At 34.7% G+C, this 57,671-nt stretch carries 47 protein-coding genes (2 of these 47 cut by a window edge); 21 read left to right on the top strand and 26 right to left on the bottom strand.

What is annotated here, in order from left to right; genetic code table 11:
- The 4 genes from NZ698_RS04015 to NZ698_RS04000 all read left to right on the top strand — a co-directional run.
- A protein-coding gene (locus NZ698_RS04015; RefSeq protein ID WP_263001801.1) for a hypothetical protein crosses the window boundary here: on the top strand, positions 1 to 2,453 show its 3' portion. Its footprint begins 31 nt before the window's first position; the window shows 2,453 of its 2,484 coding nt (coding positions 32–2,484); its start codon lies off the left edge, out of view; it ends in the stop codon at positions 2,451 to 2,453.
- Positions 2,454 to 2,703: 250 nt separating this feature from the next.
- Entirely contained in the window at positions 2,704 to 3,972 is a 1,269-nt protein-coding gene (locus NZ698_RS04010) for an NAD(P)/FAD-dependent oxidoreductase (protein ID WP_263001800.1), read from the top strand.
- Positions 3,973 to 4,097: 125 nt separating this feature from the next.
- Positions 4,098 to 4,385: a DUF3817 domain-containing protein gene (locus NZ698_RS04005; RefSeq protein ID WP_263001799.1), complete on the top strand. Its 288-nt coding sequence runs from the start codon at positions 4,098 to 4,100 to the stop codon at positions 4,383 to 4,385.
- Positions 4,386 to 4,504: 119 nt separating this feature from the next.
- Positions 4,505 to 4,912, top strand: a complete 408-nt coding sequence (locus NZ698_RS04000; RefSeq protein WP_263001798.1) for a hypothetical protein — start codon at positions 4,505 to 4,507, stop codon at positions 4,910 to 4,912.
- Between the two features lie 79 nt (positions 4,913 to 4,991).
- On the opposite strand, the gene NZ698_RS03995 is transcribed toward NZ698_RS04000, so the two are convergent.
- From NZ698_RS03995 to NZ698_RS03925, 15 genes are all read right to left on the bottom strand, one after another.
- Positions 4,992 to 5,210, bottom strand: a complete 219-nt coding sequence (locus NZ698_RS03995; protein ID WP_263001797.1) for a hypothetical protein — start codon at positions 5,208 to 5,210, stop codon at positions 4,992 to 4,994.
- Between the two features lie 132 nt (positions 5,211 to 5,342).
- Entirely contained in the window at positions 5,343 to 7,073 is a 1,731-nt protein-coding gene (locus tag NZ698_RS03990; protein WP_263001796.1) for a HAMP domain-containing sensor histidine kinase, read from the bottom strand.
- A complete protein-coding gene (locus tag NZ698_RS03985) occupies positions 7,073 to 8,197 on the bottom strand; it encodes a sensor protein KdpD (RefSeq protein ID WP_263001795.1) in 1,125 nt (374 codons plus the stop codon). Before NZ698_RS03985 ends, NZ698_RS03990 begins: the two co-directional genes overlap by 1 nt.
- A 63-nt stretch (positions 8,198 to 8,260) precedes the next feature.
- Positions 8,261 to 9,340, bottom strand: coding sequence for a porin (locus NZ698_RS03980; protein WP_263001794.1), 1,080 nt, complete (start codon positions 9,338 to 9,340; stop codon positions 8,261 to 8,263).
- Between the two features lie 39 nt (positions 9,341 to 9,379).
- A complete protein-coding gene (locus tag NZ698_RS03975) occupies positions 9,380 to 9,946 on the bottom strand; it encodes a K(+)-transporting ATPase subunit C (RefSeq protein ID WP_263001793.1) in 567 nt (188 codons plus the stop codon).
- Between the two features lie 11 nt (positions 9,947 to 9,957).
- Positions 9,958 to 11,964: a potassium-transporting ATPase subunit KdpB gene (kdpB, locus tag NZ698_RS03970; RefSeq protein ID WP_263001792.1), complete on the bottom strand. Its 2,007-nt coding sequence runs from the start codon at positions 11,962 to 11,964 to the stop codon at positions 9,958 to 9,960.
- 123 nt (positions 11,965 to 12,087) lie between these two features.
- Positions 12,088 to 13,776 carry a potassium-transporting ATPase subunit KdpA gene (gene kdpA / locus NZ698_RS03965; protein WP_263001791.1) on the bottom strand — a complete coding sequence of 563 codons (1,689 nt, stop codon included), beginning with the start codon at positions 13,774 to 13,776 and terminating at the stop codon, positions 12,088 to 12,090.
- Positions 13,777 to 14,111: 335 nt separating this feature from the next.
- Positions 14,112 to 14,252 (bottom strand): hypothetical protein, encoded by a 141-nt coding sequence (locus NZ698_RS03960; protein WP_263001790.1) that lies wholly within the window; start codon positions 14,250 to 14,252, stop codon positions 14,112 to 14,114.
- 97 nt (positions 14,253 to 14,349) lie between these two features.
- Positions 14,350 to 14,709, bottom strand: a complete 360-nt coding sequence (locus NZ698_RS03955; RefSeq protein WP_263001789.1) for a DUF7674 family protein — start codon at positions 14,707 to 14,709, stop codon at positions 14,350 to 14,352.
- Between the two features lie 162 nt (positions 14,710 to 14,871).
- Positions 14,872 to 16,224: a sigma-54-dependent transcriptional regulator gene (locus NZ698_RS03950; protein ID WP_263001788.1), complete on the bottom strand. Its 1,353-nt coding sequence runs from the start codon at positions 16,222 to 16,224 to the stop codon at positions 14,872 to 14,874.
- Positions 16,225 to 16,345: 121 nt separating this feature from the next.
- Positions 16,346 to 17,146, bottom strand: coding sequence for a Cof-type HAD-IIB family hydrolase (locus NZ698_RS03945; protein WP_263001787.1), 801 nt, complete (start codon positions 17,144 to 17,146; stop codon positions 16,346 to 16,348).
- Between the two features lie 204 nt (positions 17,147 to 17,350).
- On the bottom strand, positions 17,351 to 18,073 hold the full coding sequence (locus NZ698_RS03940; protein ID WP_263001786.1) for an NUDIX hydrolase: 723 nt from the start codon (positions 18,071 to 18,073) through the stop codon (positions 17,351 to 17,353).
- Positions 18,074 to 18,681: 608 nt separating this feature from the next.
- On the bottom strand, positions 18,682 to 19,920 hold the full coding sequence (locus NZ698_RS03935; RefSeq protein ID WP_263001785.1) for an efflux RND transporter periplasmic adaptor subunit: 1,239 nt from the start codon (positions 19,918 to 19,920) through the stop codon (positions 18,682 to 18,684).
- Position 19,921: 1 nt separating this feature from the next.
- Positions 19,922 to 24,286, bottom strand: coding sequence for a CusA/CzcA family heavy metal efflux RND transporter (locus NZ698_RS03930; protein WP_263002596.1), 4,365 nt, complete (start codon positions 24,284 to 24,286; stop codon positions 19,922 to 19,924).
- A 145-nt stretch (positions 24,287 to 24,431) separates the two neighbouring features.
- A complete protein-coding gene (locus NZ698_RS03925; RefSeq protein WP_368407646.1) occupies positions 24,432 to 24,752 on the bottom strand; it encodes a DUF6660 family protein in 321 nt (106 codons plus the stop codon).
- 536 nt (positions 24,753 to 25,288) lie between these two features.
- Here NZ698_RS03925 and NZ698_RS03920 point away from each other — a divergent pair.
- Positions 25,289 to 25,567 (top strand): hypothetical protein, encoded by a 279-nt coding sequence (locus NZ698_RS03920; protein WP_263001783.1) that lies wholly within the window; start codon positions 25,289 to 25,291, stop codon positions 25,565 to 25,567.
- Positions 25,568 to 25,608: 41 nt separating this feature from the next.
- The gene (locus tag NZ698_RS03915) at positions 25,609 to 26,169 is read left to right on the top strand and encodes a DUF6624 domain-containing protein (protein WP_263001782.1); all 561 of its coding nucleotides are present in this window, start codon (positions 25,609 to 25,611) and stop codon (positions 26,167 to 26,169) included.
- A gap of 74 nt (positions 26,170 to 26,243) precedes the next feature.
- Here the strand turns inward: NZ698_RS03915 and NZ698_RS03910 are convergent, their stop codons facing one another.
- Complete coding sequence (locus tag NZ698_RS03910; protein ID WP_263001781.1) at positions 26,244 to 26,717, bottom strand: thermonuclease family protein; 474 nt, start codon at positions 26,715 to 26,717, stop codon at positions 26,244 to 26,246.
- Between the two features lie 275 nt (positions 26,718 to 26,992).
- Here NZ698_RS03910 and NZ698_RS03905 point away from each other — a divergent pair, with 275 nt between their 5' ends.
- From NZ698_RS03905 to NZ698_RS03890, 4 genes are all read left to right on the top strand, one after another.
- Positions 26,993 to 27,691, top strand: a complete 699-nt coding sequence (locus tag NZ698_RS03905) for a DUF1826 domain-containing protein (protein ID WP_263001780.1) — start codon at positions 26,993 to 26,995, stop codon at positions 27,689 to 27,691.
- Between the two features lie 96 nt (positions 27,692 to 27,787).
- The gene (locus tag NZ698_RS03900; RefSeq protein WP_263001779.1) at positions 27,788 to 28,456 is read left to right on the top strand and encodes a DUF2461 domain-containing protein; all 669 of its coding nucleotides are present in this window, start codon (positions 27,788 to 27,790) and stop codon (positions 28,454 to 28,456) included.
- A gap of 33 nt (positions 28,457 to 28,489) precedes the next feature.
- Positions 28,490 to 29,344: a helix-turn-helix domain-containing protein gene (locus tag NZ698_RS03895; RefSeq protein WP_263001778.1), complete on the top strand. Its 855-nt coding sequence runs from the start codon at positions 28,490 to 28,492 to the stop codon at positions 29,342 to 29,344.
- Between the two features lie 87 nt (positions 29,345 to 29,431).
- Positions 29,432 to 30,190, top strand: coding sequence for an alpha/beta fold hydrolase (locus tag NZ698_RS03890; RefSeq protein ID WP_263001777.1), 759 nt, complete (start codon positions 29,432 to 29,434; stop codon positions 30,188 to 30,190).
- 101 nt (positions 30,191 to 30,291) lie between these two features.
- Here the strand turns inward: NZ698_RS03890 and NZ698_RS03885 are convergent, their stop codons facing one another.
- Positions 30,292 to 30,780, bottom strand: a complete 489-nt coding sequence (locus tag NZ698_RS03885; RefSeq protein ID WP_263001776.1) for a hypothetical protein — start codon at positions 30,778 to 30,780, stop codon at positions 30,292 to 30,294.
- Positions 30,781 to 31,499: 719 nt separating this feature from the next.
- Between NZ698_RS03885 and NZ698_RS03880 the strand changes: the two genes are divergently transcribed.
- From NZ698_RS03880 to NZ698_RS03865, 4 genes are all read left to right on the top strand, one after another.
- A complete protein-coding gene (locus NZ698_RS03880; RefSeq protein WP_263001775.1) occupies positions 31,500 to 35,042 on the top strand; it encodes an SIR2 family protein in 3,543 nt (1,180 codons plus the stop codon).
- A gap of 59 nt (positions 35,043 to 35,101) precedes the next feature.
- Positions 35,102 to 35,758 carry a 3-keto-disaccharide hydrolase gene (locus tag NZ698_RS03875; RefSeq protein ID WP_263001774.1) on the top strand — a complete coding sequence of 219 codons (657 nt, stop codon included), beginning with the start codon at positions 35,102 to 35,104 and terminating at the stop codon, positions 35,756 to 35,758.
- Positions 35,759 to 35,896: 138 nt separating this feature from the next.
- Complete coding sequence (locus NZ698_RS03870; protein WP_263001773.1) at positions 35,897 to 36,670, top strand: SDR family NAD(P)-dependent oxidoreductase; 774 nt, start codon at positions 35,897 to 35,899, stop codon at positions 36,668 to 36,670.
- Positions 36,671 to 36,735: 65 nt separating this feature from the next.
- Positions 36,736 to 37,656 carry a helix-turn-helix domain-containing protein gene (locus NZ698_RS03865; protein ID WP_263001772.1) on the top strand — a complete coding sequence of 307 codons (921 nt, stop codon included), beginning with the start codon at positions 36,736 to 36,738 and terminating at the stop codon, positions 37,654 to 37,656.
- Positions 37,657 to 37,682: 26 nt separating this feature from the next.
- On the opposite strand, the gene NZ698_RS03860 is transcribed toward NZ698_RS03865, so the two are convergent.
- The 4 genes from NZ698_RS03860 to gnd form a co-directional block, all read right to left on the bottom strand.
- Positions 37,683 to 38,471, bottom strand: a complete 789-nt coding sequence (locus tag NZ698_RS03860; protein WP_263001771.1) for an SDR family oxidoreductase — start codon at positions 38,469 to 38,471, stop codon at positions 37,683 to 37,685.
- A gap of 323 nt (positions 38,472 to 38,794) precedes the next feature.
- Positions 38,795 to 39,508, bottom strand: a complete 714-nt coding sequence (gene pgl, locus NZ698_RS03855) for a 6-phosphogluconolactonase (RefSeq protein ID WP_263001770.1) — start codon at positions 39,506 to 39,508, stop codon at positions 38,795 to 38,797.
- 2 nt (positions 39,509 to 39,510) lie between these two features.
- A complete protein-coding gene (zwf, locus tag NZ698_RS03850; RefSeq protein WP_263001769.1) occupies positions 39,511 to 41,019 on the bottom strand; it encodes a glucose-6-phosphate dehydrogenase in 1,509 nt (502 codons plus the stop codon).
- 11 nt (positions 41,020 to 41,030) lie between these two features.
- A complete protein-coding gene (gene gnd / locus NZ698_RS03845; RefSeq protein ID WP_263001768.1) occupies positions 41,031 to 42,449 on the bottom strand; it encodes an NADP-dependent phosphogluconate dehydrogenase in 1,419 nt (472 codons plus the stop codon).
- Positions 42,450 to 42,906: 457 nt separating this feature from the next.
- Between gnd and NZ698_RS03840 the strand changes: the two genes are divergently transcribed.
- A complete protein-coding gene (locus NZ698_RS03840; protein ID WP_263001767.1) occupies positions 42,907 to 43,269 on the top strand; it encodes a response regulator in 363 nt (120 codons plus the stop codon).
- Positions 43,270 to 43,400: 131 nt separating this feature from the next.
- On the opposite strand, the gene NZ698_RS03835 is transcribed toward NZ698_RS03840, so the two are convergent.
- Positions 43,401 to 47,219: a fibronectin type III domain-containing protein gene (locus NZ698_RS03835; protein ID WP_263001766.1), complete on the bottom strand. Its 3,819-nt coding sequence runs from the start codon at positions 47,217 to 47,219 to the stop codon at positions 43,401 to 43,403.
- A gap of 408 nt (positions 47,220 to 47,627) precedes the next feature.
- Between NZ698_RS03835 and NZ698_RS03830 the strand changes: the two genes are divergently transcribed.
- Positions 47,628 to 47,984, top strand: coding sequence for a response regulator (locus tag NZ698_RS03830; RefSeq protein WP_263001765.1), 357 nt, complete (start codon positions 47,628 to 47,630; stop codon positions 47,982 to 47,984).
- 75 nt (positions 47,985 to 48,059) lie between these two features.
- Here NZ698_RS03830 and NZ698_RS03825 read toward each other — a convergent pair whose 3' ends face one another.
- Entirely contained in the window at positions 48,060 to 48,662 is a 603-nt protein-coding gene (locus tag NZ698_RS03825) for a CinA family protein (RefSeq protein ID WP_263001764.1), read from the bottom strand.
- A 435-nt stretch (positions 48,663 to 49,097) separates the two neighbouring features.
- On the opposite strand from NZ698_RS03825, the gene NZ698_RS03820 reads away from it, so the two are divergent.
- From NZ698_RS03820 to NZ698_RS03810, 3 genes are all read left to right on the top strand, one after another.
- Positions 49,098 to 49,667, top strand: a complete 570-nt coding sequence (locus NZ698_RS03820) for a Crp/Fnr family transcriptional regulator (protein ID WP_263001763.1) — start codon at positions 49,098 to 49,100, stop codon at positions 49,665 to 49,667.
- A 78-nt stretch (positions 49,668 to 49,745) separates the two neighbouring features.
- Positions 49,746 to 50,609 (top strand): SDR family oxidoreductase, encoded by an 864-nt coding sequence (locus NZ698_RS03815; protein WP_263001762.1) that lies wholly within the window; start codon positions 49,746 to 49,748, stop codon positions 50,607 to 50,609.
- Positions 50,610 to 50,799: 190 nt separating this feature from the next.
- Positions 50,800 to 51,735: an SDR family oxidoreductase gene (locus tag NZ698_RS03810; protein WP_263001761.1), complete on the top strand. Its 936-nt coding sequence runs from the start codon at positions 50,800 to 50,802 to the stop codon at positions 51,733 to 51,735.
- 80 nt (positions 51,736 to 51,815) lie between these two features.
- On the opposite strand, the gene NZ698_RS03805 is transcribed toward NZ698_RS03810, so the two are convergent.
- Positions 51,816 to 52,298 carry a DUF4385 domain-containing protein gene (locus tag NZ698_RS03805; RefSeq protein ID WP_263001760.1) on the bottom strand — a complete coding sequence of 161 codons (483 nt, stop codon included), beginning with the start codon at positions 52,296 to 52,298 and terminating at the stop codon, positions 51,816 to 51,818.
- A 121-nt stretch (positions 52,299 to 52,419) separates the two neighbouring features.
- Complete coding sequence (locus tag NZ698_RS03800) at positions 52,420 to 52,872, bottom strand: ferritin-like domain-containing protein (protein ID WP_263001759.1); 453 nt, start codon at positions 52,870 to 52,872, stop codon at positions 52,420 to 52,422.
- A 210-nt stretch (positions 52,873 to 53,082) separates the two neighbouring features.
- Here NZ698_RS03800 and NZ698_RS03795 point away from each other — a divergent pair, with 210 nt between their 5' ends.
- Together NZ698_RS03795 and NZ698_RS03790 are read left to right on the top strand one after the other, a co-directional pair.
- Positions 53,083 to 53,769: a DUF421 domain-containing protein gene (locus NZ698_RS03795; protein ID WP_263001758.1), complete on the top strand. Its 687-nt coding sequence runs from the start codon at positions 53,083 to 53,085 to the stop codon at positions 53,767 to 53,769.
- A gap of 141 nt (positions 53,770 to 53,910) precedes the next feature.
- Positions 53,911 to 55,632, top strand: coding sequence for an FAD/NAD(P)-binding protein (locus NZ698_RS03790; RefSeq protein WP_263001757.1), 1,722 nt, complete (start codon positions 53,911 to 53,913; stop codon positions 55,630 to 55,632).
- 129 nt (positions 55,633 to 55,761) lie between these two features.
- On the opposite strand, the gene NZ698_RS03785 is transcribed toward NZ698_RS03790, so the two are convergent.
- A protein-coding gene (locus NZ698_RS03785) for a M4 family metallopeptidase (protein WP_263001756.1) crosses the window boundary here: on the bottom strand, positions 55,762 to 57,671 show its 3' portion. 202 nt of this gene lie beyond the right edge of the window; 1,910 of the gene's 2,112 nt are visible here — the last part of the coding sequence; its start codon lies off the right edge, out of view; it ends in the stop codon at positions 55,762 to 55,764.

Here is a 57,671-nt window from a genome sequence, read left to right as displayed (position 1 = left end):
ACCGCAAAAAATGGTTTTTGGGAATTACAGCAACTATTCTTCTGCTTTTAGCAATATTTCCTTTTGCGCTGGATTTTTATCTCCAGAAAAAACTTCCCGATCTCATCAATAAGAAAACGCCTTACAAATTAGAGTTAAAAAACTTTGATCTGAGTCTGATTTCAGGAGATTTTACGGCAACTGATCTTAAAATTTCAACCAAAAATCCTAATGACAAAAAGATCACTCAAATTGATGGAAATGTAAAAAAGATAAAAATCAAAGATTTTGGTGTGTGGAAGGCTATCTTCAGCAAATCTTATCACGCCGATCAGTTTCTTCTTAATGATTCTACTGTAAAAATGCGTCTTGCTCCGAAGTCAGATAAGGAAAAAAAATCTTCCAAAAAAACAGATATTCATATCAATAACATTGTATTGAGCAATGTATTTGCAGACATCGTAAATGCTGATGGAAAGCCTGTTTTTACCGGTAAGAATATCAATGTAAAACTTACAGATATTGAGCAAAATAAAGATGATGCAAAAATCCCACTTGCTTTTAAAGAATTTAAAATCGATGCGCAAGAAGTGAAAATTGGCGTGAATGATTTTTATCAAATCAATTCTGATAAAATTTTTGCGGCGAATAAAACTTTAGATCTCAGAAAATTTCATTTGGTTCCAATTCAGAGTCCTGAAAAATATAATTCAAAAAACGTATTCGATTTTGCTTCTGAACGACTTTTGGCAACAGATTTTAATATCAGCAAAGATTCATTGATCGTTTCAGACATTATTTTTACTCAACCCGATCTGAAAGTGACGTCAACAGGGAAAAATATTGTTGAAAAAGAGAAAAACCCTAAGGAGATCGAAATGAAAATAGGCATGAAAAACATTAACTTCCAAAAAGGAAAAATTGTTGTTTTACAGGCCGACAAAGACAAAACAGCCTCTGTTGATAATTTTAATTTTAAGCTGAGCAATATTGTTTTCGATAAAAATACGGTGAAGGAAAAAATACCTTTCAGATTTACCAACCATGATATCGAAGCTGATAATATTTACCTTAAAGCCAATAAACTTCAGGCGGTAAAAATCAAAAAGATTTCATCAAAAAATTCTGACATTCTGATTGAGAAATTTCAGATGATTGCACTGGGAAGAAGCACGAATAAAGATCTTTTCAATATTGATACTGATGAAATAAAAATCATTAACAACAAAACAAAATACGTTGGGCAGAAACTGAATATTCAACTTGATGGTTTAGAAATAAAAACTCCTTCTATAAAAATTGTTTCGGCAAGTCAAAAATCAAAACCTAAAAAATCTGATTCACCACTTCCTGAATTTGCTTTGAATCTAGGTTTCATTAAAATTTCAAATGGAAAATTTGCGCAAAATTCTCAGGGAAAGGAGAAATTATCGGTTGGAAAATTTGATATCCTTGTGAATCGTATTGTTTCCGGAAATGAATATATGAAAAACGATTTGCCATTTAAAGCAAATAATCATTCGATTACTGCACAAAAGGTTTTTCTGGATGCCGGAAAATATTACACGCTCAAACTTGCCGAACTGAAAAATTCAGGAAAACAAACAGAGATTAAAGAATTGCAATATCTTCCAAAATATTCGAGAGCGGGATTCAGTAAGGTGATTGCAAAAGAAAGTGATTTATATACCATTAAAGTTAAAAAAATCGGAATTACAGATTCTAATTCGAAATTATTTAAGAATCCACAGATTGATATCAGTAAAGTTGATATTGATGGCTTACATTGCAATATTTATCACGATCTGGCTCCACCGGATGATGATGCAGCAAGGTACCTTTTCAGCAAAAAACTTCGTGGAATGAAAATGCCAATGTTTGTAAAGAATGTTGCCATTAAAAATTCAAGTTTGGAGTACGAAGAAAATGCAGAAAACAGCAATATTCCGGGGAAACTGACATTTGATAAATTTGGAATCAATATCACCAATGTGAACAACGGAAAAATAAAAGGCCGTCCTACAGTGATTAATGCCGATGCAAGATTTGCTTTTTACGGAACTGCCGACACTCAGGTCAACTGGAAATTTGATGTAATGAATCTCGAAGATAAATATACTATCAACGGCAAGATTCTGAAGCTCTCAGCAGAAAACGTAAATCTTTTTGTAAGACCGTATCTTAATGTGACTTTGGACGGAAATATCGATTATCTGAAATTTGATTACTACGGAACCAATGCGGGAATTGCAGGGAAATTCTACTTCAAATATAATGAGATGTATGTGAACTTACTTAACAAAAAAGGAAACGAAAGAAAGCTGCTGAGTAAAGTTGCCAATTGGTTTGTCAAAAACGAATCTACAGGTGAACCTGATCATGTAGTGATTGAGAAGAAAAGGGAAGCCGACAGAAGTTTTTTCAGCATGCTTTGGCAGGGAATTATGGAAGGTTTGAAGAAATATCTTATTTAAAAAATCAGAAAAACATGATCAAGACCATATAAAGAACCAATAATTTACATTAAATTTGTACCGTTATACCGTTCTTGATAGTATAACTTTTTTTCATCATTTGTGTTTTTAGCCTTCTCTTTGGAGAGGGCTTTTTTATTTTAATTAAGTTTTAATTTCTATTTACTATGATTAAATAAGACTTAGCCTCAAAAACTAAATATTTGGTCTTATTGTTGAATTATATTTTTTAAAAATAATTCTTCTGATTATGGCAAAGCATATTATCATTGTCGGTGGCGGATTTGCCGGTGTCAATCTTATCAAATCTTTGAAAAACGATTCACGATTCCGTGTTACATTAGTCGATAAAAATAACTATCATTTTTTTCCGCCTTTGATTTATCAGGTGGCAACATCATTTATTCAGGCTTCCAATATCAGTTATCCGTTCAGAAAACTCATTGCAGATGATAACAATGTGCATTTTCATATGGGAAGTCTCGTAAAAGTAAATCCTGAAAACAAAACTATTGAAACCGATACGGGAACCCTTTATTATGATTATCTTGTGTTGGCTCTTGGTACAGAATCAAATTTCTTCGGAATGGAAAACGTGCAGAAATGCAGTTTGCCGATGAAAAATATCGAAGAAGCTCTATATCTTAGAAATCACATGCTTCTTACATTAGAGGAAGCTGCCCGAAACAAAGATATCAGAATCGCCCAACGTCTACAAAACATCGTTATCGCAGGTGGTGGTCCTACAGGAGTAGAATTGGCCGGAATGATTGCTGAAATGGGTAAATATATCGCAGAAAAAGAATATCCGGAAATGAAATTGAGTCTTTCAAACATTTACCTCATCGATGCTCTCCCTACTCTCCTTTCGCCGATGAGCAAAATGGCTCAGAAAACAGCGTATGATAAACTACAGAAATTGGGCGTTAAAATCATCCTGAATGTTTCTGTTAAAGATTATACAGACAATAAAGTAGTGCTTTCAGACGGCAAATTTATTGAGACCGAAACGCTGATCTGGACTTGCGGAGTTATCGGACGTGAAGTTCCCGGACTTCCTGAAGAAAGTATTGTAAAAGGAAGAAGGATTTCGGTTGATGCTTTTAACAAAGTGAGTCATACAAATGATATCTACGCTGTTGGAGATATTTGCCTTCAATTAACTGATGAAAAATTTCCGAAAGGACATCCTCAACTTGCGCAGGTTGCTATACAACAGGCAAATAATCTAGGAACAAATTTTAAAAGAATGGAAAGATCTGAAAAGCATAATTCTTTTAAATATAATGACAAAGGAAGTATGGCTATTATTTCAAAATTCAATGCCGTAGTTGATCTCCCGAAATTTTCGTTTAATGGATTTCTGGCTTGGCTTACATGGCTTTTTATTCACGTTATTCCATTGGTAAGTTTCAGAAGCAAAATACGGTTAGCTCTGGATTGGTTCAGATTATTTATTACCAATAATCCTTCTATCAGAATGATTTTGTATCCAAAAAGAAACACGAAGAACGAGTAAATAAAAACGAACTTAATTTTAGTGAAATCTTTAAAGAGAATTAATCTTAATGAAATTGTTTATTATAAAGGAAAAAAGTATCTTGCCTAACAAACAGAAAGCACCCTTAAAATTTACAATTTTATATGATTAATTTGTATCGGAAAACAGCTCTTATCGAAGGAGTTTCTTACTTGATTTTGCTCTTTATTGCAATGCCTTTAAAATATATTTTTAATATTTCTGAAGCTGTAAAGTATTTTGGCTGGATTCACGGAGTACTGTTTCTTGTATTTGCCGTGGTTCTTTTAGCTGCAGCAATAAAATATAAATGGTCTCTAAAAAGAATTGCCATCTATTTAATTGGTTCCGTTTTACCATTTGTTCCCTTTTATCTTGATAAAAGTCTTAAAAAGGAATATGATATTCAATAATTTTTCAAAGTATAGTTTTAATACAGATATATTGCTCTTGTGGTCTGAATTTTGAACATATATGGTTATTAAAGTCTACTAAGACTTACAGATAATCACAATCACAAAATCCAAATACTATGTACAAGAAAATTTTAGCCGGTTTAGGCGGAGCAATTGCGTTAAACATTTTGCACGAAACCATAAGAAAAAATTTCAGTAATGTTCCACATATCAATGAAGTGGGTGAAGAAGCACTTTTAAAACTTACTGACAATACACCCATCAACATTACGGGAGAAAACAATCTTTATGCTGCGACACTTGTTGGTGACGTTTTGAGTAACGGATTGTATTATGCGACCACAGCAACAAAACATGACCTTACTTCTGGTCTTCTTGCGGGAGTTGGAGCCATTGCACTACCAAAAAAGATGGGATTGAATGACGAGCCAGTTGCTGAAAATACTCAGAAGAAACTGATGACTGTAGGATATTATATTTTTGGAGCATTGGTTACCAAATTTATATATGACAGAATAAAATAATATTAAGAGAATTAAAGTCAAAATAAAAACTCGGTCATTGTAACCGAGTTTTTTATATTTTAAAAATTAAATTTAAAATTTAAGCTGAATAAGCAGATCTGTTTAGGAAAATATTTTTTCCCGAAATTTTATTTTTCGTTAAACTGTAAATAATCTCCACAGAAAAACTTGAAAGTTCGTATAAGACGTATCGTGAATTGCTCACTGTGTTCTCGTTAATCATTCTGCCTTGTGATAACACCATGTTATATTGCATCTCATCCGGCAGATTCGTAAATTCGTAGTAAGAAATATCCATAGTTGTTGTTTTTAATGATTAAATCAAATATTGATTCAGTATATACAATTTGTTTACCAAATCTTAGAAAAATCATAAAAAATAAAATAAAAATTTCCTAAACGAATTTTTCCTAAATTTTTAAATAGTATTTTATGCTTTGAGGCTAAAATAAAATGTGCTTCCAACACCGATTTCGCTATTAACACAAATTTTTCCGCCTTGAGCTTCAATAAATTCTTTACTGATACTTAAACCTAAACCCGTACCTTCAGTTTTTGTTCCGGGAATTCTGAAATAGCGGGTAAAAACTTTGTCGAGATACTGATCTTCTATTCCGTAACCCTGATCTTTTACAGAGAATTTTATCTCATTGTTATCATTTTCTACATTGATTTCTATGATTGAATTTTCGTAAGAATAACGGATTGCGTTCGAAATAATATTACTCAAAACCCAGGAAGTTTTTTCGTAATCTGCATTTACAAATTTAAGTTTTGGATCAATTTGAGATTTGATGGTAATCTGTTTATAGTCTGCTGCGGATTTGTTTGCTGCAATTACGCCTTCAACCATCTTGTCGATCTCGGAAGGTCTTATATTCAACTGCACCACTCCGGTTTCCAGTTGGGTAAGATTGAGGAGTTCACCTGTGATTTTCAAAAGTCTTAAAGTATCTTCTTTTATTCCGACAACAAGTCTTTTCTGCTCTTCATTAAGTTCACCAATTCTATTATTTTCAAGCAACTGCACTCCCATTTGGATGGATGAGATCGGAGTTTTAAATTCATGAGAAACTGTTCCCATAAAATGAGTTTTGGCAAGATCAAGTTCCTTGAAAGGAGTTACATTTCTCAGCATGATTACTTGTCCGATAAAACGTTTGTTGTCTTCTCCGGTTGGTAAAACATTGATGTATAAAATTTCTTTTTCAAAATAATTTTCTTTCCCTTCTACAAAAATTTTCAATAATTCTGAATCTGCTTTTTTCTGAATCTGCGGATCAATAATTTCTCTTATTAAATCTCTCACCAAATCATTTCCAACAGCAACATCCTGAATAAGTTTTCCAACGAACTGATCTTTTTTGAGTCCGGTTATTTTTAAAGCTTCATCATTTACGAAAAGTACTTTTCTGTTTTCATCAATTCCGATTACTGCATCGTGCATATTATCAATCAGCGTTTCGATGCGTTTTTTTCCTTTTAAAATCTTATCAAGTCGGCTTTCAGAATATTCCTGAAGCTTTTCTGCCATTGTGTTGAACGACTTTGCCAGTTCGCCAAACTCACTATTTCCTTCAAAGTGCACTCTTTCTCTGTAATTCTGTTTTGCAATCTGATGAATACTGAAGGTAAGCTCACGAATAGGATTGGCAATATTCGAAGGAAGATTGATCATGAGGGTAAAAGCGATCAGAAAGCACAGAGTTCCCGCAATGGAAATCGCAGCAATGGCATTTTCTGCTGTAGTGTTTGCAATTTCACTTTTGATCTGAATGGCATTCATATTCAGCTGCATCAGTTCGGCAATATCTTTTCTGATAACAGATTTGAGATTTTGATCTGTCGGATTTTTATTTAAATCTGTAAAATGACTGATAATATTTCGCGTTGCTTCTTTTTCACCGCTTTCTGTAATATTCTGACTTTGCAGATTAAGATTCTTTTGAAATTCTTTTATGGCAAAAGAAGGCTGTTTGTCTATCTCTTCAAGAGACAAAAGCATATTTCGGGAATACTGCAGCGTGTTATAATTCGCCACAAGTATATTCTGTGTATCTTTTTTCAGCTGATAAATAAACCATCCGCCGAGAATAGAAAGTATAATAATCATCAAAAACAGAAGACCGACTCCTGCATTAAGCTTGGTTTTTATTTTCATTAAGACAAAATTACTAAATCTACGTTTTGTTTTGAAAGTCTTTTGAGTAACGAATTGAAAGTATCTGTTGCCAGAATAATTCTCCAGATATCAATATGAGGTTTTCCGATGCAAACAGTCGTGATTTTCCTTTCTTCACATTGTTCCATAATGGTCATTGCAACATTTTTACTTTGAATTTTAATGATATCTGCTCCTAATTCAGTCGCTAACCTAAAATTATTGATCAAATGTCTCTGTTTATTGAGCGCAATTCTGTCGGGAGATTCTCTCGAAGTCTGCACATACAGCAAAAACCACTGACTGTTATAATAATTGGCAAGTCTTGCAGTTTTTCGGATGACATTTTTTGCAGTAATTTCGTTTGAACTGATACAGGCGAGAAATCTTTCTTTTTTTAAAACTTTTCCGGTTACGATTTCAGTTTCCACTTTTCTTGTAACTTGAGAAGCGACTTCTTTTAAAGCCAATTCTCTTAGCTGAAGAATATTTTCATTTTTAAAAAAGTTATTGAGAGCAGATTGCACTTTACTCTGATCATAGATTTTCCCATCTTTCAGTCGGGAAATCAATTCATCGGCTGTAAGATCGATATTCACCACCTCATCTGCAGCAGAAAGTATAGTATCCGGAATTCTCTCGGTGACTTCTATTCCTGTTACTGCTTTTACTTCTTCATTCAGACTTTCAATATGCTGAATATTGACCGCACTGATCACATTGATTCCAGCATCCAAAATCTCCATCACATCCTGCCATCTTTTTTTGTTTTTGCTTCCTTCGATATTGGTATGTGCGAGCTCATCAACTATTACAATTTCGGGACGGAGTACAATAATCGCAGGAACATCAAGTTCTTCAAGTTCTTTCCCTTTATAAAACAATTTTCTCCGTGGAATTACTGGTAATCCGTGAAGTAAGTTATGGGTTTCTTTGCGGTTGTGGGTTTCTATATAACCAATTTTTACATCAATTCCATTTTGCAAGAGAACGTGAGCTTCCTGAAGCATTCTGTACGTTTTGCCGACTCCTGCGCTCATACCGATGTAGATTTTCAGCTTTCCTCTTTTTGATGTATTGATGAGCTGCAAAAATTCCTGTGCCGATTTTTTGGGTTCGTCCATTTTAGATTTAAATAAAATTTACAAATCTCTCCGCACAAAAATGGCAGAGAGATTTTGTCTGGTTTAAAATGAAACAGCGATTGCTGTGACTGCAGTAAGACTGTTTTTAGAAGTTTCGTTGTCACGCATCATAAAGATAGCGTCTTTACTGTTTAGATTCCGGATCTCTGTCCGCCAGACAAGATTTGGAAGAATATTGTAATCTGCGTTTAAAGAATAACCGAAAGTTTTAAAACCGTTCTCTGATCCTGTCGAAATAATAACTCCTTTCTCATCCTGGTAATACTCGCCTCTTGCTGTGATGCTGAATTTTTCTGTTGGTGAATATTTAGCAATTAAAACCGGCGTGTACCAAATATTATACTGCTCGCTTCCTTTTGCTCTCTGCTCAGCTCCAATATCGAAACCGGCGGTAATGCCAATTTTTTTGCTGATCTGATATATTCCGTATAAATTGTGGAAATAGCGCATTTGTCTGAGACTGTCAGGTTTATCATTTCCTACAAAAGATCCGCTGTTCAGCGTCAGTTTTTCATTAGGTTTAAAAATGATCTGATGTCCGAAGGCAGGAGTTGTGTTTCCATCAACTCTTTTAATTCGCTGCCATCCGTTTAAAACAAGTCCGCTTAAAAACCATTTTCCACTTTCCGAAGTGTATGAAATTTTAGCGCCGGTCTCAAAATAAGGAGAATTATCTGCGAAAAGACTTCTCGTTAAAGTCCAGTTATCTTTTCCTATAGCACTTTCAAAGCCAAGATGGGAAGAGAAAATTCCTGCATCAATCCATAAATCATGTTTTTTTGAGATTTTGAATCCTGCATTGGCTTCGTAAATATTTTTCATCACGCCCTGTTCCGCAGCATAATTTGCATTCATGTATGTTCCTGCAGCGATTGCAATATTTGCACGAATTTGATCTGTACTGTATCCTGCTTTAATGAATGCAAGATTAACATTCACTTCATTATTTCTATTGTGGCTGTATACAAATGACGGACGAGTATTATTTTTAGGATTATTAAAATCTGCCTGATAATAAACTTCTGCATACCCACTGATGATAAGCGGTTTTTTAAGTGAATCATTCTGAGCTTTTACGGATATACTCAATACCGCTAAAAGTCCAAATATTATTTTTTTCATTAAATTCTAATATAAATATTTTAAGTTATTCTTTTGCAATTACTTTTTGGCAAGTTGATCCAGCGCAATATTCAGCTGTAGGACGTTGATTTTTTCAGGTCCGAACATTCCGAGGAAAGGTTTCTCAGTATTCTCATCAATCAGCATATTGACTTTTGACTCATCTAAATTTCTGACTTTCGCGATTCTTTTAGCCTGAACCTTTGCAGCCTGTACAGAAAAATTAGGATCTAATCCGCTCCCACTTGCCGTTACCAGATCAGCAGGAATTTGAGATTTTGCAAGTCCCGGATTTTTCATCATCAAGGTATCAATACGAGCCTGAACCAGCTGAAGATATTCTTTATTTGAAGGCGCTTTGTTGCTTCCACCCGATCCTGCAGAATTATAATCTACAGCAGAAGGTCTTGATAAGAAATACCGATCTTCTGTGAAAGCTTGTCCTATATTTAAGTAATATTTTTTATTGTCGGACTCCACAGTTTTTCCTTTCCCGTGATTGGGTGCCAACTGAGCCATTGCAAAAACCAAAGCAGGATAAATAACAGCAAAAAGTATAATGCACATTGCCGTTAATTTTATGGCAGGTAAAATATGTTTTTTCATTTTTAATAATTTTAAAAGAATAATGAAACTAAAAGATCGATAATTTTAATTCCTATAAATGGAATAACAACACCGCCAAGTCCGAAAATCAACAGATTACGTCTCAGCAAAGCTGATGCACCGATCGGTTTGTACGCCACCCCTTTCAGAGCCAAAGGAATCAGAATAGGAATGATGATCGCGTTAAAAATAACTGCTGAAAGAATCGCACTTTCCGGACTGTGAAGATTCATAATATTAAGTCCCTGCAAAGCCGGAATCGCAGTGATAAAAAGTGCAGGAATAATGGCAAAATATTTCGCAACGTCATTTGCAATACTGAACGTAGTCAGCGTTCCTCTTGTCATTAGTAACTGTTTCCCGATTTCTACAACCTCAATTAGTTTCGTGGGGTCATTATCCAGATCAACCATGTTTCCAGCTTCCTTTGCAGCCTGAGTTCCGCTGTTCATTGCAACACCTACATCGGCTTGTGCCAAAGCCGGAGCATCATTAGTACCATCTCCCATCATGGCAACCAGACGTCCTTCAGTCTGTTCTTTCTTGATGTAATTCATTTTGTCTTCAGGTTTTGCTTCAGCAATAAAATCGTCAACACCAGCTTTCTCAGCAATGAATTTTGCAGTAAGCGGATTATCACCGGTTACCATTACTGTTTTGATCCCCATTTTTCTGAGACGGTCAAAACGTTCATTGATTCCTGGTTTGATGATATCCTGAAGTTCGATTACACCCAGAACTTTTTCGTTTTCAGAAACGACAAGCGGAGTTCCACCGTTTTGTGAAATTTCTTTTACTTTATCATCAGTTTCCTGTGGAAAGGTATTTCCTGCACTAAGAACGATATTTTTAATGGCATCTGTTGCACCTTTTCGGATACGAACGTTTTCATAGTTCACTCCGGAACTTCTTGTCTCAGCAGTGAATTTAATATATTCAGGATTCTCCATTGAATAGGTTGAAGGATCAATTCCAGCCAGTTCAACAATTGATTTCCCTTCAGGAGTTTCGTCAGTCATTGAACTTAGTACAGCAGCTTTTATCAGTTCTTTTTCGTCCACATTGTGGGCGGCATAAAAATGAGTCGCTTTACGGTTTCCAATGGTTATGGTTCCGGTTTTATCCAGCAGAAGAACATCAATATCACCTGCAGTTTCCACCGCTTTTCCACTTTTAGTGATGACATTGGCGCGCAGCGCTCTGTCCATTCCGGCAATACCGATTGCGGATAGGAGTCCACCGATTGTGGTAGGAATCAGACATACAAAAAGTGAGATAAATGATGCAATGGTAATGCTTACATTGGCATAATCTGCAAAAGGCTTTAAGGTGATACAGACGATGATAAACACTAAAGTAAATCCTGCAAGTAAAATCGTTAATGCAATTTCGTTGGGTGTTTTCTGTCTTGAGGCACCTTCTACCAATGCAATCATTTTATCTAAAAAACTTTCGCCAGGCTGAGTGGTTACTTTTACAACAATTCTGTCTGAAAGAACCTTTGTACCTCCTGTTACAGAACTTTTATCTCCACCAGACTCCCGAATAACGGGAGCAGATTCTCCGGTGATGGCACTTTCATCAATGGTTGCCAAACCTTCAATAATTTCTCCGTCAGACGCAATGATGTCTCCGGCTTCGCATACAAAGATGTCACCTTTCTGTAGTTTTGAGGATGAAATTATACTTCCGTCACGCAATTTAGCCGGAGTTTCTTCCCTCGTTTTACGAAGACTGTCTGCCTGGGCTTTTCCTCTCGCTTCTGCGATCGCTTCAGCAAAATTACCGAACAGAACCGTTAGTAAGAGAATGATAAAAACCGTGAAATTATAAGCAAAACTACCCTGAGATTTTTCTCCTGTTAAAGTCCATATACTTACGATGAACATGACGAGAGTTCCAATCCAGACCAGAAACATAACTGGATTTCTGAACATCGTTTTGGGATTGAGTTTTACAAAAGACTGCACAAGAGCTTCCTGCATCAGTTCTTTTTGAAACAATGATTTATTATTCATTTGGAGATATTTATTTTTATTTGAAGGTCATCCCAATAGTCGGGACAGTTAATGCGATCGCCGAATCTTTATTTGGTTTTGTTTCCAAATCATGGCGACTTCATTTTATTTTCTTTATCTATTTTATTTCAGTGAAAAATATTCCGCAATTGGACCTAAAGCCAATGCCGGAAAGAATGCTAATGCTGCAATGATGGCAATGACCGCAAAAATCATGAGTCCAAAAGTTGAGGTATCGGTTTTAAGCGTTCCTTCACCTTCGGGAATGTATTTTTTCTGAGCCAGTAAACCCGCAATCGCAATTGGACCGATAATCGGTAAAAAACGACCAAGTAAAAGAACAATTCCTGTCGAGATATTCCAGAAAGGATTATTATCACCCAGACCTTCAAAACCACTTCCGTTATTGGCTGCAGATGAAGTAAATTCATACAAAACTTCACTGAAACCATGAAAACCTGGATTGTTGAGCGTACTTGTTCCTATATCAGGAAAAGCAGTTGCAATTGCGGCTCCTGCCAAAATCAAAAACGGATGAAAAAGGGCAACAATCATTGCGATTTTCATTTCTCTTGCTTCGATTTTTTTGCCTAAAAATTCGGGAGTTCTACCCACCATTAGACCGCTGATAAATACCGCAAGAATGATATAAATAAATATGTTTAAAATACCCGCTCCGTCACCACCATAAAACGCATTGACCATCATTGCCAACATCTGGGTCATTCCGGAAAGCGGAACAGAACTGTCGTGCATTGAGTTAACAGATCCTGTAGAAATAACCGTTGTCACAATACTCCAAAACCCTGAAGCTGCAGCACCAAATCTTATTTCTTTACCCTCCATTGCGCCAAGTGACTGATCGATTCCCATTGCTGAAATGGCAGGATTTCCATTCATTTCCATAGTTATGGTTGGGATTGCAAGAAGAAGAAAACCTGCCGTCATGACTCCAAAAATTATATATCCGAATTTTTTCCTTCTGATAAAATGACCAAACGTAAAAACCATAGCCATAGGAATAATTAATTGCGAAATCATCTCAACCATATTGGTAAAATAGGTAGGATTTTCGAACGGATGAGCACTGTTGGCTCCAAAGAAACCACCTCCATTTGTTCCGATATGTTTGATAGGCACAAATGCCGCGACCGGACCGGTAGAAACTTCAGCGCCGCTTCCCTGAAGCGTTATTACTTTATCTTTTCCTTCAAATGTCATCGGTACTCCTTCAAAAAGAAGTACTGCACCCATGAGTAATGAAAGCGGAAGAAAGATTCTTGTATTGGACTTCAAAAAATAATCGTAGAAATTCCCCAGTTTTTCGGTAGATTTTTCACGGAAAGCTTTGAAAATAACAATCGCTGCAGCCATTCCCGTTGCTGCGGAAACAAACTGAAGAAACATCAGCCAGATCTGTCCGAGATAGCTTAAACCTGTTTCACCGGAATAATGCTGAAGATTACAGTTGACTAAAAATGAAATGGTTGTATTAAATGCTAAATCAGGTGACATATCCGGGTTTCCGTCGGGATTGAGTGGAAGCCAGCTCATGTTCATGAGGACGAGCATACTGATGAAAAACCATAAAAAATTAATCGTCAGAAGTGCACTCAGATGCTGCTTCCAGTTCATCTCGTTTTCAGGATTGATACCTGAGATTTTGTAGATCATCGATTCTACAGGTTTGAAAACGGGATCAAGAAAGGTTTTCTCTCCCGCATAGACTTTAGCAATGTATTTTCCAAATGGTATCGCCAGAATAAGCGTTACCAGAAACATGGCTATTATTCCAAAAATTTCAGTGTTCATAGTTGTTTAATGAATTAATGCAAATTTTTTAACCGTAAAAATCAGGTAGATAAAAGCGATTACGAAGCAAATCCAAAAGATCATTACGCTCCATTCTTTTATTTCATGTAAAATCTTACGGCTCATTTGATTATAAGTTTGATTTAAAATTCTTCCGGTTTTACGAGTACATAAATCATGTAGAAGAATATGGCTATTGCTGTGATAAATAATAGGGTCATGAGTACGTTTTTAATTTTCAAATCTTTTCAAAATATTCTACCAAAAAGTAAAACAGAGCGAAGAGTACTGCTCCCGAAGCCAATAAAATAACTGTGATCATTTTCTTTTTTCTTTTAATTAAACTGAATAATTGCCGCTGCTACAAACACTCCGAGAATAACCGCTACGTTAATTGTTATCATTTCAAAATCGTGTTTTCCACGAATTGATTTCCATTCCTGCCAGTTTCCGATTTTTCTGATTTTTGATTTCATATATAAATTTTTATTGTTTTTAAAAGTCTTCCCGATTAGTCAAGACCGTCTATGCAGTCTGCATTTCCGAATCATAGCGACCTTAATTTTTAAAATTTTAAATTCCTGATTTGTATACCTGATGAAGGTAGTTTTCCTGTAAGGGCGGTGACATTTTACTGAAAATCATTTTTTTGTACGTTGGTTCGCAGCAGAATGTAAAACTGTCCAGAGAATAGATGAAAATGTTTTCTATTGCATTCTTCAACGCCGCGTCACCTTTGCTGTAAAGCTTATTCATTTTGAGAATCGACTTAATCAGAATTTTCTGATCGTTTTCTTTAATCAGCCTTCTGATCTGTTTCGTAAAGACACTGATCACCATAAATGGTGAATTGGTCTTGTAAGATTCTTTAAAGTCTTCCTGTGTTTCCGGGATCGTTTTAATGATCTCTGTAACGGCATCTTTATGATTCATTTTTTAAATTGTTTTGAATCAGTAATGCCAAGATTTATTCCTTAAAGAAAAATTAAAATACAAGAGACTGTAAATTAGATATTTATATTCAAATCAATCATTTAGAAAACACAAAAAACCCTATCAAAATGATAGGGTCGTTATCAGAATGGAAGCATTCTTTTATGAAATACTGTACTCTTCGATCTTTCGGTATAGTGTGGCAATGCCAATTTCGAGAAGACGCGCCGCTTCGGCTTTGTTTCCGTTGGTATGCTTTAATATTTTCTGTATCTGCATTCTCTCTGCGCTTGCCATAGAAAATGCAGACATCATTTTGTTTTGTGAAAATTCGGTATGTTCCTGCTTTGCAAGAATGTCTACGGGAAGACTATCGGTTGATAATTCGGAGGAATCTGTAAGGATAACACTTCTCTCAATCACATTACGAAGTTCGCGGATGTTACCTTTCCATTGATGGTTTTTTAAAGCTTTTAAATAATCATCCGAAAACGAAGAAATATTTTTTCCCATTTTGTGAGAAAAAGTCTTCAGAAAAAAGCCGGCCAGAGATTCAATATCCGCTACTCTTTCCCGCAAAGACGGTAGTTTAATCGTAAAAATATTGATTCGGTAATACAGATCTTCACGGAAGTTTCCGGTTTCAATTTCGGTTTCCAAATTTCTGTTGGTTGCGGCAATGATTCGGACATCAGTTTTTGTTGGCTTGCTGTCTCCCACTTTCAAAAATTCGCCGGATTCTAAAACCCTGAGTAACTTTGCCTGTAAGTCGAGAGGCATTTCACCAATTTCATCAAGAAAAACCGTTCCGAGATTGGCTTCTTCGAAAATTCCTTTGGAATCTTTCAAAGCTCCGGTAAAAGCTCCTGCTTTGTGACCGAAAAGTTCATTTTCAAGCAGTTCTTTTCCAAAAGCCGAACAGTTGACTGCAATGAAATTTTTCTTGCTTCTGTTGCTTGCATGATGTATTGCCTGTGCAAAAACTTCTTTTCCGGTGCCGGTTTCACCTGTAAGAAGCACTGTTGCATCTGTTACAGCCACTTTCTGAGCCGAAGAGACAGCGTTGGTAATTTCAACAGATTTACCAATAATACTTTTGAAAGATTGTTTATTGTCAAGCTGTTTTTCAAGTTGTAAAACTCGTTTATTGAGTGCTACTTTCTCTGCAGCCTTATAAAGCAACGGAAGAATCTTAGTATTGTCGTCGCCCTTGGTAATATAGTCGAAAGCTCCGTTTTTGATCGCCATTACACCATCAGGAATATTTCCGAAAGCGGTCAAAAGAATAATTTCAACACCTGGAAATTGATCTTTCACTGTTTTTGAAAAATCGACACCGCTTCCGTCGGGAAGTTTAACATCGCAAAGAACAATGTCAATATTGGAAATCTCAAGTCGTTTGAGTCCGCTTTTCAAATTTCCGGCCTCAAAAACTTCAAAACCTTCTAGACTGATGATGCGTGATAAAAGTGATCTTATTTTGGCTTCATCATCAATTATTAAAACTGTATTCAACTCCTTGTTACTCTTAAATTATTAGGAAAAAATGTCATTTTTGTCGTAAAATATCTGTCAAATATTTTTTCAAAGATAGATATTACGTTGAGATTTTTACTTTTAAATATTTCAAAAGAATTTAATTATTACTGAGGTAATTTTTAATTGTATTTAAAACTCCAAAATTATTATTGCTCAAAGCTTCAAATTTTGCAGCTTCTTTTACTGATGGATGGGCGTTTTCCATTGCGAAGGAATATTCTGCTTTTTTCAGCATCTCAATATCATTCATATAATCACCGAAAACCATTGTCTGTTGCGGACTGATGTTGAGTGTTTTCTGAAGCTTTTCAAGTGCATTGCCTTTGTTAATATCTTTGTTCATAATATCCAGCCAATATTTCCCGGAAACTACGACCTCAAGATTGTATTTTTCAAATTGCTTTAGGGCAGGATATAAATGCTCTTCAGAACCTTCGAGATGGTAAACTGCGATCTTAAAAATACTGTCATCCAAAGCTTTGGTAAGATCTTCTATTCGCTTATTTCCTGTATAAAATTGTGCTATATAATCAATAAATTCCTGATTTTCAGTTTCGTAATACGCTCTTTTTTTACCGGAGACAACGACCGTTGCACCCGCAATCTGGCGTATTGCTAAAATGATTTCTTCAACATATTGTACTTCAAGCTTATCGGCAAACAATTCTTTGTTTTTGTAGATCATGTAACCGCCGTTTTCAGCGATGAAAGCCATTTCGTTTTCTTTATCTCCGAAATATTTCGTGATTCCCAACATTTGTCTGCCACTTGCAGGAACAAAAAGAATGTTTCGTTTTTTCAGTTCTTCATAAATTTCGGGAAATTCCGGGCTTACTTCATGTTCAGAATTAAGAAAAGTCCCATCCATATCCGTCACTATCAACCTAATATCATTCATAAATCTCTCATTAAAGATCAAATATAGTGGATAATATTTTGTTTCATTGCTTGAAATCAAAACATAACAATATTTTAACAATAAACAATCTTATTTAATCGCAAAGTGAGACAATTTTTTTAAAAAAAATTTCAAATTGATTAAGAAAAACAAAGCCGCTGTGCTTACCGAAGCAACATGGAGTTTTTTAGTTTAAAATCAGATTTATTTGATAAGTTTATTATTGCTTTTTTTATAAAGCTTAGCATCGAATTTATAATATCTCGCAGCACGATGAGCAACATTGGTTTCTATTTCGTCCAAAGGAATAATATAATTAAATGAAGAAACTTTTTTGTGGAAATTTTTAATATCAATATGCTTTTCACTCAAAGCATTATATAACTGATACAATTGTCTGATTGTAAATTTCTTAGGCAGCAATTCAAATATAATAGAAAAGTCAGACTCAATCCATTTTCTAATCTCAACCAGAGATTCTTTAATGATTTTATTATGATCAAAAGGAAGCAACGGAACTTTGGTAATGGGACACCAATCGACGGTATCATATTTTGTACTGTTGATTTTGTGATCGATCTTGCAGAGTGAAAGATAGGCAACCGTCATGATCCTGTCGATCTGATGATTATACTCTTTTCTCATCCATTTGATGTCATATTCGCTGCTTGCACGATTAGGATCTGCAAAACATTTGAATTGTTTCAATACCATTTTTTTTATTCCGGTAAGCTCATGAAGAACACGTTGTGCGGCATCATCTACATCTTCATCACTCAGGATAAGACTTCCAGGCAATCTTTTCTGACGTTCCGGAACATCACTTAAATGTCTTTGAACCAATAAAATATTTAGCTGGTTTTCCCGATCGAATCCGAAAACGACGCAATCTACAGAAACATAAGTATGGATAAAACTCGAACTCATGTGACAAATATAAAAATTCAATTGATAATAAAAAACACAAAACAACGATGAATATTACAAATCTTTGAATTATATTTCAGATTTAAGAAATAAAAAAGATCAAGATTTATAAAGTTAATTCCTAGCTCTCCTACATAAGATTTAGTCAAAACTTAACTTAAAACTTGGCAAAACAATAAAAATCAGATCTCATTGAGATTAATCTAACATTCACGTAATTTTTTACTGTCTACTAAAAACAAATTTTTAAATAACTGATTATCAAACTTGTAAATATTGGTCAAAATGCAATAATTGATAAATTTCTACGTAAAGATTTATAAATCATCACTACATAAACTTGTTTGCGTCTAATTTCTGATCTATCTTTACTAAAGAAATTAAAAAGCGATACAGCTTTAAGATGACTGAAAAATATCTGTGAATTACAAATAATTGACTTATATATAAACTTCACACCACACACCAAATCATTTATATTGAAAAAAGGCAAAACATTCGTGTTTTGTCTTTTTTGTTTGATCTTATCTGAGATATATAATTTTAGAATAAAGCATTAAATAAGCCGTCCGATTTTGGACGACTTTTAATGTTGGTTTATAATTTAGTTAATGCTCATGCTCTCCTGTATTCGATAATTTAGCGTTTATAAAAAAAGAACCTTTCACAACAATGTTTGCATCATTTGAAATTTCCTTTAGCGGAGTTATCGCCGTGTATCCCATATCGGAAGAACCTTTGATAATTTCTACTTTTTCGAAATTTACCTTTTTGCTTTCATTTTTATTTTCTGATTCGTCTTCATGATGTTCTTCTGCTTGTTGATTGGTTTGTATAAAAACATAAAATTTTCCATCTGCTTCTACAATAGCTTCATTGGGAACGGCTGGAGTTGTGGTTTTATTCAGACTTACAATTCCGGTGATGTTCATTCCATCAATCAATCCGGATTTATTTCCGATAACGGTGCAGTGTACGGAAATTGTTTTGCTTTCATTTTCAAAAGAAGAACCGATGCTGTAGACTTTTGCATCATATTCTGTCTCCGGATTATTGGTCAACTTAAAATGCACGATCTGCCCTACTTTCATTTTAGGAAGATCTTTTTCAAAAATCTGCAGATCAAGATGAATCGACCCATTATCTATCACTTCAGCGACAGGCGAGGAAATATCCACATAGCTACCAATCTGAGAATTTATGGTGCTGATTGTACCACTGATCGGCGAGGTAATCACCAAGCCTGAACGCAAATTTCCATTGTTGATACTTGCAGGATTGATTCCCATGATCTGAAGTTGCTTTTGAAGAGATGCTTTCTGCGTGCGCAAAGTTTTCAATTCAGAATCAGAGCTTTGAAGATTTTTTTTCGCGCCTGCATCGTTGTCAAAAAGTTCCTTTTGTCTTCTATATTCCTGCTCTGCAAAAATTATTCTGTTTTTCACGGTAAGATATTGTTCCTGAACTTGTATATATTCCGAATTTCCGATGGTTGCGATGACCTGACCTTTCTTGATATAATCTCCGATCTGCACATTGATGGTTTTGATCACACCTCCATACAATGACGTTATGGCGGCTTTATTATTGTTCGGAACTCTCAACAACCCATTAGCTTTTATAGTAGAAGTGAGTTCTTTCATTTCAATTTTGCCTAAAGTAATTCCGACTGTTTTTATTTGGTCCTCCGTAATTGAAGCAATGGTTTTCAGAGCTTCATCATGATGATCTTCAGCTTCTTCGGTTTTCACTTCAGTTTCAGAACCAGTCGTGACATCTTTCTTTCCGCAATTTAAAAGAAATACAGAAACGATAAATAGTTTTAAAATATTAAGTTTTAGTTTCATCTTATTTGTTGATTAAATAATTAATAGTAATAACAGACTGATTCACCTGCTGAATTGATTCCAGATATTTTAGCTGAATATTGGTTGCCGTCTGAAGTGCAAAGAGATATTCTACATAAGAAATTTCTCCTGTTTTGTAACCAAGTTGTCCGGCTTTCACGATTTTCTCTGCATTTGGTAAAGCCTGATTAACATAATATTCATATTGTAAAACATCCTGATTATACTGACTGAATGCATTTTCCAGCTGAGTGGTAAGTTGCTTTTGCTGAAGTTTTGCGTTGGATTCTGCCATTTGTTTCTGATATTCCAAAGACTGAATTCTCGCTCTTGTAGCTCCGAAAGTCAATGGAATTGAAACTCCAACATTGGCAACATGAAAACGGTTTCCGGAATCAAAATATTTTTCCTGTCCGTTGAGCGTGTGAAATCCGGTAAGTGACTGATTGGTATAACCTAAGTTAAATTCCGGCAAACCTTGAGATTTTTCAACATTTTTACTCTTTTCTGCAATTTCCATTTCCTGATAAAATGCTTTTACAGTCGGATGATTGGCTATTGCAGAACTGTCTAAAACATATTCAGCCTTCAAGGGTTGGTAATTTTTAATTTGGGGAATTTCAAATTGATCAGAAATATTAAGAAGCATTTTCAGATTTTTATATGCATTATCGAGATATACTTTATTTTGATTCAATAGAAGACTGATCTCTCCTTTTTGAGTTTCTGCCGTATTGATTTCAATTTTTTTAATGTCTCCTGCTTTATATCTTACTGTAGCGATTCTAATAAAATCCTGATAAAGACTGTCCATTTTCATAAGCTTCAATTGATTATATTGCAGATATTCTATTTGGTAAAAATACGTTCTGATCTGTTTTGCTAATTCATTTGCAGAAATTTCTCTATTGATTTGTTTTGCTTTAATTTCTTCGGCAATCAGATCTTTTCTCGCTTTAAACAAAGTCGGAAACGGAATACTCTGCGAAATGGAAAACGACTGATCAAATTTCGGACTGTTGTATTGCCCTAACTGCGCATTTAAATTCATTTTCGGAAGTTCATTGGCAGTTGGTTTCAAAGCTTCAGAAACTTTAATATCCAGATCTTTTGACTGAATTAAATAATTATTTCTCAACGCTATTTCCGTGGCTTTCTCAACCGTTAAAACTTCGGTTGTCTGCGCATTGAATGTTTGTCCGAAAAATAAAAATCCTAAAATGATAACTGTCGTTGAAGTTTTTATTCTAATAGTCTTTCTGTTGAATTTTGTATTAAAAATAATATACAACATTGGTAAAACGAATAATGTCAAAAAAGTTGCTGTGATCAAACCACCGATTACAACGGTTGCCAAAGGTTTCTGCACTTCCGCTCCTGCTCCTGTAGAAATTGCCATCGGTAAAAATCCTAAAGAAGCAACTGCAGCCGTCATTAAAACTGGGCGCAGTCTTACTTTTGTTCCTTCAAAAACTCTTTTTAAAATATCGGTTTCGCCATCTTTTTCCAATTGATTGAAGGTTCCAATTAAAACGATTCCGTTGAGAACCGCGACACCGAACAAAGCAATAAATCCTATTCCTGCACTGATGCTGAAAGGCATGTCTCTTACAAGCAACGCGAAAATTCCACCGATTGCGCTCATGGGAATTGCGGTAAAAATCAAAGTTGCCTGTTTAAAAGAATTAAATGTAAAATACAGCAACATAAAAATAAGAAGTAGAGAAACCGGAACTGCAATCATCAAACGTTTGCTTGCGGCCTTCAGATTCTCAAATTGTCCACCATACGTAAAATAATATCCTGAAGGAAGTTTAACCTTCTGATCCAATTTTTCCTGAATATCATTGACAACACTTTCTACATCACGATTTTTCACATTAAAGCCAATTACGATTCTTCTTTTTCCTTCTTCACGACTAATTTGTGCAGGACCCAGTTTATAACTGATATTCGCAATTTGCGAAAGCGGAATCTGGTTTCCTGAGCTGGTAGAAACCATGAGATTATTCACATCATCTATATTGGTTCTGTGAAGACTGTCAAGACGCACAACCAGATCAAAACGTCTTTCGTTTTCAAAAACCTGACCTGTACTTTTCCCTGCGAAAGCAGTACTTAAGACATTGTTGACATCTTCGATATTCAAACCATAATTGGCCATTCTTACACGGTCATATTCTACATTGATCTGTGGAAGTCCGCTTATTCTTTCAATCTGTGGAGCGGTCGTTCCTTCAACCGTCTGAATGACTTTTCCAACCTTATCTGCATAAACAGCAAGGGAGTCCAGATTTTCGCCAAATATTTTTACAGCGACATCCTGTCGGATTCCCGTCATCAACTCATTGAAACGCATTTGAATGGGTTGATTTTTCTCAAAAAACACTCCCGGAATTAATTCTAATTTCTCAGAAATTTCATCTGCTAATTCGTCATAGGATTTTTTTGTTTTCCAGTCTTTTTGAGATTTTAAAACAATAATTAAATCTGTTGCTTCGGGCGGCATCGGATCTGTAGGAACTTCTGCAGAACCTGTTTTTCCAATCACCATTTTTACTTCATCAAACTCTTTTATGATCCTCGAAGCCTGCATCGATGTTTCAATGCTTTGACTTAACGAACTTCCCTGTGGTAAAATACAGTGAAATGCAAAATCACCTTCCTGCAACTGCGGAATAAACTCCCCTCCCATTCTGCTGAATATAAATATGCTGATTGCAAATAAAACAACCGTAACCGAAACAATAATTCCTTTAATTTTTATAGCTTTTCTTAATAATGGCTGATAAACACTTTGCAGCTTTTCCATCATTTTATCAGAAAAATTCCTTTTATTTGATTGATTTTTAGACAAAAACAATGCGCTCATCATTGGAATATAAGTGAGGGAAAGAATCAATGCTCCCAAAATTGCAAACCCGACTGTTTTAGCCATCGGTGTGAACATTTTCCCTTCCACACCCACCAAAGTAAGAATAGGAATATAAACAATCAAGATAATAATTTCACCAAAAGCCGCGCTGTTTCTTATTTTTGAAGCAGAAAGAAAAACTTCCTCATCCATTTCAATCTGAGTTAATCTTTGGGTGGATTTCCTTAATCCTAAATGATGAAGTGTTGCTTCTACAATAATAACTGCACCATCGACGATCAAACCAAAATCAATCGCTCCTAAACTCATTAAATTGGCGCTCACTCCGAAAACATTCATCATTCCCAAAGCAAAAAGCAGAGACAAAGGAATCGCCGAAGCAACAATAAGTCCTGCACGGAGATTTCCCAGAAAAATCACAAGTACGAAAATAACAATCAAAGCCCCTTCAATCAGGTTTTTTTCAACGGTTTTGATTGCTCTTCCTACCAAATCTGTTCTGTCTAAAAATGGTTCTATCAAAACATCATCGGGAAGCGATTTCTGAATGGTCGGGATTTTAGCTTTAATTAAATTGACAACCTCATTGCTGTTTGCACCTTTTAAAGTCATTACGATACCTCCAACCGCGTCTACTTTTCCGTTGTAAGTCATTGCACCATAACGAACTGCGCTTCCCAAACGGACATCAGCAACATCTTTCACAAAAACAGGAACGCTTCCGTTTTCATTTTTTACCGAGATGTTTTTTATATCTTCTAAAGACGTCACCACTCCGATTCCACGGATGAAATAGGCATTTGGTTTTTTATCGATGTAAGCTCCTCCTGTATTCTGATTATTTTTTTCAAGCGCAGTAAAAATATCAGAAATACTTACTCCGATGGCCCGAAGCCGGTTTGGATCGACTGCAACTTCATATTGTTTTAATTCGCCTCCGAAACTGTTGACTTCTGCAACTCCCGGTGTTCCGTTGAGCTGTCTTCGCACGATCCAATCCTGCATGGTGCGGAGATCTTTACTTGAATACTTATTTTCACTTCCTTTTTTCGGATGTAAAATATATTGGTACGCTTCACCCAAACCAGTACTTACAGGAGCCAATTCAGGTGTTCCGACTCCTTTGGGAATTTCTTCGGCAGCTTCTTTTAATTTTTCACTGATCAGTTGACGGGCAAAGTAGACATCAACTTCTTCTTTGAAAACAACCGTAATGACTGAAAGTCCGAATCTTGAAATACTTCTCGTTTCTTCGATATCGGGAACATTAGAAATACTTTGTTCTATAGGAAACGTAACCAATTGCTCGACTTCCTGTCCTGCCAATGTTGGACATACAGTGATGATCTGAACCTGATTATTGGTAATATCCGGAACTGCGTCGATGGGAAGTTTTGTTGCGCTCCAAACTCCCCAAATGATCAACAACATGGTCATAATACCAATGACAATCTTGTTGTTGATACTAAATTTTATGATTTTATCTAACACAGATATGTATTTAAATTTTACTGATATTGCCATACTTTTTACATTTAAATTAAATTTTAAATATAAAGTACCGACAAAGTGAATTCTGAAAACTGAAAAGTCTTCATAAAAAATTTGAAATTAAATTTCAAAAAATCAATAAAAATTAAATCTTGGGAGGTTGCCAAATGTGGTCATAAACCTGATAGGCGAAATCGTTTTTCTGAAAAAGAATTTTCTTTGAAAAATAGATCTGAATGTGTGCAGGAAAATCTAATAACGGTTCGATTTTGAAAGATGCAACTGTCATCTGACAGCAATTGCAGGTACAAAAAGGACTGCAAACATCGCTGTGCCCTGATTGATGATTATCCTGCAGTCTTTCAACTTTTGTTTCCGAAAAACCGGAGTTCTCGTCCACATCACTGCATGGCACCAAAGAAATTGCCATGAGATAAAATGTGAATATGAATACAAGAAATTTCATTCAGACACAAATATAGGAATTATACTTTTTAAATATCAAATATTTAATTTTTCAAATTTCTTTTATAAATCAGTGAATAATCTGAATCAGTGAATGCTGGAATATGAAAAACTAACTTCATCAATTATTAATGACAATCTTATTGATTTGCAGCTCTATTCTCAGTTTAATTTCGTTTGCAGGCATCGGAGCCAGAGAATTTTTATTCTTAAAAGCATACGCGTTTTTTGATTTCAGTTCAGAAATTTCGGTTTCTGTCTCGCTCCTTTTTACTATGATGACGGCATTTTTTTCTTTGTTGGGATTATTGTCTATGTTTTCAAAAAATCGCGTATAATTAAAAAAAAATATTTATTTCAATAATTTGTAAATATTTAAATTTTAATCTACATAATAAGAAATAATCAGATGAATAGTTTGTAAAAGCATGATTATGTCTAGATTATTAAGATGATGTTGATGATGTTGAAAATTCATGGCATGATATTTTGTATTTAAAATGTACAAGTTATCATTAAGCAAGAGCTTTCAACACAATGAAAAATTTAAGATTACATAAAAACCTACTTCATCAACTGATATTAACCTATCTCAAAAGGGACTTCAAAATCATCAAAAACCTTAAAGATGAGTATTTACTGGAAAAAAATTTAGTATCCGGCAAATATGTGATCGTTCCCACTTTCTCAAATTATATGGATTCTAATATAGAACTCAAGTTGAGCCTGTACAATCTATTTAATCATATTAACCACACGATTACAACAATCAGCGATCTGCGGAAAGAAATTTATGCTTTAAAACAAAGCAAATAATAATTCTATACCTATCAGAATTCAACTCCAAATTTTATATTATGGAAAACTTTTATTCCAAAAGATTAATTGAATTGGTAGAACGTGACCTGAATACAAGAAATAAAATATTAAAAGACAAAGAGTTTGAAGGAAAATACCATCCCGAAATGGAAAAAGTTCACAGGGAAAATGCTGAAGAACTTCGAAAAATAATTGATGAAATTGGATTTCCTACCGTTTCAAAAGTTGGTAAAGAAGCAAGTAATGCAGCTTGGCTAATTATTCAACATTCTATTTCAGAACCTCAATTTATGAAGTCATGTTATGAATTAATGTTAAAAAATGATTTTGATGTAGATCGTAAAAATCTTGCATACTTATATGACAGAATTCAATACTTTCAGGGGCTTCCTCAGAAATTCGGAACTCAATTAAATGCTGACCAAACCATATTTCCGGTTATTAATAAAAACAAAATCAATGAATTCAGGCAAGAGTTTAATCTTCCTAATTTAACTTTAGTACAAATAAATTCTATCCTTTCCATCGAAGAAATAGAAAAGATTGAAAGCCAAAATCAGGATTATATAATCTGGAGAAAAAAAATAGGTTGGAAGTAAATCTGAAAACCAAATTAATTATTTACGGAAACCCGTAAAGAACATTATTATCCAATGGACATACAGAAAGAGTATCACTGAAGGTGCTGTTTCTTCTTTTTCCTGAAATCCCAAGGCGCAACCGCATTTTTGTCTGACCATAAACCCAGCTTTTTATTCCTGGCCGCAATCTCATCATCTTTTAAATTGAAATTTTTAGAAGCTTTGTAATACCACCATCCAAATCCGGCTTTTATGATTTCTCCGGAAAGATATTTATCATTATCGTAGAATATTTTGGCAATCGTTCTTCTGTACCGGTCTTTGCTGATTCTGTAAAATATGACATTCTTACCAAAAACCTGTGAACTGGTAAATTGCTTTGCATTTTTCCCAAATGGCTGTCTGTTTTCAGGGCAATCGACATCTGCTAATCTCAATGTTTCCTGTGTATTGTTCTCAAGTAGAGCCACAACGGTATCACCGTCTTTTATACCAACTATTTTCGCTTTGATCTGCGCAGAAAGAAGTGAATTTAGAAATAATATGAAATAAAAGATTTTTCTCATTTTAAAAATAACAGATTTTAAAGGACTTATGTATTATTTCAAATCAACTTTGTACTGATGTAAATTTGATGACTAGAATTATGGTAACGCAAAATCCAATCTGCAAATCTACAAATTGGATCTGAAGTTAGATAAGTGTATTTATAATTTTAAATTTAAAATTTAAAATTACTGTTTTAAAAATGCTGGAAAAACTTTCAATGCATTTCTTGACTGATCTTATGATGGATCAACTATTTTTGTAAAAAAGTAAACGAATAAATTATTACCGGAATATGAACAATACATTTTCTAATAACAACCAGATTCAAGTGGTTCAGACATTTTCAGAACTTATTAATACTGATTTTAAGGGAGATGTCAATTCACTATGTTGGTTCAGAGATCTATCCGGAGATTTTAAAGAAATTGTTTCTAAACTTATGTTGGAAGATAATATTACAGAAGTTTCCAAGGAAGACCTTTTAGCATTACAACTTTCCGAAAATGGTAAAATAGCAAGGGAAATCATTTTAGCCGATTTAAAATTACTGACTGATTTTGGAGCATCCCCTTCTCTGAATTTACTGAAAATTTACGATCGAGATGAAGAATTTGATTTTATATCTACTGATGTATATTCGTTTCACGTAGACCGTTCCCCTACTCCGACAGATACTTTTTTAAGCACTTATCATGGTCCTGCAAGTGATATTATTGGCAACGATCAGGCAGTACAAAAAATACATATTCCTGAAATCCGGAAAAAACTTAAAGAATTACATACGGGTTCCGAAGCGGAATTTGAAGACTTCCTGAAAGACAATTTCTTTGATCTGCACTATCTTCCGAAAGCTGATGCTCAACCTGTCAATTTAGGATGCGGACATCTCTGGAGATTAGCCGTAGACCATCCGGAACAAAAAGTTTTACCGTGTATTCACAAAGCTCCTGTTGAAAATGATGGTGAGTACCGACTTCTTTTGATATGTTAGATTAAATATTATTATAATTAAAAAACAACAGTTCAATAAATGGATGTGGTAAGAATCTTCAAAGAATTAATATCTTTATCTTAAATTATAAAACCGATGTCAACAGCTGTCAGTCCTGAAGTCCTGAACTTCTTATCTACCCTTGAAATCAATAACAACCGTGAATGGTTTAATGAAAACAAACAACGCTATCTTCAAATCAAAGAGAACTTTGAAAACGTAGTGAATACGATCATTTCTGAAGTTGCCGATTTTGACAGCAGCGTAGAACGTCTGGAAGCTAAAAAATGTATTTTCAGGATTTATAAAGACACTCGTTTCTCCCAGGACAAAACACCTTACAAAACGAATATCGGTGCATCATTGGTAGAGAAAGGTCCCAAAACATTAAATCATGCAGGCTATTACATTCACATCGAACCGGGAAAATCTTTTCTGGCAGGTGGTGTTTACATGACCGAACCGAAAAATCTGAAAGCGATACGTGCAGCCATCAGTTCCCACAGTGATGCCTTTTTGAAAATTCTTAATGAAAAATCATTTAAAGACATTCTGGAATTACAGGGAACAAAGCTGGTAAAAGTTCCGCAGGGATTTGATAAGGAAGATCCGATGGGCGATTATTTGAAGTTCAAGCAGTTTACAGTTTTCCATCCTTTATCTGATGATGAGATTCAGGATAAAAATTTTGTCAAAAACACCGTACAGGTGCTGAAAGAAATTTATCCTTTTAACCGTTTTTTAAATGAGGCAATTGGTAAATAATTTTTTATAATTAGTGACTAACTAAAGACCAAAATGAAAACAGACCACAAAACAATTGAATTATTCGGGAAAACTTTGATTCAGAAACTGGTGTTGGAGGCGCCTTTCAAAATTGATATTAAAGTGGCTGAACAGGCCTGTTTTTTCTTTGTCAAAGAAGGCGAATTTGAATATAAGATTGATGAGGAGGAAGTTAACATCCCTACCAATTACGCTCTGTTTTTAAACTGTGTCAACTTTGGAAAGCAACTGCACAATTCGGAATCCGGCAGAAATTGTGAAATTGTGATTGTAACCTTCCATCCCGAGATTCTCAAGAAAATATACGACCGGGAATTACCGATCATCCTTCAAAAACCGAAAGTTCCCATTTCCAATAAATCGAGTGAAAAAATCAACAACGACTTCCTGATCCAGAAGTACATTGAAGGACTGTTGTTTTATTTTGAAAACCCCACCCTCGTCAATGAAGACATTCTGATCCTGAAACTGAAAGAAATTGTGCTCCTCCTTTCACAGACACAAAATGCAGAAGCCATACAAGTGATTCTCTCTCAACTATTTTCGCCGGCAACTTATACTTTCAAACAAGTTATAGAAGCACATCTGTACTCACAGGCATCGATTGAGGAACTGGCGAACGAGAATAATCTGAGCCTGTCATCTTTCAAAAGGGAGTTTGCGAAGTTATACAATGATACACCCGCCAATTACATCAAAAACAAAAAACTGGAAAAAGCTGCCGAGCTGCTACTGATTTCTAATGAACGCATCAGCGATATCGCTTTTGACTGTGGTTTCAATGACGTTGCCAATTTCACCAAAAGTTTTGGTGAAAAATACCACACCACCCCGACCAATTATCGTTTGAACAGAATAACCAAGTAATTGAACGAATCTACAAATCCATTCACATTTCGCATTCGCATCTTTGTCATGTCAATAATGACACACAATTTTAAACAAATTTTTAAGATGAAATTATTAAAATCAATCATTGCTTTTGCAATCCTGTTTTTAGCTGTCAATGTGAATGCACAAAACAAAGACAACTCAAAAAAGCCAACCATCATTTTCGTACACGGTCTGTTTGCAGACGGCTCCAGCTGGAGTGAAGTGATCCCCACTTTATTGGCAACCGGCTATGATGTCATCTCTGTACAGAATCCTACGAACTCTTTGGCAGAAGATGTTGCTTTCACAAAAAGAGCCATCGACAGAGCTGCAGGTCCGGTGATCTTGATCGGACATTCATGGGGCGGATTCGTCATTACCGAAGCAGGTAACGATCCCAAAGTAAAAGGTTTGGTGTATGTAGCAGCATTGGCGCCTGACAAGGGAGAAACGCTTCCTGGATTGTCTGCAACAGCACCAGCCACAGAATTGGGAAAATATTTTGCACAAAGTAATGGCTACATGACTTTGACCAGAGAAGGGGTGCAAAAAGTATTTGCTGAAGATTTGTCTCCAAGTCAACAGGATGTAGTCTATGCCACACAGAATGCCGCCAACGGAAAAGTGTTCGCAGATACGGTGACTGAGGCTGCGTGGAAAACAAAACCAAGCTGGTTTGTAGTCGCAAAAAGTGACAAATCTCTTCACCCTGATTTACAACGTTTCTTCGTAAAAAGAATGAAAGCCAAAAGCATTGAAGTGGATGCCAGTCACGTCGTGATGATCTCAAAACCAAAAGAAGTACTGAAATTGATCTTGGAAGCAGCTAACAGTAAATAATCATTTCAATAAACTTTATTCGACTCAGACTGATCAGTATAAATAAAAAACCGGAACTTTTAAGCTTCCGGTTTTTTTTATGTTCTATTCTGAAAAAATTCTTATTCTGTTTTGGATGAAGGTGGCGTTCCTGATCCTCCGCTATTAGGAAAAAACACTTTCATATCGGCTACTTTTTCAGTAAAGCCCGGTGTTTTTGTACCCGCTTTGTATTTGCTGTAATCATAGTCAGTCAGTGCATCCTGATAATTATCAAAATCATGAACGATCTTAAAGTCGGTCAGCATTCTTACTGCAGACAACATACGCTGTTCGGTAGTATCTGCGAAGGAACGATCCTGAAAATCCAGCTCATACTCTGCCCAATCTACATCAGGACTGCTTAACGACGGTTGGTTTTGGTAATAATCGAGTGCTTTGTTGACCAGCAATTTGTTGGTTTCATTGACGCTGCCGAATCTCTGGCGTTCTTCTGTCGTAAGATTTTGAGTTACGGTTAGCAGTACCGCTTCGATTGTTGTTAAAGCATCTGAAATACTTGTTTTCTGCGCTGCACTGAGGTGCAGTCTTCCCAAATTGTCAATTGGCATTTGTGTTTTATTTAATGGTTAATATTACTTATCAGAGTTCTCTACTCATTTTTTTAGCATTAATGAAGGTCAAACCTAAACAATAAGGTTCTGCGACCAAAATTTTACGTTACCAAGGCAAAATTTTACGCCCATGAGGGTAAAGATTTAGGCTTTTGCCTTAAAATTTTACGTCTCCACACCAAACGTTTACGTCCTACACCCTAAAATTTTACGTTTCACAGGTAAACGTTTGGGTTATTTAGTATTTGCTTATAAATGATTCAAAATAAACTTTAAATCTTTTAAATTAAGGTTAATTCATTCTTTCAAACTGAATAAATACGAAATAAATATTTTTTTTTTCAAATATAATATTTTTTATTATTTAAAAAATGTTGGGGATTTTATTTTTTTAGAATTGTATAATTACATTTTGCTGATATTCTATTTTATTTTCCAGCTTTTTTTGATAGACGAATATGGAAGTTTATTGGAGAGTTATTATAATAAAGATAGTTTAAAACATTTATTAAAATGATTATATTTTTGTCTTATTGTTAATATTTTTTTTAAGTAGAAATCATGATTAAGTATTAACAAGAATAAGTATTATATTTGAAAATATAAAATTATAATTGCATCTAAGCTTTTCTAAATAATATGTTATGAGTATCTGGAAATCAATATAGCATTTAATAGTTAGCAATATTTGTAATAATTCCCAGTATAAAAATATTATGATATACAAATTTCCTGAATCACTTATTGAATCACTTAAATCGAAAGAATGTACACTGTTTATTGGATCTGGAATATCAAGTTGGTCAGGGGCACCATCATGGTATAACCTAATTTTAAGTTATTCAAATTTTCTGGAAAGAAATGGGATTTGTAATGATAATGAAAAACTAGAGATTATAAACGTAATCAATAAAGGAGACTTACTAATTGCTGCTAGCTATTGTAAGTCATTATCAACTGATTCGGATTTTGCAGAATTCATCAAAGAAGAATTTTTTGACAGAAATCTTAAATCACATAAAATTCATGAATTAATAATATCATTAGGCTCTGATTGCTATATCACAACAAATTATGATTCATTAATAGAGAATGCGTATCAAGAATTCCGTAATGGACTGATGCTAAGAAGGGTAAACAATGACCAACCGATTGAACAGGCGTCAATCCAAAAGCATTCCTCATCTAAATTTATTTTTAAGCCGCATGGTGATATGCATAATGTTGACTCTATTATTTTGACACAAGAAGATTATAGAAGAATCAAATATAATATGGAATCTACTATAGATACACTAAAACATTTATTGATTCAAAGACCTATTTTATATCTTGGCTTTGGTCTAACGGATCCAACATTTCTATTGATTAAAGATTTCATAGCTGAAACATATAAGGGTGGTACTAGACAACATTTCGCAATAATGCCAAATGTTACAGAATTAGAAAAAAAATTCTGGAATAAAAATTATGGTATTAGTTTAATATCGTACGAGACGATAAATGATAAAACAAAAAAACATGATAATTTACTTATTTTACTTGAAGAATTAAAAAATGATTTAAGTTTGAAAAAAGAAATTGGTGATTTTAAGCTTTCAAGTTCTAATAAATTAGCACTATTAAGATATTGTGATACATTAGTATTCAGTTTTGATTTAAAAAAAATAAATCTTTTTAATTTAGATGGTATTGTTAGTAATCCTAGTCGTAAATCCAATGAGTTTGTGGTAAAAAAGAATATATCAATTCAACAAGTTTTACAGGATCACAATAAATTAATTATTATTGGTGAACCTGGATCTGGTAAATCAACTTCGTTAGAATATTTTTCTTCTCAAATTGCATCAAAGACTAAAGATATTATTGATGATGATTTTACACAACATTCCATTCCTATCTTGATTCATTGCAAGGAATATAAAGGAAGTTTATTTGATTTGATTAGTAGTTCATTACCAATAACAATCGATAAAGAAATCACATTGAATGAAGGTCTTTATACAATTATAATTGACGCCGTAAATGAAATTCCTAAAGAATATTATGAGACGAAATTTTTTGAACAGGATCTTAAAGATTTTATTGAAAAATATCCTAACAATAAATTTCATATTTCTACAAGAAGTTTGAATTATATTTCTTTTCTTGATTTCCCAATATTTGAAATCAAAAGGCTAAATTATAATTTTGTCAGAAGTACATTGGAATCAAAAAATTATAATTTAAATGATGTCTCTAATCAGCTACTAAGAAGCCTATCAAGTCCTTTCTTTTTTAAATTATTCCTTGATTATAGTACAAGTATTACCTTAGATAAAATTACTCCAAAAGTATTGTTAAGTGAATACTTTATATCTATTAATAAAGATATTGAAAAGGATTATGGTTATAAAATTAGTGTCTTAGATCTATTTTCTGATATAGGATATCGATTAACAAACTTAGGAGAAATTAATATAGATCCAATTCATTTCATTACAAAACTAACACAGTCTGAATTTGATAAAATTGATCTTTTTAACATTTTAATTTCTAAAAAATTTCTTTTACCAGATGGAGAAGGGAAAATCGGTTTTGTCCATCAAACAATCTTGGAATTTTTATCTGCTTATCATTTAGTAAAATTATATTCTGTCGATGAGTTTATATTAGATGAAAAAATAACAGATTCAAGATGGGATGAAACAATAATGCTATTTGTCTCACTATTAGATATGAAAAAAGCAAAACAAGTTATTGAAAAAATTGTGAAGAAAGATATTTTTTATGCTTATTCAATTTATGATTTTGCAACTATAAAAAATTCCACATTAAAAAAATTACTTATAGATCAACTTTTAATTCGTCTAAATGATCCGAAGACAATATTGCGAAAGAAAGATAGGTTGGGCTGGCTAATAAGCAATATTATTTCTGATAAAAAATACCTTCCAGATATTATCGAATTTTTAGATGATGAAGTAATTGGCCCCGAAGTAGCCTTCACTATTGCCAAAATAAATAATAAGAAAAGTATTCCGAAAATTATAGAAAAGTTATTTGAGAAGGGAAATAGTTTTCCCAATGGATATGCTAAAGCTATAATTGAATTTAATGATGAGAGATTTCTAGAAGCAATTATTGATAAAGTAAAAAATATAAATGAAATTGATTCTAATGAATTATTAATAGCTAATGTTGCTTATATATTAAGTCATTTTGAAACAAGCTTATATTTACCTAAAATTATGGATTTATTTAAATCTGTAAGAACTAAAGATAAAGTAATGGCAATAAAGTTATTAGATGGTAATCGTTCGAGTGAAGTAGTAGAATTTATTTGCAATTTACTAGATGAAAAAGATGATGAATTAAAAAGAGCAGTAATTTACAGTTTGATAGGTAATGGTTGGCTATATGATAAAAACATCATAACTTCTACGGAAATTGTAGAAAAATCATTTGAAAACCTTGCTAACGATAATATCGGTTCTCACTTCTCTGATTATTTAAAAGATCTCAATTCTGAAGATATTATAAATAGAGCACATCAATTAATTTTGACTGCCAAAAATGGTTCTTTCAAAATAAATTTAGCAAATATAATCTTCGATAAATTCAATCAGCTTTCAAAAAATGTGATTATCGATCATTTAAGTGATTTTAAGATTGAGTATAGCTCAGCACTTCATCAAATTTTATTTTTAAATATTTCAGAATTAAATAGAGAAATTATACCATTAGTAAATATAACTGACGAAGCACGTAGTAAATTTATTATTGAAAATTACATAAATGAATCGGATGAAATTTCTGATTTTATTGATAGTAATATTTGTATTTATTTATTAGAGGATTGGGAAAAAAATATTAACAGTAATGCAGATAAAGAAAATCATTTCTACTGGTATTATTCAGTTCCAAAATTTTTAAGTTTGTGCTCTAAACATATTAAATCAGTAGTTTTAAATAAACTTAATGATAAAAATTACGCAAATAAATCTGCATTGTTATCTATTGTAAGTCGACTAAAATTAAAGAAGAAAGATCTATCAGAAGAAACATTGAATTGGCTTTTCGAAGAAATGACAATCGAATATGATGAATATGATCAAAATTATACGACAACAATTATTGGTATGATTGGAGATGAGGAATTTGCACATAAAAAATTAAAACCATTATTAGAAAGTGAAAATCCGATTTTAAGAAATAATGCATACATAGCAATTGAGAATATTGAAGATAGTATTAACAAAAGGTTAATCATCAAGTAATTCTAGATGAAAATAGGAATGATAATATTCATAATCCTTTCTTCAAAATTAACAATATTATGCTCAAAAAAACAACACTCACTTTCCTATTCCTCCTCATTCTAAACTCCTGCACCACCCAACAAAAAACCTGGACAGAAAATGACTGGTACGCCTACATCAAAACAAGTTCTGAAAAAATGGAGCCTGTCAAAGTCTACGAGTTCTCTGACGGAATGATCAGAATGCACGGTGAAAATATCGGTTATCTGATGTCTAAAAAAAGATATTCCAACTTTGAACTTTCATTGGATTACCGATGGAATATGGATGAGCAATACAAAGGAAAAGGCAAGAAAAACAGTGGCGTTATGTACAACATTCCTACAAATTCACCTGACAAAATCTGGCCAAAAGGTATTCAGTTTCAGATCAAAGAAAATACGACAGGAGATTTTGTTTTTTTGGATCAAGTAACGGCAAAAGTAAACGGAAAACTTGTTGAAGCCGGAGCAAGTGTAACTTCTCCAAAATTCCTCGAAAATGAAAAACCTTACGGCGAATGGAATTCTATTGTCATTAAATCGCTCAACGGCAAAATCACTCAATATCTGAACGGGAAACTCGTCAACGAAGCTACGGAAGCCACTTCTGTGGAAGGCAGAATCTCTTTGAATTATGAAGGTTCCGCGATTGATTTCAGAGATATTAAAATTAAAAAGATTTCTAAGGAATAAGCTGAATCCCATTATTTGAGAATAAATAATTATAACAAAAGCTATCCTCAATTTGGCTTCAAATATTCTCAATTTGACTACAGGTATTGCCTGTTTTATATCCACCTTTGCTGTATTCAATTTAAATCAATTAAAATTATGCAGACAAACGAACAAAAAGTGGCACTGGTTTCGGGTGCCAATACAGGTGTAGGTTTTCAGATAGCAAAAGCTCTTGCCGACAATGGTTATATCGTATTTGTCGGTTCCCGCGACCTGAAGAAAGGGGAAACTGCTGCCGCTGAAATTGGCGGTCTTGCAAAGGCCATTCAGCTGGATATTACCGATTCAGATTCTGTGAATGCGGCAGTAACCAAAATACAGATTGAATCAGAATATCTAACATTATTGGTGAATAACGCAGCCATCTCACACGCCGGTCAATCGGGACGTACGATGGAAGAAGTTTTGGGATCTCAACGTGCAAGCATCGTCCCGATCAACGAACTGAAAGCGGTATGGGAAACGAATGTATTTGGTACACTTGCGGTAACACAGGCTTTTTTACCTTTATTGAAAAATGCTCCTGCAGCGCGTATTGTGACAGTTTCGAGTGCATTAGGTTCTCTGGGAATCAATTCTAATCCTGAAAATCCGTATCGTTCTTCTTTTGACGCTGCTTATGGTGCTTCTAAAACTGCATTGAACGGTATCTTTCTTTCCCTTGCTATCGATCTGGAAAACACGAATGTTAAAGTTCATCTTGTAAGTCCGGGCTTTACAGCAACGGCTCTTAACAATTTTCAGGGTACCGACACGGTGGAAGAAGGTTCGGCTGAGCCGGTACGGGTAGCTTTGGCAGAAGATCTTCCGACAGGAAGTTTTACCGGACCTGCCAATTTCAGCGGAAAGGATAACATTCTTCCCTGGTAAGATTTAATCAATCTAAAAACCTATGATGATCGATTTGTCATAGGTTTTTTTAATAAATTTATAAGATGAAAAGTAAAGATGACAAACTGATACGCTTTATCTCTATATCTGAAAGTCATCAGGCATTTGGTCTGCCTGCACCACAGCATCCGCTGATCAGTCTTGTGCATTTCAACGAAGACAATTCTTTCAATACGGAGATGGCACCAATCTACGACGTCCTAAGTTTTTATAAGATAACCTTCATCACCAAAAACAACGGAAGACTGAAATACGGGCAGGATTATTATGATTATAACGAAGGCAGCATGCTGTTTTTAGCGCCCAATCAATTGGTGGGAAGCACAGATTATAACAGCAAAACCTACTGTTATATCCTGCTGCTTCATCCCGATTTTCTGCTGGGACATCCTTTGGCAAAGAAAATAAAGCAATATGGCTATTTTTCCTATTCCTCCAATGAAGCTCTGCATTTGTCAGATGCCGAAAAAGAAATCATTCTTTCTGTTTACCAAATTATGGAACGGGAACTGAACAGCCGTGTGGATGAATTCAGCCAGGAAGTAGTGATTGCTCAAATCGATTTGATGCTGAGCTACGTTAATCGTTTTTACAAACGTCAGTTCATCACGCGAAAAGCGGTCAACAATGACATTCTTCAAAAAACAGAAACCATTTTGAATGATTACCTGAATAATCAGAAATCTCTTCACCAAGGTGTGCCTACCGTGCAATATCTCTCAGACCAACTGAATATTTCGCCGGGATATTTGAGTGATATGCTTCGCTCACTGATTGGGCAAAATACTCAGCAATACATTCACGAAAAGCTCATTGAGAAAGCAAAAGAGAGATTGACCACCACAGAATTGACCGTAAGTGAAATTGCTTATGAGCTGGGTTTCGAGCATCCACAGTCGTTCAGCAAATTATTCAAAACCAAAACCAGTCTTTCACCTCTGGAATTCAGGCAGTCTTTAAATTAAATAATTTAGAAATAGGAAAAAATTTATCAGTAAACATTTGCCAAACCACCATCCAGAGGAATACTTGCTCCTGTAAGGTAAGCTGCATATTCTGAAGCTAAAAATGCTACCAAATGACCATATTCTTCAGGTTTTCCCAGTCTTTTCATCGGAATTTTATTTTCTCTGCCTTTTTTAATTTCTTCAACAGACTGATTGTTTTGTTCCGACTCTACTTTAATTAATGTCCGGATTCTTTCGGTATCAAAATATCCTGTCAAAACATTGTTAATGGTAATATTATGCTGAGCAACTTCGTTAGACAAAGATTTTGACCAGGCTGCAACCGCAGAACGTATTGAATTTGAAAGCACCAGATTATTGATCGGTTCTTTAACAGAAAGAGATGAAACATTGATAATTCTTCCGCTTTTCTGTCTGATCATATGAGGTAAAGCCAAAGATGTCGTTTTGCAAACGGTTTTAAAAAGCAGATCAAAAGCTTTCTGAAAGTCATCAACATTCTTTTCAACCGCCAATCCCGGTTCCGGACCATTGGTATTGTTAACCAGAATATCAACTGTATTATCTTTAAAATAATCTGAAATAATTATTTTAAAAGTTTCAAAATCAGAAAAATCAGCAACAAGATATCCATGCTTTTGACTTTCGTGAATGACCGGAAGTGCAGCTACGGAATTTTTCAGTTTCTCTTCATTTCTGGCCATCAGGATTACATTTGCGCCACATTTTGCTAGTTCTGTTGCGATTCCCGCTCCTATTCCCTGAGTTGCTGCTCCTACTAATGCATTTTTGGATGATAAATTAATATTCATAATGATTCGGTTTTGCTTTTTTATTATTATTTGTTTTAAAATAAATTTTTCATAATTCTAGATTTAACGCTAGGTCAAACAAAGAATTATAAATTTTGACTGTTTTTAAGTAAGACAAAGGCGTTAACTTAAAAAAGAAATACAAAGTATTTTAATACGAATAATCGTAAAATTAATAAAAAAGAAGTAAAAGTCATTCTGCAAGGTTGTAAAATGAATCTGTTTTTATTATTCTTTTGAATCTTTAATTTAATTATAAATAAATCCGCCTTACAAAAATTGCAAGACGGATTTTTATTTTAATGATAAAACTATTCGATATTTTATTTTAGTGTATCTGAAGTTGTCAAAATCTGAAGTTCATTTTTCTCAGGTTTGATGAGCTGTAAAGGATATAATTGAGGATTATATTCACCATTGAGAACTTCATTTAAAGCGTGTCTTTTTGATTCTCCGAAAGTCACAACCAAAATATTTTCTGCTTTATTAATGATTGGTGCCGTCAAAGTGATCCTGAACATTTCCTGAGGTTTCAGATAATACGCATCGACCCATTTTTCATTTTCATCTAAAATACGTTCACCCGGAAATAACGAAGCGGTATGACCATCATCGCCCATTCCCAAAAGGATAAAGTCGAATCGTCCTTCGTCTCCGAGAACGTTTTTGATTTCATTTTCGTATTCTACAGCATAGTCTTCCGGTGAAATATTTTCTTTAAACATCGGAAATATCTGATCTCCATTGACCGGTACTCTATTTAAAAGCGTTTCAAAAGTCATTTTTGCATTGCTTTTGTCGTCATTCAACGGAACCCACCTTTCATCTACCCAAAAGAAATAGATTTTGTTCCACTCTATTCTTTCAGCATAGCTTTCTGTTGCCAACAATTCAAAAACAGATTTCGGAGAAGTTCCACCACTTAAAGCCACAACAAATTTTCCTCTCTTCTGAATTGAATCCGCTGCAAGATTACTGAATAAATCTGCTGTTTCTTTATAAAGCTGATCTAAATTATCTACTACTTGAACCTTCATTTTTATACTTTTAAATCAATATGTGCATGTTCCCAACTGTGGTCTTCTCTTTGAAGCAAAAGATTACATTCTTGCGGTCCGCTGCTTCCCGCAGCATAATTTGGAAAAGATGGATCCGGATTATTTTCCCAGGATTCCTGAATGGTTTTGACAACATCCCAAGCTTCTTCTACCTGATCAGAACGCATGAATAATGTAAGATCTCCTTCTAAAGCATCCAGCAACAATGTTTCATAGGCTTCCGGTGTATCTTCTTTACATGAAAAATAATCAAAAATCATTTCAACAGGTCTCAGCTCAACCGTAAGTCCGGGTTTTTTTGTCATAAACTGAAGTCTTATATCCATCAATGGTTGAATATTAATAATCAGTTTATTTTGAGAAAGATCGTGCTTTCCTCCTGAAAAAGTGGATTGTGCAAGAGGTTTGAACTGTATGGTGATGTAAGAATGTTTTTCCTGCATTCTTTTTCCGGTACGCACATAAAAAGGAACACCGTCCCAACGTTCGTTGTCCAGATAAAATTTAATGGCAGCAAAAGTTTCTGTGTTAGAATCAGGAGCTACGCCTTCTTCGTCACGATAAGCTTTTAGATCGGTTCCATTTAACGTGCCTTTTCCATACTGACCGCGTACTGCATAATGATTGACTTGGTCGAGAGGTATTCTTCTAATTGATTTTAGAACATCCACTTTACGGTCTCTGATTTCACCGGAATCCAATGAAGATGGTTGCTCCATTGCTACCATGCACAAAATCTGTAACAAATGGTTCTGAATCATATCTTTCAACGCACCTGTTCCTTCATAAAAAGCACCCCGAGATTCTACTCCCACCTCCTCTGCAACGGTGATTTGTACAGATTCTACATATTTGCAATTCCATAACGGTTCGAAGATAGAATTACCAAATCTGAAGGCAAGAATATTCTGAACGGTTTCTTTACCTAAATAATGATCTATACGATAAATCTGTTCCTCTTCAAAGGTTTTTGACAATAAATTATTGAGTTCAATCGCAGATTTTTTGTCGTGTCCAAAAGGTTTTTCTATAATAATTCTATCCTGCGAAGGATTGGAAGCCAGTTGTGCTTTTTTTAGATGTTCTGAGATGGTTGAGACAAAATTTGGTCCTATTGACAAATAAAACAATCGGTTCGCTCTTACACCATACTCGCTATCCAGCGATTTTAGTTTTACATCAAGATCTTTGTAAGAACTTTCTTCATCAATCTGATGTCTGAAGTAGATGATATGTGACTGGAATTTGTCCCATTCTGTCTCTATTTCAGTTTGGTTGCGCGAAAAGAGAAGCAGATTTTCTTTAACGTAGCTTTTGAAGTCATTATTTTCTTTATCTGCTCTTCCCAATGCCACAATATTGAATTTCTCCGGCATTCTACCCTCTATAAATAGATTAAAAAACGCAGGGAACAGTTTTCTTTTTGCCAAATCTCCGGTTGCACCAAATATAATTATACTGGTTGACTGCAACGTTCCGTTTTCATTCATTGATCTGAATTTTAGTTATTTGTATTTTCCCATTGGGTATGAAAGATGCCTTCCTGATCCTTTCGCTGATACGTATGAGCACCAAAATAATCACGTTGAGCCTGAATCAGATTCACAGGTAAGCTTTCGGTAGTGTACGCATCAAAATATGCTAAAACAGTCTGTAAACCGAGTGTTGCAATTCCGTTGGTCACAGCAAAAGCGTTTGTTTTTCTTAATGATGTAACTTTAGATTTTACAATTTCAGCAATCTTATTATTGAGTAAAATATTAGATAAATTCGGATCTTCTGTGTACACCTCATAAAACTTTTCTAATAAAGAAGAGCGGATGATACAGCCTCCACGCCAGATTTTCACAACATCTTTTAACGGAATCTGAAAACCATATTCTTCTGAAGCTTTTACCAGAAGAGACAAACCTTGTGTATAACTGATCAATATTGAAAGAAATAGAGCATCACCTACTTCCTGAATAAATAAATCTATATCTTCCGGCTTTGTAATCTCTACTTTTGTATATAATTTTGATGCCTGAATTCTTTCCTCTTTATATGAAGATAATGTTCTGGACGCAACAGCAGCATCAATAGTCGGGATTGCCACGCCTGTTTCCAAAGCTTCTTCTGAGGTCCATTTTCCGGTACCTTTCGATCCTGCTTTATCTAAAATCTGATCTAATAAAAATCCGCCCGTGATAGAATCTTTCTGTTGGAAAATATCTCTTGTGATTTCAATTAAAAAAGAATTCATCTCACCATCGTTCCATTTTTTGAAGACTTCATAAAGCTGATCGTTGTTTAAATTAGCTCCTTTTCTAAGAAGATCGTAAGCTTCACTGATTAATTGCATGATTGCATATTCGATCCCGTTGTGAACCATTTTCACATAATGTCCCGCTGCATCTTTTCCCATATATGCGGTACAAGATTCACCATTCACCTTTGCTGATATAGCTTCCAACATCGGACGAACTGAGTGAAAAGCCTCAAGATCTCCTCCAGGCATAATACTCGGACCAAATCTCGCTCCCTTTTCACCTCCGGAAACTCCCATTCCCATAAAATGAAGACCCTGAGTTGCTAAATCCGATACGCGTCTGTTGGTATCTTTAAAATAAGAATTTCCGGCATCTATAACGATATCGCCTTTGCTTAAAAGTGGTTTGATGTTTTCTAAAACAGCATCTACAGGCTTTCCTGCAGGAACCATAAGAATGATTTTTCTCGGTGTTTCAAGACTGGAAACAAATTCTTCCAGAGAATCTGTACCCTGAACTGTCATTTCTGAGGTTGCACCTTCTTTTAAATCATTGATTTTTTGCTTGTCCAGGTCAAATCCTGCAATTGAGAATCCGTTCTCAGCAATGTTGTAAAGAAGATTTCTTCCCATTACACCAATGCCGATCATTCCGTAATTGTATGTACTCATTTTACTTTTTTATAAGAATATTTCTGATGCAAAAAATCATACTCAATTTTGCACCATCAAATGTACGAAGAATGAAGAAAATATTACGTTTTCCCATTCTTAATATTATGTTATAATATTAAGATTATACTCGTTGTGCATTATGAAGATATATTTAAATGACTGATATTTAAACAATTTTATTTCTTTGCTAAATGAAATGCCATTGTTTGTTTTAAAAAAAAATCTATTTTAAAACTTAGTCTTTTTTAGCGATTAAAAAACGCAATAATAAACAAGGAATTTTTTGTGAAAAATACTGAAATACTGGTAAACAATCCGTTTCACTTATTTTAGAAATACTCATTGATAGACAACAATAATTATAGTAAAAGATCAAAGATATTATTGAATTATTGTAGAGTCTTTAATGATATACAATTATTGATTATATTCGCAGAATTATTAATTATCTTTAATGAAGAAAAAAGTAGTACTTGTACAGGATAATAAAGAGATCTTAGAAATAATGGATCAGGTATTGGAAGAAGAGGGATTTGACGTGACAGGATCTCTGACAACAGAACCGATAAAAAACATTGAAAACATAGATCCTGATGTAGTGATTATAGATGATCATATAAAAGGTCCTGTAAAAGGTTCTGAGGTCATCAAAGAATTAAAATCAGATCCTAAAACTGACGAAATACCGGCAGTTCTCACCTCAACATCAAGTAATCTGGCTGCAGAGGCCGCAGATTGCGATGCTGATGATTTCATTTCTAAACCTTTCGGAATTGATGAGATGATAGATGTTGTGAAAAAGAATGTTGATTCTTAAATTTTAAAAAATAAAATTTGTTAAGCTAAATACATAATTAAATATGTAATTCAGTTTTCGTAAGAATCTATATTAATAAAATAAGCTCCCATTTCTGAGAGCTTATTTTTTTTAATTTATAAGTATATGTACTATTCTTTAATAAATTTCTTCTGAACAGTTCCCATTGCATCTTCTATATCGATAACGTATAATCCGCTGCTCAATCTGCTAACGTCTATTTTATTATTGACAATAAATCCGCTTGATACCAATTGTCCTGCTGCAGTGTAAATTTTATAATTCGCTTTTTTGCTGATATTTTTTACATTTAAAACTGTGCTTACAGGATTAGGATAAATTACGATATCCGTCTGGTTTATTGCGTTTGCAACCGGCTGTTTAGAAATTCTTACTGTATAATCTTCCACTTCGCCATTCGGGAAGCTTGTACAATTTACAGGAATTCCGTCTTTCTGCATTGCTACTCTCATCACAACATATTTGTAATCTGTCATGCTTACAAATGCATCGGCAGGAACACTGAATGTTGCGCTTGCTGTAGGATTTGTATTTGGTCCGTCAGCCATGATTCTTTCGTTGATATCGAAATAACCATTTCTGTTGAAGTCGATCCAAACTGCAACTCCTGCTTTATCACCATTGCTCAGTGTTTTGTCAATCGTAATCTGGTTACCATTTGATCCCTGAACCATTTCGATAAACTTCGCAGGCGTACCCGTAAAGTCAGAGTAATTGGTAGCTAAAGTAATATTGATCATTTCAGGCTTACCGGTAGGCTTCGCAGTTACTTTCGAAATATATTCTGTTGCAGAATTTGCTGACGTCATTGGGCAATATATAACGGTAGGAGTTGTAAAATAATACAGAGGTGTAAAGTTACCCGGAGTTCCCGAACAAACATTTGCTACCTGCATTTCGTATTTCGTCAATTCTAACAATCCTGTGATTGTGTAAGTATTTGTATTAACTGTCACAGTCGTCCAGCTAGGAATACCTACTTTTCTGTATCTTAAAACATAGCTTCCTGAAGCTCCTGCACCAGTAAAGGCATCCCAAACTACTTCTGCACTTGTAGGTGTCAATGTAGTGATTGTCAATCCCGGAGGTGCAATTTCACAGATTCTTACTGTTGTAAACACTTGAGGATTTGACCATGGATTTGCAGTAGTACTTGCTATACACTTACTTCTCACCTGAACTTCATAAGTTTTAAATGAGCTCAATCCTGTAATTGTGTAAGAATTTAATGGAGGTTGAGGTGTTCCACCAGTTGGTGTTAACCAAGGTAAAGTACCTACTTCTCTCCATTGGATTTCGTACGTTGCACTTGCAACCAAAGGATTCCATGTTACTACTGCTGATGTCGAAGTTACATTAGTTATGACTACGTTTGGTGGTGTCGGATCACATTTAGTTGTAAACTCATTATGAGAATATGCACCGATATTAGCATTACAAACTGCAGCAACTTCTACTTCATACAATGTTACAGGTGTTAAAACTCCTGCCAAAGTATAAGTTTGTGTAGGTCCTGGTACAGCTGCTACGTCAATAGGTCCAGCTACCGGTAACCATGTTGTAGTACCAACTGGTCTGTATCTGATTTTATAATTAGCACCACCATTATGTTGAGGCCAAGTAATTGTAGCTGAATTATGAGTGATAGAAGCTGGAGCTACCGTCACTACAGGAGTAATTGTACTGCAAATTCTGATAACCACATTGTCAACAGCAGCTGGTTCCTGAGTTCCTCCTGTAGCACTATTTCTCCACTCGAATACAAGTCTCATGATTCCACCTGCAAAAGTGCTTACATTGACATTTGTATTGCTATATGATTGCCATAATGCCTGTTGATTTAAGTTTGCACCTAACTGAATTCTTCCCGCACCTGCTGTAATCTGAGTTCCCGCAGTAGGCATGAAATTACTAGGAACTAACCAAACACGCAGATAATCAAGTGTTGTCTCACCCTGTGCTTTCCAATCAAAAGCTACTGTTGCAATAGTAGTTCCGGTAGGTACCGCAACATCTCTAAATGCATGTACTGTACTGAGTGAAGTAATTGTATAAGCGTTGGTTACACCATTATCATTCGATACATAAATAGAATTTGGAGTATTTCCTGCTGCATTTCCATAAACCCATTTATTCACCTGAGTTCCATTTACAAAACCAAAATCATTTGTTGCAAATGGCTGCACATAAGGAATAGTTGCCGGAATCTGAGTCGTCGTAAAACTTGGTCCGCCAATCCAGATACTTGCATCTGTTGTGCTGCATCGTGCTCTCACCCACCAATAATAAGTTGTATTAGGAAGTAATCCTGCTAAAGGAACTGACGTTGCCGTTGTTGTTCCGGTTGGGATCGTTGTCGCAACTGGAGGTGTAGGATTTGTTGATAAGAAATACTGATATCCAATAGCGGGTGCTGGTACAGTTCCTGTCCAGCTTATTGCAGCTGTTGTTGAAGTTACTGTTCCTACAACCGGAGCGGTTGGTAGTTTACAAGTAGGAATTTGAAAGTTTATGTTGTCTATTGCACCTGCAGGTGGTGTTCCTAAACTTCCGTCATTTCGCCACTCGAAAACAAGACGCACAGTAGTTCCTGCAAAAGTTGTTAAGTTGACGTTTGTATTAAGATAGGTTTGCCATGCCGCCTGAGCATTTAAATTTCCTCCAATCTGAATTCTTCCTGTACCTGCCGTAATTTGTGTCCCTGCAACAGGTGTAAATGAAGAAGGTACAAGCCAGATTCTTAAATAATCACAACACGTCTCTCCCATCGCAAGCCAGTCAAATGATAAAAGCGCAGGTGATGCCGCAGTTGTTCCTGCTGGTACTGCGATATCTCTATATGCCTGAACTACACTTAATGAGGTGATGGTATAATTATTTGTTAACCCATTATCATTAGAAATATAAATGGAATTTGGCAAATTTCCTGCAGCACTACCATAAAACCATTTGTTTGTCTGCGTTCCGTTTACAAAACCGAAATCATTAATAGTTGTAAAGTTTTGACTGTACGGAAGTATTGCCGGAATCTGAGTTGTTGAAAAACCTCCGCCTGAAGTCCATATGCTGGAATCTGTCGAACTGCAAATTGCGCGAACCCAAAAATAATAAGTTGTACTTGGTACTAATGTATTTAAAACAACTGAAGTTGCAGTAGTTGTACCTGTAGGAATAGTTGTATTATTCGGCGGTGTTGAACTTGTAGACACATAATATTGGTAACCATTGGCAGGAGCAGGAGTGATACCCGTCCATGAAATAGTTGCATTAGTTGTTGTTATTGTATTAACAGCCAATGCAGTAGGTGCAGGACAAGTAGGAATCAACATATTTATATTATCAATTCCACCAGCAGGTGCTGTACCTAAGCTTCCATCGTTTCTCCATTCAAAAACAAGACGCATATTTGTTCCTGCAAACGATGCCAAATTTACGGTTGTATTCAAATAAGTCTGCCATGCAGTCTGTGCATTCAGGTTACCTCCTAACTGAATTCTCCCCGCACCTGCAGCAATTTGTGTTCCCGGTGTAGGTGTGAAAGTTGTAGGAACCAACCATATTCTCAGATAATCACAGCATCCTTCTCCCATTGCTCTCCAGTCAAAAGATAAAGTTGCTGGTGAAGACGCTGTCGTACCGGCCGGAACTGCAATGTCTCTATACGCCTGAACTACGCTCAGTGACGTAATCGTATAATTATTTGTAGTACCGTTGTCATTGGAAACATAAATAGAATTTCCTCCATTACCTGCTGCTGAACCATAAGCCCATTTATTGACCTGAGTTCCGTTCAGCAAAGTAAAGTCGTTGCTCGTGTTAAAATCTTGAGTGTATGGTAACGTAGCCGCAGCCTGAGACTGGAATAGCGGTATGAAACCAAAATTAATGAAACACGCAAGAAGTAAAAAATTAGTAAAGGTTTTAATCATATAATTTATTTATTTGTTATTCTCAAATTTAGTTATTTTTTTTGACATTAAAATCATTCTTAATAATATGATATGTATTTAATATTCAACAACATTATATCTTATAATAATAGTGATTCAATAATCATCATAGTACTTTCTTGAACATGTAAGTAAAAAAATACATTTAAGATTAGATACTTTCAACAGAATGCTCATCAATATCGCTTTACTCTATTTAAATATTTGACAGTCAATGAAATTTTAATTTTCTCAAAGATGAATTTATTGATCTACGGCAACTTCTCAACATCTCTCATTTTATTTTAACATTTTGAATTCAGATTTTAATACAATTTTTTTAAAGAAATAATTTAAAATATTTTCCTCCTTGCCGAGAAATTGGCTTTGTTTTTGCCAACCAAGGGTATGAAAACTATTTATATCGTAGAAGATGAGACAGGCATCAGAGATGCATTACAATTGCTCCTGTCATTCGAAAATTATGATGTGCGTTCTTTTGCTACTGTAGAAGCATTCAACAAACGCGACAAATCTGTAACTCCTGATATTTTTATTTTGGATGTAATGCTTCCCGACGGACTGGGAACTGATTTGTGCAATCAACTTAAAGAAGAACCTGAAACATCTCAAATTCCTGTAATGATTATCAGTGCACATGCAAAAGCTGAAAATGTAACGGAAGCATGTGAAGCAGATGAATTTATTGCAAAACCATTTGACATTGATGATGTGCTTTTAAAAATCGAAAAATTGACAAACTAATTCACTTAATAAACCAATAAAAAACTCTAAAATCTTTTGATCTTAGAGTTTTTTATTGATGAACGATAAATTATTTTAGCTCGAAATCCTTGACTGATCTAAAGTTTCTGTAATGAACAATTTATATTTATCCAATTCGAGTTTAAAACATCCCAAAACAAATTCGCTGTAATAGAGTTGAGCTTTTAGAGACATTGTTCGCGAATGAAGATCGAGTTTTTCAGTAAGAATAATTTTCCCTTTGTGCGTAATCGAAAAATAAGCAAAAAGCTTGTTTCGTGATTTTTTTATAGGATTTGCATACCCTGTGACAGCTATTGACCAGTCACTTTTAAATATATTTGCCACGTTCAGTGCCATTGATTCAGCAATTTCTGGAGAAACCCCATCAGATTGGGATGCTTCTCCTTCTTCTACTTTTAAAAGATTGATTTTCTCTGCGACATTATATGCTGTTATTCCACCTTTAAAAAATTGTGAAGCATCATTCATCTGTGAAAAAGAAAATTGTAGAAATCCGGCGGTCACGCTCTCTGCAATAGAAATTGTTTCGTTAATGGATGATAGTTCTGTTCCAATATATTCCAGCAAATTTTGCAGTTCTACAATAAAGTTAATAAAAGACTTCGCAGAAAGCTGTTCTTTTGTAAGGTCGATTTTTGTTGGTTTTAAAATCATTTTAATTTTTCTTGTAGATTATAATGAATGAGGAAATCATATTTTATTTTTTTTAATTACTTGTAATCTTTAAAGTAATTATTTGCTAAATACCGATCACCACACGGTTTTACGCATTAAGAATTAATCTAAAATCAAGCCAACCCAATGACTGATTTTGTTTCCGCCATGAAAATATGTAACTACATTGAAATATTTATGTAAAACAAAGTAACAAATCAGGTGAAATTGATAAATATCCTCTCCAACTATTTATAAAGAGATAAATCATGTGTACTGAAAATCAATTAGTAACCGATTTTATTTTGATAAATGATAAGATTATTAGATAGATAAAATAAAAATTGATTTTTAAAAAAAACTATCGCTATTTCAAATGATTATTTTTTACCATATGGTAAATATCCTGTTCAAAATATAAGGTATATTTAAATTATGAAAGAGTTTATTGACTATATTTTGCAGTTTGGAGATTTAAACAAACAGCAAATTGACCTTATTACAAGTAAAGCGACTAGACTTGATCTCCGTAAGGATGAATATTTTTCCGAAGCCGGGAAAATCCCAAAACAGGTCGGATTTATTCTAAAAGGTGTCGTTCGCTTTTGCTATTACAACAACAAAGGTCAGGAGATCACTCATCATTTCGTTGATGAGAATAATTTTGTTTCAGATCAACAAAAATTTGAGGCGCAAATAGTAGCTTCCGATTATATAGAAGCAGTTACCGATTGCCAATTGCTTATATTTTCAAAAAAAAACTGGGATGAAATAGGAAATACCATAGTTGGATGGGATGCTATAACAGGTAAGATATTGAAAAACTGTCTTTTAAAAACCATCGAAAGAAGAAGCCCGCTTGTTTCAGAGGATGCAACTACCCGTTATTTATCATTTATAGAAATGTTTCCCAATCTCGTTAATCGAATACCGCTTTCTTATGTTGCTTCTTATTTGGGAATTACCCAGCAATCATTGAGCAGAATAAGAAAAAACATCAGGTAAAATCGCTTTTTACCATTTGGTAAACGTTTTTATTTCTCAGATGCAGAAATTTGTATCATTAATTTAAATAACAAAAAAATGGACAAAAAAGTAATATTAATAACCGGTACAAATAGTGGATTCGGATGGCTTACTGCCCAAAGTGTCGCAGCTTTAGGACACAAAGTTTATGCTACGATGAGAGATACTGAAGGAAAGAATGCCGACAAAGCAAAAGCTTTGGCAGAGGTAAAAAATATAACAGTTCTTGATGTATCCTTAACAGATGAAACAAGTGTAAAAACAGCAATCGACACTGTCATTGCTAAAGAAGGAACAATTGATGTCTTAGTAAACAATGCAGGAATCTCAATGTTTGGTGTTGCTGAAAGCTTTACTACAGATGATTTGCAAAGAATGATGGAAGTCAATGTTTATGCACCGTGGAGATTAATGAAATTGGCATTACCACATATGCGTAAACAATCAGAAGGTTTGATTATAAACGTATCAAGCGGATGGGGCAGATTCTCCGCTCCTTTTTCAGTGGTTTATGCTGCTTCAAAATTTGCTTTGGAAGGTTTAAGTGAAGGTTTGCATTATGAGGTGAGACCATTGGGAGTTGATGTTGCTATCATTCAGCCGGGAGCTTTTCCTACTGAGATGTCTCAAAAAATTCAATATGGTTCTGATCCGTCAGTTGTTGATGATTATGAAAAGATCGCCGAATTTCCGGAGAAGATGTTTGGCGCGATCGGTCAGATTTTTGAAACTGCAAAACCAAATCCACAGGATGTTGCAGATGCAGTAATAAATCTTATCAATTTACCAAAAGGTCAGAGACCATTACGAACCGTTGCAGATCCTTCTACAGGAGAAATTATTAAAACCGCTAATGACGCTGTTAAAGTTGAATACGACAAAGTTTTAACTGCATTTGGAATGAAAGATCTTCTTGCTTAAAAGTATGATTTCATCGTAAGCATGAATAAATGCGAATCAATGCTTTATTAAATTTATAATAATTCCCAATGAACTTCTTTTCAGTTTTACAACTACAAAAGAGTTCATTGGAAATTGTTTTTGTAAATACTTACCCTTTGGAGGCACAGTTCTTGTAAAGTTTTGTGGACATCACAAAAAATTTTATTAAATGGAAAATGAAAATGAAGGAATCACCAGTCACAATGTACAAGACAAATCTCAATCAACTTTAACAGATCCTACAACGAAGTATCCGAAGCCGCCATTTGAAAGACAATTTCAGCCATTTCCCGGTTTGGTAAGCAAAATGAATCCTGTACCTGATCACGGAGAGAAATCTTATAAAGGTTCGGGAAGATTAGAAGGAAGAAAAGCTTTAATTACGGGAGGAGATTCCGGAATGGGACGTGCTGCAGCAATTGCCTATGCAAGAGAAGGCGCAGACGTTGCTATTAATTATCTTCCTGAGGAAGAATCTGATGCGCAGGACGTTGTAAAATTAATCGAAAAAGAAGGAAGAAAAGCAGTTGCAATACCGGGAGATTTGCGTGAGGAATCATTTTGTAAAGAATTGATTTCAAAAGCTGTCGAACAATTAGGTGGTTTAGATATCTTAGTGAATAATGCAGGTCATCAAAAAACTCATGAATCTATTCTTGATATTAGCACCGAAGAGTTTGACCGAACAATGAAAACCAATCTCTATGCTCCGTTCTGGTTGACAAAAGCTGCATTACCTCATCTGAAACCAGGCTCATCTATCATCGGACTTTCATCTGTTCAGGCTTATGATCCCTCACCGGATTTGTATGATTATGCACAGACAAAAGCTGCCACCACGAGCTATGTAAAATCATTGGCAAAACAATTGGGACCAAAAGGAATTCGTGTAAACGGTGTTGCTCCGGGACCAGTTTGGACCGCTCTGGAAATAAGTGGTGGACAAACACAGGAAAATATAGAAAAATTCGGTGGTGACACTCCTTTGGGAAGACCGGGACAACCCGCCGAGTTAGCATCTATCTTTGTACAGCTTGCAGACAATAATGCAAGTTTTGCAAGTGGTCAGATCTACGGATCTGCAGGAGGAAGCGGACAACCATAAATATATTTACACAAATAAAAGAGAGAGAGAGTTTAGTTTAACTAAGCTCTCTTTTTACTTTAAATATTGAAAACTATTTTTTAGCCTTTTTCTTTTTTCCAATTTTTTTTCATTTCAGAATAGACAGAATTTGCTTCTGCTTCTTTCCATTTAGCATAAAATATTGCTGCTGCAGCTGCTTTTTCGGGATCTCCGGTTCCTCGTTCTAACTGTTGGTAGTCGTTTTCAGCATCATATTTTTTACCGCCTTTATAATTATAATATCTGCGGGCTCTTGTATATCCCATCTGGAGATATTTTCTTGCCATATCTGCACCTACAAAATCATTCTTATCAAGATAATCTTCGAATAAACTGAAAATTTTAATTGAACTTTCCTCTGCAATTTCTTTAGTTTTAAATCTCCAGAATTGCCCGATTTCACTTTTGTACGGTTCACATATTAATACACCCTGTTCTCCTTTTCCAACACGATAAAGTTCGGGATGTAACCGATAATCTACATCAGGTTTCCAGGGATAATCTGCGTGATTGAAATTAAGGTAGCTTGGTTTTTTACTCATTATTATTTATTTAAAATAAATTTGACAATGAATAATCCTGAAAGTCAAGCTCCCAGGATTATTCGGTTAGAAAGTAAAAATTTTTGTTTTTGTAGATTTAATATTAATTAAATCTATTTTTTTAATCTGTTATTTTCTCTAAAGTCTGAAATTTGGAATAAGAAGATTTCAGCTGTTCCAATTGATCTGCAACTACTACTGTACTTTGGGGACATAATTTGTCACTTTGTAAAGCTTCCTGATACGCTGCTATTGCTGATTTTTCACCAAATACAACGTTTTCCAAAGTTGCTTCAGGATTATCACCCGTGAAAGCATTCTTCACATCGATCCAGGTTCTGTGGATTGCTCCGGCTGCAGAAGATGTATCATCAGGTTCTCCCCCACGTTCGGTAATTAAACCAATAAGCTCTGATTTCATTTCCTGAGATTCTTTTACCATCTGATCATAATCATCTCTTAATAAAGAATGTTTATCCCATACCTTTTCTTCAACTTTGCTGAATCCCTGGATTCTGTCGTTGGTGATGTTTAGTAAATCGTTTAAAACCGAAACCGTTTTAGTACTGTCCATAATAATATTTTTAAGTTAGTGTGCTTTATGCTTTGCAACACCCGTACCATTTTATGATATTTAGAAATATTTTATAATTAATCAATTTTTTGGTGCATTTTTTTAAATTTTCAATAAAAAAACATTCTCCGTTGGCTGGAAATTTGTAATTATTTTAAAAAGCTCAATAAATACACGGCTTTAAATATTCATCAGTTTAAGAAAATTATTATGAATTTAGATTGGAATAAAATTTTTATCGGAGATCTTGATTTTAGTTTTACTTTAGAAATTGTGCTTCGTACAGTAATCATGTTTAGCATGGTTTTACTGATACTGCGACTTTCAGGAAAAAAAGGTGTGCGTCAGCTTTCCCTTTTTGAAGTTGCGATCATTATTGCATTGGGTTCGGCAGCGGGTGATCCTATGTTTAACAAAGATGCAGCTGTTTTGCCTTCCTTTATAGTATTTGTAGCCATTATAGGTTTATATCGCACCATCACCTATTTTGCAACCAAAAGCGAAAAGTTTGAAAGTATTATCGAAGGCGATCCGCTTTATGTGATTGAAAATGGTGAATTTGTGTTGGGAGTGAAGAAAGATCATACTTTTGCCAAAGACGAATTCTTTTCTGAAATGCGTCAGGAATCAATTGAGCATTTAGGACAGGTAAAAACTGCTATTCTGGAAACCACGGGAAACATCAGTTTTTATTATTACAGTGATGAGCAGGTTGTATATGGTCTACCTGTACTTCCGAAACTCTATAAAGAAAAACTTGATTCTATAAACAATGAAAATATTTACGCCTGTACCTATTGTGGTCACGCTAAAAAATTAACTCCCGGTAAACATTCATGTCAAAGATGTGATCATAAGGAATGGGTGGTTGCAATTAATACAGTACGCTTGACTTAGGTGCACTTTATTAAATTATTTTCTAAGTAGTTTATCTTAAATCTGATCCAAATCATAAAAAAATAATTATTTTATAGATATGTCTCTATAACTTAGGTACAACTTTTGACATTGGATTGCTGATCAATATTACTAATCATCATGTCACACATCGATTCAAAAACTATTGCGTTAGTCGGCGGAGGTCCTGCAGCATTATTCTTTATAAAACATTTGTCGTTTAAAAAAATACGTCCTAAGACCATAATTATCTTTGAGAAGAATGAGCATTTGGGTATGGGAATGCCTTACAGCACTTCAGGTTCTGGTACGGAACACGTAGCCAATGTTTCGGCCAACGAAATCCCAAAGCTCATTGATGATATAGAAATTTTTATTAAAAATCATCCTTTGGAAGGTTTCTCAGATTATGTAAAAGATGGTGAAATCAATCGCGATCAGGTTATCCCGAGATTAGTATTGGGAAAATATCTCGAAAATCAATTTAAATCATATATAAAAAAAGCTCAAAGCTCAGGAATAGAAGTAATCACATTGACCAATACCGAAGTTAAGGATATTAAAAATATTGATGATCATGCATTTTCCGTCGTAACAGAAACGGGCGAAAAATATCATACAGATTTTGTAGTATTAAGTATTGGTCATCAGTGGCTGCAGTCATTTGAAGGGAAACATAAAAATTGGTATGATTCACCTTATCCTCCTTCCAAATTTAATACGCACACCAATCATCCTGTTGTTGTAAAAGGTGCTTCGCTCACCGCTGTTGACATTATCAGAACACTGTCTCGTCTTAACGGAAATTTCACGAAAGATAAAAATGATGAGTTGCAATATGTTGTTCATCCGCAGTCAGAAAATTTTAAAATTGATTTATATTCTTTAAGCGGTTTGTTACCGGCTCTGAGATTTCATTCGGAAGATGAAGCTTATTCTACCGACTGGAAAATGTCTTTAAAAGAAATTTTTGAATATAAAAAGAATCACGGCGGATTTGTAGACCTTGATTACGTTTTTAATAAGAACTTTAAATTGATCATAAAAAATAAAGATCCTAAATTTTATGATGAAATTAAAGATTTGAGTATCGAAGAATTTGTCGAAAAAATGATGAAGCTGCGTAGAGAATTGGATAGTTTTGAACTTTTTAAAGCCGAATATACCGAAGCTGAGAAATCCATTAAAAGACATCAATCCATCACCTGGAAAGAAGCGTTAACATCATTTAGTTATTCAATGAATTATCCGGCCAAACATTTCTCGGCTGAAGATATGCTGAGACTTAACAAAACTTTGATGCCGCTTATTTCAATTATCATCGCCGCTCTTCCCCAATCTTCTTATCGTGAAATCATCGCATTGTATGATGCAGGAGTCATAAATCTTTACAATGTAGACCATAAAAGCACTGTGGAACCTTACGGAGAAGAAGGTGCAATTTACCGCTACCATGATGACACAGGAACGGCTAAAGAAATGAAATACAAAATGTACGTTGATGCAACCGGTCAGCGAGCTATGAATTTTAATGATCTTCCTTTTGAAGGACTAAAACAAGACGGCGTTGTGAGTACGGGTTATCTGAATTTCAAAAGCGCGGAAGAAGCAATAAAGATAAAAAATGATGGTAATGATATGATAAAAAAAGGAGCAAATGACAATTTCTACTTGCAGGTGAAAGGTCTGAGTATAAATGATTATTTTCAGGCATTAGATTCGTACGGAAATGTCAGAAAAAATCTTTACATCATGTCTGTAGCTTACATCGGCGGACTCAATCCTGATTATTCCGGTCTTGACTTTTGTGATACTGCTGCAGATACCATCACAGATTCTTTATTGATATCAATGAATGATTGATTGAGAGTAACTTTTCATTAAAATTTTATATTCAGCTAAATTTGTGATTTTAATATCAAAAAAATAGATTTAGATAACTAAAAAAGCCCGACAAAAATTTGCCGGGCTAAAGTTGTGTTTTTGTGAATATTATTTAACAACTAATTTTTTTGAAATGATGGTACCATCTGCATTTATTTTAAGAATATATACTCCTGACTGTACTCCATTGATATTTACTTTATGAATTCCTTTTTCAAGTTTTTCTGAAGTTTTAATCAGTTTACCTGAAAAATCATAAATCTCATACGCTACATTGCCTTTTAAATCTGATTCTATAGTAAACTGTCCGTTACTCACAGGATTTGGATAAATTTTGACATTTTGCAGATCATTCTTAACATTTTCACTAACTGCCAAAACATTCGCACAATTACCCAAACCGACTGCGCACCAAGCATTCTCTACCTGCTGCAATTCATTGGAACCCGCTCCATATAAATCTATAGCAGCTTGTTTTGATGATGCGTAAGCATTTGCATATGTACTGTTTGCAGTAAGATAAGTTGCCAAAGTTCTGTAGGCAATTTTTTCTGCTTTTTGAATAGTAATTCCCGTAACACTAAAATTGGTTCCTAAATCATTGGTTCCCGAACCGCCGACTGATAAAAGATAAAACCAGTAGTTTCCTACCCCACTGTTTTTATGTACTCCACAATAATCATTTCCAGTTTGACCTCCTGTAGGAGTACAGGCTGCAGATGTGTCCTGCCAGTAAGTTCCCTGATAAGTATCCGGTTGTTGTCCTCCGATTTGGTTTGACCCTGCATTGGGATTTGACATATTTCTGAAATACGTTGCGCCAATTGCAGCATTTGGAATTCCTTCGGCAATCGTCCAGTTAGGATTTACATTAGAATAAAATTCTATCGCAGTTCCAAACATATCGGCGAAAGATTCATTCAATGCTCCGGATTCTTTCTGATATGCTAAATTAGCCGTTCTGCTTACCATAAGATGAGAATATTCGTGACCCGCAACATCTATTCCTACAATTGGACTAAAATATCCTGCCTGACCTTGATACAAACCGCTTCCGTAAACCATGGCTACAATTCCCTGTGTATCAACGGCTGCTGCATTACTGCCATCGATGGGAGTTTGTCCTGCCCCGGTTGTGGGATTTCTGTTGAAATTAATATTATAATAATTTCTGATGATCGAACCGGTGCCGTCATAGCTGTTTCTGTTATGTCGGTTAATGTAATAATCATAAGCCGTTTTCATTGCCCAATGTACTTCTACTGCAGGTTTGGTCGCTGTTGCTGTAAAATTAGCTGTGGAACTTGTATATTCAGCAATTGTTCCTGTAAGACCTGTAACAGGACTTCCGTTACCGTCCCACCCTGTTCCGTCTTGCGTATGAATATTTCTTGCGTTGTCTTTTAGTCTAAATGTACCATTATTCGAATCTACAGTAATCTGCTGATTGCCTTTATAGTACGTTGCACTTGTTGAAGAAGTATCTACCAATGGGCTGATCCATAACTTTTGATCATTTGAAGATATCTTATTAACTGGAGAAATATTATTTTGAATTGGCGTTATATTATGACGATGAATCTTTTCAAGCTTTTTTACAATTTTTCTAGTTGTATTATCAACATAATACATATAACCCTGTAAAGTCTTTAGAGACAATGCATTGATCTGCGAAACCAAATGCAATTCAATCCCTCTGTCCGCATACACTTTTGTAATAACCTGATTAAATTCATCGAAAGTAACACCAGCTACTTTCATATCTGCATTGACAATACTTTCAACTTCCGACTGAGAAAGCGGCGGAATGATTGATAAATTAATGTTTTCCGACAATTCACCATTTACATAAGTTACTTTACCATTCTTCTCGTGAATATAGATCAATTCGTCAGCAACTTTTACATTTTTGTAATAATGCTGAAAAGAATCTCGTACAAATCCAAGATCATCTTTTACAGTTTCAACCAGTTTAAAAGAATGATTCTGATCTGTACCCATCCATTTATTCAGATTGG

The organism is Chryseobacterium edaphi (assembly GCF_025628985.1).
Lineage (GTDB): Bacteria > Bacteroidota > Bacteroidia > Flavobacteriales > Weeksellaceae > Chryseobacterium > Chryseobacterium edaphi.
The sequence above is the reverse complement of the archived record's forward strand: the minus strand, read 5'-3'. Positions and strand labels throughout refer to the sequence as shown.

What these genes read in the sequence shown, in the direction of transcription:
- NZ698_RS04005 (WP_263001799.1), top strand. Translation starts at nt 4,098, where the DNA reads ATGATTAATTTGTATCGGAAAACAGCTCTTATCGAAGGAGTTTCTTAC.
- NZ698_RS03940 (WP_263001786.1), bottom strand. Translation starts at nt 18,073, where the DNA reads ATGAGTTCGAGTTTTATCCATACTTATGTTTCTGTAGATTGCGTCGTT.
- NZ698_RS03875 (WP_263001774.1), top strand. Translation starts at nt 35,102, where the DNA reads ATGCTCAAAAAAACAACACTCACTTTCCTATTCCTCCTCATTCTAAAC.
- NZ698_RS03995 (WP_263001797.1), bottom strand. Translation starts at nt 5,210, where the DNA reads ATGGATATTTCTTACTACGAATTTACGAATCTGCCGGATGAGATGCAA.
- NZ698_RS03885 (WP_263001776.1), bottom strand. Translation starts at nt 30,780, where the DNA reads ATGCCAATTGACAATTTGGGAAGACTGCACCTCAGTGCAGCGCAGAAA.
- NZ698_RS03910 (WP_263001781.1), bottom strand. Translation starts at nt 26,717, where the DNA reads ATGAGAAAAATCTTTTATTTCATATTATTTCTAAATTCACTTCTTTCT.
- NZ698_RS03895 (WP_263001778.1), top strand. Translation starts at nt 28,490, where the DNA reads ATGAAAACAGACCACAAAACAATTGAATTATTCGGGAAAACTTTGATT.
- NZ698_RS03820 (WP_263001763.1), top strand. Translation starts at nt 49,098, where the DNA reads ATGAAAGAGTTTATTGACTATATTTTGCAGTTTGGAGATTTAAACAAA.
- NZ698_RS03990 (WP_263001796.1), bottom strand. Translation starts at nt 7,073, where the DNA reads ATGAAAATAAAAACCAAGCTTAATGCAGGAGTCGGTCTTCTGTTTTTG.
- NZ698_RS03925 (WP_368407646.1), bottom strand. Translation starts at nt 24,752, where the DNA reads ATGAAATTTCTTGTATTCATATTCACATTTTATCTCATGGCAATTTCT.
- NZ698_RS03960 (WP_263001790.1), bottom strand. Translation starts at nt 14,252, where the DNA reads ATGAAATCAAAAATCAGAAAAATCGGAAACTGGCAGGAATGGAAATCA.
- NZ698_RS04010 (WP_263001800.1), top strand. Translation starts at nt 2,704, where the DNA reads ATGGCAAAGCATATTATCATTGTCGGTGGCGGATTTGCCGGTGTCAAT.
- NZ698_RS03805 (WP_263001760.1), bottom strand. Translation starts at nt 52,298, where the DNA reads ATGAGTAAAAAACCAAGCTACCTTAATTTCAATCACGCAGATTATCCC.
- NZ698_RS03810 (WP_263001761.1), top strand. Translation starts at nt 50,800, where the DNA reads ATGGAAAATGAAAATGAAGGAATCACCAGTCACAATGTACAAGACAAA.
- kdpB (WP_263001792.1), bottom strand. Translation starts at nt 11,964, where the DNA reads ATGAATAATAAATCATTGTTTCAAAAAGAACTGATGCAGGAAGCTCTT.
- NZ698_RS03955 (WP_263001789.1), bottom strand. Translation starts at nt 14,709, where the DNA reads ATGAATCATAAAGATGCCGTTACAGAGATCATTAAAACGATCCCGGAA.
- NZ698_RS03870 (WP_263001773.1), top strand. Translation starts at nt 35,897, where the DNA reads ATGCAGACAAACGAACAAAAAGTGGCACTGGTTTCGGGTGCCAATACA.
- NZ698_RS03920 (WP_263001783.1), top strand. Translation starts at nt 25,289, where the DNA reads ATGAAAAATTTAAGATTACATAAAAACCTACTTCATCAACTGATATTA.
- NZ698_RS03800 (WP_263001759.1), bottom strand. Translation starts at nt 52,872, where the DNA reads ATGGACAGTACTAAAACGGTTTCGGTTTTAAACGATTTACTAAACATC.
- NZ698_RS04000 (WP_263001798.1), top strand. Translation starts at nt 4,505, where the DNA reads ATGTACAAGAAAATTTTAGCCGGTTTAGGCGGAGCAATTGCGTTAAAC.
- NZ698_RS03905 (WP_263001780.1), top strand. Translation starts at nt 26,993, where the DNA reads ATGAACAATACATTTTCTAATAACAACCAGATTCAAGTGGTTCAGACA.
- zwf (WP_263001769.1), bottom strand. Translation starts at nt 41,019, where the DNA reads ATGAATGAAAACGGAACGTTGCAGTCAACCAGTATAATTATATTTGGT.
- NZ698_RS03865 (WP_263001772.1), top strand. Translation starts at nt 36,736, where the DNA reads ATGAAAAGTAAAGATGACAAACTGATACGCTTTATCTCTATATCTGAA.
- NZ698_RS03835 (WP_263001766.1), bottom strand. Translation starts at nt 47,219, where the DNA reads ATGATTAAAACCTTTACTAATTTTTTACTTCTTGCGTGTTTCATTAAT.
- NZ698_RS03860 (WP_263001771.1), bottom strand. Translation starts at nt 38,471, where the DNA reads ATGAATATTAATTTATCATCCAAAAATGCATTAGTAGGAGCAGCAACT.
- NZ698_RS03900 (WP_263001779.1), top strand. Translation starts at nt 27,788, where the DNA reads ATGTCAACAGCTGTCAGTCCTGAAGTCCTGAACTTCTTATCTACCCTT.
- NZ698_RS03945 (WP_263001787.1), bottom strand. Translation starts at nt 17,146, where the DNA reads ATGAATGATATTAGGTTGATAGTGACGGATATGGATGGGACTTTTCTT.
- NZ698_RS03790 (WP_263001757.1), top strand. Translation starts at nt 53,911, where the DNA reads ATGTCACACATCGATTCAAAAACTATTGCGTTAGTCGGCGGAGGTCCT.
- NZ698_RS03795 (WP_263001758.1), top strand. Translation starts at nt 53,083, where the DNA reads ATGAATTTAGATTGGAATAAAATTTTTATCGGAGATCTTGATTTTAGT.
- NZ698_RS03935 (WP_263001785.1), bottom strand. Translation starts at nt 19,920, where the DNA reads ATGAAACTAAAACTTAATATTTTAAAACTATTTATCGTTTCTGTATTT.
- NZ698_RS03890 (WP_263001777.1), top strand. Translation starts at nt 29,432, where the DNA reads ATGAAATTATTAAAATCAATCATTGCTTTTGCAATCCTGTTTTTAGCT.
- NZ698_RS03975 (WP_263001793.1), bottom strand. Translation starts at nt 9,946, where the DNA reads ATGAAAAAACATATTTTACCTGCCATAAAATTAACGGCAATGTGCATT.
- NZ698_RS03815 (WP_263001762.1), top strand. Translation starts at nt 49,746, where the DNA reads ATGGACAAAAAAGTAATATTAATAACCGGTACAAATAGTGGATTCGGA.
- NZ698_RS03840 (WP_263001767.1), top strand. Translation starts at nt 42,907, where the DNA reads ATGAAGAAAAAAGTAGTACTTGTACAGGATAATAAAGAGATCTTAGAA.
- NZ698_RS03915 (WP_263001782.1), top strand. Translation starts at nt 25,609, where the DNA reads ATGGAAAACTTTTATTCCAAAAGATTAATTGAATTGGTAGAACGTGAC.
- pgl (WP_263001770.1), bottom strand. Translation starts at nt 39,508, where the DNA reads ATGAAGGTTCAAGTAGTAGATAATTTAGATCAGCTTTATAAAGAAACA.
- NZ698_RS03825 (WP_263001764.1), bottom strand. Translation starts at nt 48,662, where the DNA reads ATGATTTTAAAACCAACAAAAATCGACCTTACAAAAGAACAGCTTTCT.
- NZ698_RS03830 (WP_263001765.1), top strand. Translation starts at nt 47,628, where the DNA reads ATGAAAACTATTTATATCGTAGAAGATGAGACAGGCATCAGAGATGCA.
- gnd (WP_263001768.1), bottom strand. Translation starts at nt 42,449, where the DNA reads ATGAGTACATACAATTACGGAATGATCGGCATTGGTGTAATGGGAAGA.
- NZ698_RS03985 (WP_263001795.1), bottom strand. Translation starts at nt 8,197, where the DNA reads ATGGACGAACCCAAAAAATCGGCACAGGAATTTTTGCAGCTCATCAAT.
- kdpA (WP_263001791.1), bottom strand. Translation starts at nt 13,776, where the DNA reads ATGAACACTGAAATTTTTGGAATAATAGCCATGTTTCTGGTAACGCTT.
- NZ698_RS03980 (WP_263001794.1), bottom strand. Translation starts at nt 9,340, where the DNA reads ATGAAAAAAATAATATTTGGACTTTTAGCGGTATTGAGTATATCCGTA.
- NZ698_RS03880 (WP_263001775.1), top strand. Translation starts at nt 31,500, where the DNA reads ATGATATACAAATTTCCTGAATCACTTATTGAATCACTTAAATCGAAA.